Below are 52,292 nucleotides of genomic sequence, written 5' to 3' on the forward strand. Positions count from 1 at the left end.
TGGGAGGACCGAGAGGCCTGGGAGACCCCAGCGACCCGGGCAACCCGAGAGGGCCAAGAGGCCCGGGCGGGCCAAGAGGCCCCGGAGACCCGGGAAGCCTGCAAAGCCCGGGAGACCCGAAAGGCCCGCGCGACCCGAGAGACCCGCGGGACCCGAGAGGGCCAGGAGGCCCCAGAGACCCTGGAAGCCCGAGAGACCCGAGAGGTCCGCGCGACCCGAGAGACCTGGGAGGCCTGGGAGGGCCAGGCGACCCGCGGGACCCGAGAGGGCCAGGAGGCCCCGGAGGGCCCGGAGGCCCCAGAGGGCCAAGGGGCCCAGGAAGCCCAGAAATGCCGGGTGGGCCAAGAGGCCCAGGAAAGCCGGGTGGGCCCGGTGGGTCGGGAAGGCCAGGCGCCCCCGGTAGGCCCGGTGGGTCGGGAAGCCAGGGTGCGCCCGGTGGGTCGGGAAGGCCAGGTGGGCCGGGTGGGCCAGGAAGGCCAAGAGGGCGGCTCAGGTTCGGCCCTGGAGGTGGGCTGCGGCTTCGCGGATCGCCGGGAGGCGTACGGTCAGCGAGGCGCCCGGGCAGTTGGTCCTGAACCCGTCCCTGTGGCCGGCCAGGGCGGGGAGCAGGACGGTGGCACCGGACGCGTAGCGGCTCTGGCCGTTGCTGGAGACCAGGCTGACGCTGCCGCGCGGGTCGACTCCGGCCAGGCCCAGTTTCCAGGCGGTCAGCGCGGCGATCGCGTCGGTCATGGCGCGCGGCACGGGTGTCCCGGCCGTGAAGGTGCCGATGGCGGCGATGCCCGCCGTGCGGTGGTTGAAGCCCTGGGTGTGGGCGCCGGTGACGGCGCGGTCGACTCCGCCGGCGCGGCCCTCGTAGATCGTGCCGCAGCGGTCGACGAGGAAGTTGTAGCCGATGTCGTCCCACGCGCGGGCGCCGGTCTGCCCGGCGTACAGGCGGCGGATGACGCTCGGGGTGTCGGCGCAGGCGTAGCCGTTCGGCGAGTCGGTGTGGTGCACGAAGACGGCGACGACCTTGTCGTCGTAGCGCGGGGGCGGCTGGGCGTGCCTCACGGTGGCGTCCAGCCAGGCCGAGCGGGGCACGATCCGCGGCCGGGGCGCGTCGTGCGCCGGGGCCGCCGGACGGGGCACGGCGGCGGGCACGGACACGGACGTCGTCCGTCCGGAGCCGGACACGTACAGCAGCAGCGCGCCGGCGGCGGCGACGCCCGGCAGGCAGCACAGGAGCGCCACGAGAGCGCGGCGCGGTCGCTCCGGACGCGGGCCGCGCGCCCGCCCGGCGTTTCGCACAACACGCATGAGCCCACCCTCGAGCGGTTCCGGTCCGTCCGCGATGTGCGCTCTGCCACCTGGTGGAACCATCGTCCCGGTCCAGGACGTTTCTGGTGGTACACGTACGCGTGGCCGGTCCCCGGATCCACGTGCGCGTGGCTGATCACTGGACCCGTCCCGCGCGTATGTGTGGATCCGAGGAGAAAGGCGGCGTGAGTGGACCTGCTCGACCTGCTGTTGGTGCTGGTGATCCTCGTCTACGCCGCGTCCGGCTACCGGCGGGGACTGGTGGCCGGCTGCGTCTCGCTGGCCGGTTTCGTCGGCGGTGCCGTCGTCGGCGTGTGGATCCTGCCGTGGGTGATGGACTTCGTCACGCGCGGGACGACCACGGCGACGGTCACCGCCGTGTTCACGGTCCTGGTGCCGGCCGTGGTGGGGCACGAACTGGCGGGCCGTCTGGCGCTGCGGCTGCGGCGCGAGCTGGACCGCGGGCCGCTGCGGGTGGCCGACGGCATCGGCGGGGCCGCCGCCAACACGGTGGCGGTGCTGATCGTGGCCTGGGTGGCGGCGAGCGTCCTGGCCGCCTCCTCCTCCCCGGTGGTGACGTCGGCGATACGCGACTCCAGGCTTCTGGGCGCCGTGCAGAACGCGATGCCGGACACCACCCCGGCCTGGTTCTCGCGTGCCACCTCCGCGCTGACCGAGGCGGGCTTCCCGCAGGTCTTCAACCCCTTCGAGAACGAGCCGGCGGCAGGCGTCGCCCGGCCCTCCGGGGACAGCGTGACGGAGAGCGCGACGAACGCCGCCCGGTTCAGCACGGTCAAGATCGAGGGAGCCGCGGGCAACCAGGGCCGCGAGGGCAGCGGGTTCGTGTACGCGCCGGAGCATGTGATGACCAACGCGCACGTGGTGGCGGGCATCGACGATCCGGCCGTACGGATCGGCGGCGTCGGGCGGTCGTACGAGGCCCGGGTGGTGCTGTTCGACCCGCACCGGGACGTGGCCGTGCTCTACGTCCCCGGGCTGGACGCCCCCGTGCTGCGGTTCGACGACACCGCCGGGCGCGGCGACTCGGCGGTGGTCGCGGGTTATCCGCAGGACGGCGACCTGAACCTCCAGGCGGCGACGGTCGCGAACCGGATCGAGGCGACGGGCCAGAACATCTACAACAACGGCACGGTCACCCGGGAGATCTACTCGATCCGCTCCACGGTCCGCCCCGGCAATTCCGGTGGTCCGCTGCTCACCACGGACGGCCGGGTCTTCGGCGTGGTCTTCGCCCGCTCCACCTCCGACAACGAGACGGGATACGTCCTGACGGCGGCCGAGGTCGCCCCGGACGCGCAGCGGGCGGCGCACGCGACCGCGCCGGTGGACACGGGCCGGCTGGTGACCTCGTGATCCAGGGCCTTCCGTTGACTCAGGGCCTTCCGTCGGGCCCCGCGGCTCAGAGGAAGCGGCCCATGAGGACGTCGTCGACGTAGGCGCCGTCCAGGTGGAACTCCTCCGGCTGGACGCCTTCCACCACGAAGCCCTCGGACTCGTACAGCTTGCGAGCGGGGGTGTTGTGGCCCAGTACCCGCAGGGTGATCCGGCGGGCGCCCTGGCGGCGGGCCTCCTCGACGGCGGCGTGCAGCAGGGCGCGGCCCACCCCGCTGCCGCGGGCCTCCTCGGCCACGGCGAGTCCGCGGATCTGCCGGACGTGCGCGTTCGACGCCAGTTCGGTGGGGAAGCCGAGGCGGATGTAGCCGACCAGCCGGCCGCCGAGTTCGGCGACCAGGTGGTCGCGCGGTCCCGACCGGTGTGTGAAGAAGGGCTCGTAGGGCTGCCGCGGGGGCGGGGTGACCGCGTGCGCCGTGGACCAGGTCTCACGGTCGAGCCGGCCGAGACCGTCCTCGTCGTCGAATGTGGCGTGGCGTATGCAGGGAACCGGCATGACGGTCACTCTACGGCGCGGACCGGACCGGACCGCCGGGATTTCTGCGGCCCGGCGGGCAGGATGGACGCATGGAACGTTCGCGAATCGCGGTGGCCGGCGCGTCCGGTCTGATCGGCAGTGCCCTGGTGCGGTCCCTGGTCGCGGACGGGCACGAGGTGGTGCGCCTGGTGCGCCGTTCGGCCCGCGGCGAGGACGAGGTCTGCTGGGATCCCGTCGGCCGGTACGTGGACGCGGCGGGGCTCGCCGGGTGCGACGCGGTGGTCAACCTGGCGGGCGCGGGCGTGGGCGACCACCGGTGGACGCAGGAGTACAAGAAGGCGATCCGGGACAGCCGGGTGCTCGGCACGACGGCGCTCGCCGAGGCCGTCGCCTCCCTGGACACACCCCCGCGGGTGTTCGTCAGCGGCAGCGCGATCGGCTACTACGGCGACACCGGCGAGCGCGCCGTCGACGAGGACGCGCCGCCCGGGGACGGTTTTCTGCCGGCGATGTGCGTCGAGTGGGAGCAGGCCGCGGCTCCCGCGCGGGAGGCGGGCGTCCGAACGGTGTTCGCCCGCACCGGACTGGTGGTGGCCCGTGAGGGCGGGGCATGGGCGCGGCTGTTCCCGCTGTTCAAGGCCGGGTTGGGCGGTCGGATGGGAGACGGGCGGCAGTTCTGGTCGTTCATCGCGCTGCACGACGAGGTGGCCGCGCTGCGCCATCTGCTGGACACCGAGAGCCTGTCCGGGCCGGTCAACCTCACCGCGCCGCAGCCGCTGACGAACGGTGAGATCACCGCGGCCATGGGCCGGGTGCTGCAACGGCCGACGCTGTTCTCCGTGCCGGCGCCGGTCCTGCGCGCGGTGCTCGGGGAGATGGCGGGCGATGTGCTGGGCAGCGCGCGGGTGGTGCCGAAGCGGCTGCTGGAGTCGGGGTTCTCGTTCGCCTTTCCGGGGATCGAGGACGCCGTCCGTGCGGCGCTGTGACGCCTGTGACGGCTCGCCGTGCCACCTTGCGATCGCGCGCGGAACACCTTGCGACCGTGTGCGACCGCCGTGCGACCGTGCCCTGCCCATGCGCGACTGTCCCTGACTCGGTGCGGTCCTAATCTCGACGCGAACTCGGGTATTCCTGACGCCGGTCGTGGGCATTACCGCTCCACCGGCCGCGCAACCTCGAGGAGGGGCACGTGCTTGAGCCCGCGTATCAGGCTGACGTCGTCGTCGTGGGAGCCGGGGTCGCCGGGCTCGCGGCAGCGCATCGACTGACCAGCGCAGGAGTGACGACTGCGGTCCTGGAGGCCGCCCCTTACGTGGGCGGCCGCATGTCGACGGAGAAGGTCGACGGGTTCCGGCTCGACCGGATCGGACAGCTGCTGAACACGTCGTATCCCCAACTGGCCCTGAGCCCGGGGCTCGACGCGCTCGTGCTGCGTCCCTTCGCGCCGGGCGTCCTGCTGCACAGCGACGGACGGCACCTCCGTACGGGCGCTCCGGCGCACGGAGGGAGCGCGAGGAGCGCACTTCACGTAGTGCGCGCCCTGGCGAGCGCCCCCCGTCCGCCGCTCCCCCGGCCGTCGCCCCTCGCCCGTGCGTCCCTCTCCCGGCCGTCCGTTCCCCCGTCGTCCGCCACGTCGTTCCTCGACGGTCCGCCGCCCGGCCGCCGCGGGATCGGCACGCCGCTGCGGCTGCGCGCCGCGCTCGGCCGGATCGCCGCCACGCCGGTCGAACGCCTGCTGTCACGCCCCGAGTTGACGGCCCAGCAGGCGCTGGCCGCCCGCGGCCTGCCCGCCCGCACCGTCGACGGCTTCCTGCGTCCGCTGCTCGCCGCCCTGTTGTGCGACCCGGATCTCACCACGTCCAGCCGCTGCGCGGACCTGGCCCTGCACTCCTTCGCCTCCGGCCGGCTGTGCCTGCCGGAGGGCGGCGCCGAGGTCCTGCCGGAGCTGCTCGCGCGCACGCTGCCGCCCGGCACCGTGCACACCGGCGTACGGGCCACCTCGGTCTCCACCACCTCGGTGACCACCGCCGAGCACGGTGAGATCCGCTGCCGGGCCGTGCTGGTCGCCACCGACGCGCGTGCCGCCGCCGAGCTGCTGCCCGGGCTGCGCGTACCGGACTTCCACCCGGTGACGGTGGTCCACCACACGACCGACGAGCCCCCGGAGACGGGCGGGTACCTGCTGCTCGACGCGGAGCGCGGCGGCCCGGTGGCGCACACGGCGGTGGTCAGCCGCGTCGACCCCTCCCGCGCGCCCGCCGGCCGCGCCCTGGTGTCGTCGACGGTCCTGGGCGTGCCCCCGGCCGACATCGACACGGCCGTACGCCGCCATCTGTCCCGCCTCTACGGCACCTCCACCACCCGGTGGGAGACGCTGGCCGTGCACCACACCCGCGAGGCCGTCCCCGCGATGCGGCCCCCGCACGATCCGCGGCGCCCGGTGCGGCTGCTGGCGGGCCTGTACGTGTGCGGCGACCACCGGGACACCAGCACCGTCCAGGGCGCGCTGCACTCGGCCCACCGGGCCGCCGCGGCGATCCTGGGCGACCTGGGAGCCGGCCGCCCGATGGACCGGGCGGACCCGACAGCAACAGAGCCGACAGCCGCCGCCTGATCGAAAGCCCCAGCCCGACACCGCCACCCCGTCCCGGGACTCGACCGAACGCCACTGCCGTTGTCCCGGGACTCGCCCCAACACCGCCGCCACGCCCCGGGGGGCTCAACCCAGCTCCGCCACCTTTGCCCCCCGGGGCTCAACCCAACGCCGCCGCCTCGTCCCCGAGACTCAGCCCAGTGCCGCCACCCTGTCCCGGTAGCCGCGTACGGGTGTCGCGTCCTTGTACGGTTCCAGGCGGCGTTCGAAGTCCTTGACGTACTCCACCGCCCGGACCGAGCGCATGTCCGCGGCCTGGGTCGCCGCCTCGGCGGCCAGGCGGCAGGCCTGGTCCAGGTCGCCGAGGCCGAGGCGGGCGGTGGCCAGGACCACCCGGCAGAACAGCCGGCTGCGGGCGTGCGCCGGGGCGCGCAGCCGCAGGGCGCGTTCGGCGTGCTGCGCGGCGGCCCGGTACTGCTGGAGGTCCCGGTGGCAGTGCCCGGACTCGTCGGCCAGCTGGGCCTCGTCGAAGCGCGCCCAGGAGGGCACCTCGTCCCCGGGCCGGGCCGCCTCCAGGGAGCGCTCGGCGCGCACCAGGGACGCGGTGCAGGCGCGCACCTCGCCCAGCACGCCGTGCCCGCGCGCCTCGGCGGCGTGCAGCAGCGCCTGCACGGCGGGCGGGGCGGAGCCGCCGAGCCCCTGCTGGGCCACCCGTGCGAGCTGCACGGCCTCCCGCCCGTGTCCGAGGTAGACGGCCTGCCGGCTCATGGTGACCAGCACATAGGCGCCGTAGGGCCGGTCCCCGGCGGCCTGGGCGAGCCGCAGCGCCTGCACGAAGTAGCGCTGGGCGAGCCCGTGCGCGGCGATGTCGTACGACGTCCAGCCGGCCAGCCGGGTCAGGTCGGCGGCGGCCCCGAAGAGCCGGCGGCCGGTCTGCTCGCCGTAGGTGCCGCGCAGCATCGGCTCGCACTCGTGCTCCAGGTAGCGCACCAGGGCCTGGCGGGCGTGGCCGCCGCCGTACAGGTCGTCGAGGGTGCGGAACAGCTCGCCGACCGAGCGCAGGGCGGCGATGTCGCCGGCGGTGACCTTCAGGCCCGCCTCTCGCCCGGCCGGACCCCGTTCGGCCCGGCCGCGCTGCCGTGGCACGCCGGGCGCCGAGAAGTCGGGCACGACGAGGGCGGACCGGTCCGGGTGCCCCTGGGCGAGGAGCCGGGTGGCCGGTGCCTCCGCGCGGGCGACCCGGTCGTCGGCCCGGCCGATCAGCCAGTCCCGGCTGGGCACGACGAGACCTGCCGGGGTGAAGGCGATCCTGCGCAGTTCGGCATGGCTGCCGCAGTCCTTGCGCCACAGCCCGCCGACGATGTCGACGGCCTCCTCCGGGGTGGCGGCGAACTCCAGCCCCGCGTACACCGGGGCGCAGGCGTCCAAGCCGAGGTCCTGCGCGGTCAGGCGGCGGCCCAGACGCCGGGTGAAGACCTCCGCGATGAGGGCGGGCGTGGTGCCCCGAGGCTGCTGGCCGCGCAGCCAGCGGGTGACCGACGTCTTGTCGTATCTCAGGTCCAGCCCGTGTTCGAGGCCGAGCTGGTCGACGCGACGGGCCAGACCCGCGTTGGAGAACCCCGCCTCTGCGATGAGCGCGGCGAGCTGGCGGTTGGGAGTGCGTTGCGCGGGTCGTTCCGTCATCTGCGGTGCGGTCTCCTGCCTCTCGGGCAGCCACGCGGCCGCGTGGTGCCCGGATTGCCTGTGAGCAGCCCTTATGGCCTCATGAACGGCGCGAATGTAGCGGAGAGTGAGCAACTGACCGCAGAGTTCGACCACCATTCATCCGATCGTGTGAGGATTGCCCGCGGGGCTGACGCGTGCCGGCCGGACGTACAGTGACGTGGGCACGTTTCGTGCCTTACCACTTTCCGGGGAGGCGTTTGCCGTGAGTGAGCTGCGGTTCGTCCGCATGGGATTCGGTGCCGAGGCCGTTGACTACGTCCAGGCCTGGGACGAGCAGCGCCGGGTGCACGCCGCCCGGTTCGCGGACGAGGTCCCCGACACCGTGCTGCTCCTGGAGCACCCCCCGGTCTACACGGCCGGCCGGCGGACCGAGGACAGCGAGCGCCCGCTCGACGGCACACCCGTCATCGACGTGGACCGCGGCGGCAAGATCACCTGGCACGGTCCCGGCCAGCTGGTCGGCTACCCGATCCAGAAGCTGCCCCGCCCGGTGGACGTGGTGGCCCACGTGCGCCGCCTGGAAGAGGCTCTGATCCGCGCCTGCACGGACTTCGGCCTGGAGACCACCCGCGTCGAGGGCCGCAGCGGCGTGTGGGTGCTGGGCGACCCGGTCGAGCAGCGGCCCGCCCTGGGCGGGCTGTCCCTGGACTTCGACCCGCGCCTGGCCGACGAGGAGTTCGACCCTCGTCTGAACGGCCCGGAGTACGCCCCCTCCAACGCCGGCCAGCGCCGCGAGGACCGCAAGATCGCGGCGATCGGCATCCGGGTCGCCAAGGGCGTCACGATGCACGGCTTCGCTCTGAACGTGAACCCGGACAACAAGTGGTTCGACAAGATCATCCCGTGCGGGATCCGGGACGCCGGCGTCGCCTCGCTGGCGGCCGAGCTCGGCCGGGACGTCACGATCGAAGAGGTGCTGCCGGTCGTCGAACGGCACCTGCGGGACGTCCTGCAGAACGCGGACCCGAAGCCGCGGGAGATCGAGCGGGCCACCGCCTGACCGGGGCCCGCGCGGGGGAATGATCCCCCAGGCCCGCAGGTTGGCCTCACCGACAGGGCGCAACAAGCACGGGCGTACCCTGGTGTACGCCGAAGAATCGAAGCTACAGGGAGCCGGTCGTGTCCGCAGTCGCACCCGACGGACGCAAGATGCTGCGCCTGGAGGTCCGCAACAGCCAGACCCCCATCGAGCGCAAGCCCGAGTGGATCAAGACCCGGGCGAAAATGGGTCCCGAGTACACGAAGATGCAGAACCTCGTGAAGAGCGAGGGCCTGCACACGGTCTGCCAGGAAGCCGGCTGCCCGAACATCTACGAGTGCTGGGAGGACCGCGAGGCGACCTTCCTCATCGGCGGCGACCAGTGCACCCGGCGCTGCGACTTCTGCCAGATCGACACCGGCAAGCCCGAGGCCCTGGACCGCGACGAGCCGCGCCGCGTGGGCGAGTCCGTGGTCACCATGGACCTGAACTACGCCACGATCACCGGCGTCGCCCGCGACGACCTGGAGGACGGCGGCGCCTGGCTGTACGCCGAGACCGTGCGCCAGATCCACCAGCAGACGGCGGACCGTGAGAGCGGTCGTACGAAGGTCGAGCTGCTGGCCCCCGACTTCAACGCGGTCCCCGAGCAGCTGGCCGAGGTCTTCGACTCGCGCCCCGAGGTCTTCGCGCACAACGTCGAGACGGTGCCGCGGATCTTCAAGCGGATCCGCCCCGGCTTCCGCTACGAGCGCTCCCTGAAGGTCATCACCGAGGCCCGCGACTTCGGCCTGGTGACCAAGTCCAACCTCATCCTCGGCATGGGCGAGACCCGCGAGGAGGTCGTCGAGGCGCTCAAGCAGCTGCACGACGCGGGCTGCGAGCTGGTCACCATCACCCAGTACCTGCGCCCGTCGGTGCGCCATCACCCGGTGGAGCGGTGGGTCAAGCCGCAGGAGTTCGTCGAGCTGAAGGAGGAAGCCGAGCAGATCGGTTTCTCGGGCGTGATGTCGGGTCCGCTGGTACGGTCCTCCTACCGCGCCGGGCGGCTGTACCAGATGGCCGTCGAGAAGCGGGGCACCTACATCGCCGCCCAGGCGGTCTGACAACGGCTGACCCTCCGTCACCACCCCCGTCCCGCAAGCGGGCGGAAGAATGTGTGAAATCGGGCACAAGAGCCTACTGCCCGGTAGTGGCCGATACGACGCGGTCCTGACCGTCGCCGCAGATGAGCGGCCCGGTCAGGGCCGCGTCAGCCTTTCGGCCCGCGCCCGCGAGGCTTCATCGGTGTTTGACCGGCCGGTCACGCCCTGGTAACACCAAGCAGTGACCCTGGACTCACACCCCGTACACCAAGAGCCGTCATGAGGGGGACTTCCCATGCAGGCCGCGCACGTTCGCGCCACCGCGATTCCGTCCGTCACCGACGCACTGCGCGCGGTCGAGTCCCTGCTCATGAGCAGCGGCCAGCGCACCGCCCGCCGCAACGCCTGGAACTCCGTCCTCGAGGACCGGCGCCGGGCCAAGGACCGCGTCGAGGCGCAGCGCGTCCTCGACCAGTTCCCCGCCGTCGGCCCCTGACCGCTGCTCCCCACCCCTTTCCGCCCGCCGCCCCGGGGCCCGTACGGGTACTGCCGTCGTGGGCCGCTCCGGGAGCCACGTAGACTTCGTGGCATGGCGAGGAAGGACAACGCAGCCGAGGCTGCCAACCCCGGGCGACTGAAGCAGATCGCTCTGACCTACAAGATGACCCGCAAGGCCGACAACAAGATCGGTCTGGTACTCGCGGGTGTCTTCATCATCACCTTCGGTGTCCTTCTCGGGATCGGCTTCGCGATCGGCCACCCGGTCTACCTCGGCATCCTGGGCCTGCTGCTCGCCTTCCTCGCGACGGCGATCATCTTCGGACGCCGGGCCGAGCGCGCCGCCTTCGGGCAGATGGAGGGCCAGCCGGGAGCCGCCGCGGCGGTCCTGGACAACGTGGGCCGCGGCTGGACCACCACCCCGGCGGTGGCCATGAACCGCAGCCAGGACGTGGTGCACCGCGCGGTCGGCAAGGCCGGCATCGTGCTGGTCGCCGAGGGCAACCCGAACCGGGTGAAGTCCCTGCTCGCCGCCGAGAAGAAGAAGATGAACCGGATCGTCGTGGACGTCCCGGTGCACGACGTGATCGTGGGCGACGGCGATGGCCAGGTCCCGCTGAAGAAGCTGCGCACGACCATGCTGAAGTTCCCGCGCGTGCTGACCGGCCCGCAGGTCACCACCACCAACGACCGGCTGCGCGCCCTCGGCGACCTGATGAGCAACATGCCGCTGCCGAAGGGTCCGATGCCGAAGGGCATGCGGATGCCGAAGGGCGGCCCGAAGGCCCGCTGATCCCGCCCAGACACCTTCTACGACGACGGGGGCGCCCGGAGACCACTCCGGGCGCCCCCGTCGTCGTGGGGACGTCTCACGCGCCGTACGAGCGCGCGGTCAGATCCGCACCTCCACCGTGCCCGCCAGCCGGTCGTGCAGACCGCGGCCGTCGCGGTCCCAGATCAGGGCGGGAACGGCCAGGCAGAGCAGGACCGTGCGCAGCAGGGCGCGCAGCGGCTGCACGCGGCCGGTGCCGAGGGCGACGACGCGCAGGCCGAACAGGCGCTTGCCGGGCGTGAAGCCGATGGTGCCGACGGTGAGGATGCCGAGGGCCAGGAAGAGGAGCAGCGCCCAGTTGCTCGTGGCCTGGTGGTAGCCGTGCGTGATCAGGCCGTAGGCGATCCACAGGCACAGCGCCCAGTCGAAGGCCAGGGCGCCGAGCCGCCGTCCCGGACCGGCGATCGAGCCGGGCCCCTGCTCCGGCAGCCCCAGTTGCCGGCCCCGGTAGCCGAAGTCCGCGCCGGCGTCCTCCATGGCCGCGCGCGGCCCGGACAGCCATGATCCCATTGCTTGCCTGTTGTCCACCCGACCACCGTACTGCGACGCTGGAATCAGGGGGGTCGGCGGGGTGTCCGCGACCGCGACCGCCACCCGAGCCGGTTAACTTCAGCGAAACAAACGGGTCACGCCCGGGAAATCACCCGTCCCTAGGGTCGAGCCCAGCGTGTGCCACCGCACCGGCCGCACAACGATCTACCACCCCGGCGGGACGGTCGGGAGTAGGAGGAGCTGGATGTTCCAGAACGCCGACGAGGCCAAGCAGTACATCGCGGACGAGGACGTCAAGTTCATCGACGTCCGCTTCTGCGACCTGCCGGGCGTCATGCAGCACTTCACGTTGCCCGCCGAGGCGTTCGACCCCGACGAGGAGCAGGCTTTCGACGGGTCCTCGATCCGTGGCTTCCAGGCCATCCACGAGTCCGACATGTCCCTGCGGGCCGACCTGTCCACCGCGCGTGTGGACCCGTTCCGCCGGGACAAGACCCTCAACATCAACTTCTTCATCCACGACCCGATCACGGGCGAGCAGTACTCCCGTGACCCGCGCAACGTGGCGAGGAAGGCCGAGGCGTACCTGGCGTCCACCGGGATCGCCGACACCGCGTTCTTCGGTCCCGAGGCGGAGTTCTACGTCTTCGACAACGTCCGCTTCCGGACCGCCGAGAACGAGTCCTTCTACCACATCGACTCCGAGGCGGGCGCCTGGAACACCGGCGCGGTGGAGGACAACCGCGGCTACAAGGTCCGCTACAAGGGCGGCTACTTCCCGGTCCCGCCGGTCGACCACTTCGCCGACCTGCGCGCGGAGATCTCCCTGGAGCTGGCGAAGAACGGTCTGCAGGTGGAACGCCAGCACCATGAGGTGGGCACCGCCGGCCAGGCCGAGATCAACTACAAGTTCAACACGCTGCTCGCCGCCGCCGACGACCTCCAGCTCTTCAAGTACATCGTGAAGAACGTCGCCTGGCGCAACGGCAAGACGGCGACCTTCATGCCGAAGCCGATCTTCGGCGACAACGGCTCGGGCATGCACGTGCACCAGTCGCTGTGGAGCAACGGCGATCCGCTCTTCTACGACGAGGCCGGCTACGCGGGCCTGTCGGACACCGCCCGCTACTACATCGGCGGCATCCTCAAGCACGCCCCGGCGCTGCTCGCCTTCACCAACCCGACGGTGAACTCGTACCACCGCCTGGTGCCGGGCTTCGAGGCCCCGGTGAACCTGGTGTACTCGCAGCGCAACCGCTCCGCCGCGATGCGCATCCCGATCACCGGCTCCAACCCGAAGGCCAAGCGCGTGGAGTTCCGCGCGCCGGACTCCTCGGGCAACCCCTACCTGGCCTTCTCGGCACTGCTGCTCGCGGGCCTGGACGGCATCAAGAACAAGATCGAGCCGGCCGAGCCGATCGACAAGGACCTGTACGAGCTGGCCCCCGAGGAGCACGCCAACGTCGCCCAGGTCCCGACCTCGCTGGAGGCCGTACTCCACGCCCTGGAGGACGACCACGAGTTCCTGCTCCAGGGCGACGTCTTCACGTCCGACCTGATCGAGACGTGGGTCGACTTCAAGCGCACGAACGAGATCGCTCCGCTCCAGCTGCGCCCGCACCCGCACGAGTTCGAGCTGTACTTCGACGTGTGATATCACCCCAGGTCAGTGCGGGTAACCGCTCCCCTGGGCCGCCTGTGGGCCGTCGGCCGTGCTCTTCTCCGTTCGGAGAGGCACGGCCGACGGCCTTGTTTCGGAGCGTGCACCGCGAACGGCTGTCGAGGGCTTACGCCGGGCCGCCGCTCAGGGCGGCGCATCGGATTCGCCAGGGCGGGGTCCGCACCCGGCACGCCGAGCAGCGGCGCCGAACACCGAAGCAATATCCGTTGCCGGTGCTACGGGCGCCATTCGAACAGCAGGATGGTCGCGTCGTCCCTCAGTTGGTTGGGCTGCTGATCGAGGATGGCGTGGATGAGCAGCCGTAGTACCTCGGCCGGGCGCTGGCCGGCGGCCGAGGAGCGGATGATGAAGTCAGTGAACCGGTCGAGGCCGAATTCCAGTCCATCCGTGTCGCGTGCCTCCACAACGCCGTCGGTGTAGAGCAGGACGTGGTCGCCCGGTTTCAGCGTCGTCCGGTGTACCTGCCGGGCTGTCGGGGCGAGTTCGCCGGCCAGGCCGAGCGGGGGCTGCGGGGGGCTGTCCAGCGCCCCGTCGAGCACCCGCTCTGCACGGATCAGCAGCGGCGGCGGGTGACCGCAGTTGACCCAGTGCAGCACCCCGGTTTCCGCGTCGAGGCGGCACAGCACGCCGGTGCAGAAATGGTCGGGCAGCCACCGGGCGAGCGCCTGGTCGACGGAGCCGACGACGTCGGCCAGTTCGCCACCGGCGCGGCGGGTGTTCCGCGCTGCTGCCATGGCGACCGACGTGGTCAGGCCGGAGGCCAGATCGTGGCCCATGGAGTCGAGGATCATGGTGTGCAGCACGTTCTTGACCACCGAGTGGTCGAAGGCGTCGCCGGCGATGTCGTACGCCGGTTCCAGGACCGCGGTCGAGACGCATTTGCTGCTGCCGACGGTGTGGGGTGGCAGGAAGGCCCGCAGCATCTCGGTGGGCAACCGCATGGTCGTAATGCGGGTGCGGGCGGCGAGCCAGTCGCTGTAGGCGCGCTTGGAGGTGATCAGCATGGCGAACAGATGGGCCAGCATCCGGCTGCGGCGGATACGCACCCCGTCGAGCGCGGCGATCCGTACCGCCAGCACGCCCAGCCGCTCTGCGCCGTCCACCAGAGGCATCCATACGATCACGCCGTGGCCGGCGTCGGCCACCTGCGGGGAGATGGTGCGGTACGCCCTGCCGGCCGGCGAGTCGGCCACCGGCAGCGGCTCCAAGGCCTCGTCGAGTGGGATGAGCAGCCGTTGCTGCAGGTCGATGAGGTAGATCAGCGCGGTGTCCAGGCCGAGGGCTGAGGCGCACCGGTTCGCCAGGGCGGGCAGTTCGACGGGCAGGGCCGTCTGCGCCTCGATGATCAGCTCTTCCAGCCGGCTCTCGTCGACGGCGGCGTCGGGAACCGCGGACGCATGCGGTGGGTCCGACACGGGGATCACCACCTTCCGCGCCCAGTTTCACACCAATCCCGACCTCTCTCGCGTCAGGCACGATCGCCCCCGAGGCGACCGCGGCGAGAGCTGCTCCGTGTCACCACGGGTACCACCCAGGACCCGCTCGGGACAGACGTCCACTGATCGTGCGGGCCTCCGCAGGTACGCGGGGACGCCGGCGCTTGTTTCGACGTGTGATCGGCGTCTGCGGCGTCTGGTCGATGTCCGATCGGCAGGCGTCATGGTGAGGGCCGCCCCCCGGGTACCGGGGGGCGGCCCTTGGCCGTGTTGTCCGTCAGCGGACCACGACCACCACCGTGCTGCCGCCGAAGCCGTAGCCGCCGTATCCACCGAAGCCGTAGCCGCCGTAGCCCCCGAAGCCGTAGCCGCCGTAGCCGCCGTAGCCGGGGCCGAAGAAGCCGCCGCGACTGTAACCGCCGCACCAGCGGGACCACCCGCAACCGCCACCGTGGGTGACGCTGGTGGAGACAGTGGAGAGATGGGCCGGAGTCGTAGCCGGGGTCGCTGCCGAGGCCGTGCCCGCCGCGCCGAGGGCGGTGCCGGCCGCCATCAGAACACCGACAGCGGACGTTGCGAGGAGACGCCTTGCGCGCTGTGCTTTCATGGAAATACCTTCCTTTCCACCCCCTCGTGCGTTTTCGGGCACGAGAAGCAGGGCCGCAGCCGCAGCCGGAAAGGGTTCGGCGGCGCGGTCGTAGGTGTTGGCCCGAGTACAGGCGGCGGGGCTCGCGCGGTCGCGCTGTCAGCCCCGTGAGCAGGGTCTTCGGTCGACGCCGGGCCTGTTCCCGGACCGCCGCCCTCACCCATAGAGGCTAGCTTCCCGGCGAGCACACAGCATCTCGAGCGATCGCCTCACAGTGACGATCGCTTCACAGCACTCCCGCAGTCAGGGGATGATTCCTCGTCGGTATCAAGGACGGATAAGGACCGGAGAGGTAACGGGGATGACCGAGAACGACGACCTTGAGCGGGAGTTCGATCATCGGTGGGCGCGCGCCGCCGAGCACAAGGAGCCGTCCGCCCGTGCCCGTATGCTCGCCGCGCGGTGGAAGCACAGTCCGCCGGGGCCGGTCCCGTTCCGCGCCGACCCGGACCCGGTCGCACCGCGCCGCTCGTCGTGGATATCCACGGTCGTGGTCCTCGGCTGCGTCGCCGCGGTGATCGTGCTGCTCGGGTACGCGCAGACGCACGGCCGCCTCTGAGTCCTCCCAGTCTTCTGAGGGGCCTCCGAGTCTTCCGAGGCCGGGGAGGCCGCTCGCGCACCCCGCGCGCACGCGGACTCACAGGCGGCTTTTGCCCCTCCTGGAGCCGATCAGGACCGCTTCATGGGCATCCGCAGGTGCACACTGGATGGCGGGACGAGTGCCTTGACTGCGGGGTGATGCAAGATGCAGAGCCGCTTCCGGAGCGACCGACGGCTGACCGTGCGCATGGGGGTCACGCTGTTCCTGCTCGGGCTGCTGTACGTGGCGTTCGTGGCCGTACTGATCGTATTGCTGAAGTCCTGGGTGCTGGTCGTGGTGATCGCGGCCGGCGTGCTCGCCGCCCAGTACTGGTTCTCCGACCGGATCGCCCTGTTCGCGATGCACGGCCGGGTGGTGGAGCGGGAGGAATATCCCGAGCTGCACGCGGTGGTCGACCGGCTGTGCGCCATGGCGGACATGCCCAAACCGACCGTCGCCGTGTCCAGCATGGACATGCCGAACGCGTTCGCGACCGGGCGGAACCCGGACAACGCCGTGGTGTGCGTGACCACGGGGCTGCTGCGGCGGCTGGAACCGGCCGAGCTGGAGGGCGTGCTCGCGCACGAGCTGTCGCACGTGGCGCACAAGGACGTCGCGGTGATCACGGTGGCCTCGTTCCTCGGCGTGGTCGCGGGCCTGGTCGTGCGGTTCGCCTTCTACTCGGAGCTCTTCGGCGGGCGCGGGCGCAAGGACCAGAACACCCTCGTCCTGTTCGCCATGGTGATGGGCGTCTCGGCGGCCGTGTACGCGATCAGCTTCCTGCTGATCCGGGCGCTGTCGCGATACCGGGAGCTGGCCGCGGACCGCGCGGCGGCGCTGCTGACCGGACGGCCCTCGGCGCTGGCCGCCGCGCTCACCAAAGTGACAGGTGACATCGGGCGGATCCCGTCCGAGGACCTGCGCACCGCACAGGCCTTCAACGCCTTCTACTTCACGCCGGCGCTGGGCTCCGAGCCCGGCATCTCCCGGCTGTTCTCCACCCACCCGACACTGGAGCGGCGGCTGGAGCAGCTGGCGCAGATCTCCACCGAGCTGGGCGAGGCCGCGACGCCGGGGAAGGCGGGCTGAGGATGGGGCTCCTGGACATTCTGCTCGGCCGTACCAAACCCGCCCTGCCCGACCTGGACCAGCTGTTCGCGCTGCCGTCGGCGGCCATCACCCTTCAGGCGGCGGCCGGCTTCACCCCGACCGGGCAGGGCGCGGTGTGCTTCGCCACGGTCGAGGGTGCCGCCTTCGAGCAGACGCACCGCGAGGTCCAGGCCCTGCTGGACGCCGACGCCGAGCGCGGGGGGCCGCCCGTGGAGCTGTCCCAGGACTCCTACGGCTACTCCTGGCTGGTCTCCCGCCGCACTCCCGACCAGCTGCCCGAGCTGGTCAACGACCTGCACGCGGTGAACAGCGCGATGGAGGTCAACGGCTTCGGCCCCCAGCTCCTGTGCTCCCTGGCCGGTTTCCAGGACGACGCCGACCGGCGGCTGGCGCTGGTGTACCTGTACAAGCGGGGCACCTTCTACCCGTTCGCGTCGCTGGCCGGCCAGGCGCAGCGGCGCGACAACCCGCTGGAACTCCGGGTGAAGGCGACCCTGGCCGACGATCTGCGCATCGAGCCGGACCTGAGCCGCTGGTTCCCGGTGTGGGGCGCCCCCGGCCTGTGAGCGAGGTCCTTGAGCGACCCCGCGGGACCCCTCGGGCCCTGCGGAACTCCTCAGCACGAGGGCCCGGTGTCAGTGGTGTCGGGCAGGATGCCGTCAGGCACTACTACGGGCGGAGGTCTCATGGGCGGGGAGCCCCGGTACATCGACGTGGCGGAGCGGCGGGCCAGGCTGGCCCTGCGGCACCGGCTGGCCGCCGGGACGCGGGCGGGGACGCCGGAGGAGGTCGCCCGGGCGCTGGTGGCACTGCACGGAACGGACCCGGCGACGGTGTACCTGGGCGTCGGCGCCCGCCTGGCGGAACCCGCCGGAACAGTGCCGCAGACCGAACGCGCGCTGTACGAGGACCGCACACTGGTGCGGATGCACGGCATGCGGCACACGGTCTTCGTCTTCCCGGCGGAGCTGACCGCCGTCGTCCACGCCTCGACCGGCATCGCCGTCGCCGCCCGCGCCCGCGCCGCCCTGATCAAGGACATGGCGAAGGCGGGCGCGCCGGACGCGGCCTGGCTGAAGGAGGTCGAGGAGTCGACGCTGGCCGCGCTGGCCCGCCGCGGGCAGGCCACGGCCACCGAGCTCGCCCAGGACGAGCCGCGGCTGCGGGAGCAGTTCGCGTACGCGGCCGGGAAGAGCTACGAGGGCGTGCACACGGTGTCCTCGCGGCTGCTGCGCGTCCTGGGCGTGGAGGGCAAGGTGGTCCGGGGCCGGCCGCTCGGCTCCTGGACGTCCACGCAGTTCCGCTGGGCCCTCGCGCCCGAGCATCCCGAGCTGGACGTCGCCGGCGCCCAGTGCGACCTGCTGCGCCGCTGGCTCGCGGCCTGCGGCCCGGCGACCGAGGCCGACCTGAAGTGGTGGACGGGATGGCGGGTGACGGACGTGCGGCGGGCTCTGGCCGCGGCAGGGGCGCGCGAGGTGAGAGTGGACGAGGGCACGGCGTACGTCACCGAGGACGACGTCGCCCCGGTGGCCGGCCCGGCCGAACCGTGGGCGGCCCTGCTGCCCGGTCTCGACCCCACGGCGATGGGCTGGCAGCAGCGGGACTGGTACCTCGCGCCCGGGCTGCGGCCGGCCCTGTTCGACGGCAGCGGCAACGTCGGCCCGACGGTGTGGTGGAACGGCCGGGTCGTCGGAGCCTGGGCCCAGCGCCCCGACGGCGAGATCGTCTGGCGGATCCTGGACCGGGAAGGGGTGGGCGCGGAGGCGGAGGCGGAGATCGCCCGGCAGGCGCGGGAGCTGGGAGACCGGCTCGGCCCGACGCGGGTCACACCGCGCTTCCGCACACCGCTGGAGAAGGAGCTGGCGGCGTAGGCGGTGACGTGGGTGGGGCCGGGCACCCCACGGGCGCGGGGTGCCCGGCGTCCGGGGTCAGCGCGAGTACCTCATCAGCGCCCGCACCATGTGGCACGTCGTGTTCGACGGCGGGTGCACGCCGATCAGTTCGGCGATGGAGCGGATCGTCTCGTCGCGGGCCTGGTGCGGCATGTAGACGCCCGAGTCGAGCAGGGCGATGGCGAGCCGCATCGCCTTCAGACGGCGGTTGTGGATGACGTACCACTCACGCGGACGCCCCGGCGGCAACGGCCGCTTCGCCACGGGTTCGTAGGGGAGGTCGAGCAGGACGGGACGCTTCGCGGTGGACTGGGTCGGCAACGGCTTCGGCTTCAGTGCGGCAGCGGCCACAGGCATCCTCCTGTCGCGGTGGGAGCGCCGCGAAAAGACCCCGGCGACGCTCTCGAACACTGCTTCAATTCTACTGCGCAGCACTGACAAAACCCCCTGGCCACAAGGGCTTTCGGGGCTGGAGTGACGCAGGCGGGAGACGGGTTTCCACGGGTTCTCCGCGGCGGATTCCCACAGTGGTTTCCCGCATCCGTTTCCCGCGGGTCCTCGGGTCCCGGAGTCCTCGGGTCCTTGGGCCCTTCGCGTACCGTGGCCGCATGGAGATCTGGCTCAATCCGGCCTGCTCAAAGTGCCGCAGTGCCGTCGGGCTGCTCGATGCCGAGGGTGCCGAGTACACCGTGCGCCGCTATCTGGAGGACGTACCGACCGCGCAGGAGATCCGGGACGTGCTCGGGCGGCTGGGGCTCGAGCCGTGGGACATCACGCGGACGCAGGAGGCCGCCGCCAAGGAACTCGGGCTGAAGGACTGGCCGCGGGACGCCGGGGCGCGCGAACGCTGGATCACGGCGCTGGCCGAGCACCCGAAGCTGATCCAGCGTCCGATCATCACGGCCGACGACGGCACGGCGGTCGTGGCCCGGACCGAGGAAGCGGTGCGGGACGCGCTCGGACGCGGGTGAGCGCGGCGTGCCTCAGCGCACCGTGCCGCCAACTCCCGTGTGACACAGGTCACTTCAACTGGTTCCGCAACCGCTGAGTAACCTCGTTCGGCATCTCGTACCTAGCGGCGTACGCTCCCCCACCCCTTCAGGAGGCGCGCATGTCGCGTAGGCGCACTGTCAGCACGAAGAAGAAAGTCGCGCTGCTGGTCACGGCCGCGGCGGTGGCGGGCGGCGGGGCCTTCGCCCTGGCCGCCACGTCCAACGCCGCGCAGCCGGAGGCTCCGCGCACCCTGTCCGCCGCGGACTCGACGGTCTGTCAGGGGCTCGCCACCGCCCTCGGCAACAACCAGAAGTTCATCGACGGCCAGCGGGCCGACCCGGACGCGCTGTCCGAGGCGCGGATCGCCAACCGGGAGGCGGTCATCGAGGAGATCAAGCGCAAGCAGGCCGCGTCCGGGTGCACGGTGGGGGAGTCGGCTCAGGACTCCCAGACCGGGCAGCAGGCACAGAACGGCCAGGAAGCGGGCCAGCAGAACGGACAGGAAGCGGGCCAGCAGGCCGGTCAGCAGGCCGGTCAGCAAGACGGTGCGGCCGGGAACGCCGGCGGCGGCGTCGCGGCGTCCGGTCAGCAGGTCTGCCAGGGCTCCACCGTGACGCTCTCCGGCGAGGGCGGCGCACCGGCCGCGTCCAGCAACCAGTTCCCGGCGGGCACCACGCTGAAGGTCACCAACCTGGACAACAACAAGTCCACCACGGTGAAGGTCACGTCCGTCTCCGGCAGTTGCGTCCTGCTCAACGACGCGGCCTTCGAGGAGGTCCGGGAGCCGGGCAAGTTCCTGATCCGGCGCGCAGTGATCGAGAAGGTGGGCTGACGCCGACCCCCATGGGTGAGGGCCTGCTTGCTCCCGGCCGGGAGCAAGCAGGCCCTCACCCGTACCGGGTGAACCGCGCCACAACGGCGCCGGGTAACACGGGGTTCACATTCGGGCAACGGCCGGGAAACCGCCCGTTGACAGGCTGCTGAACAGCCGCCGCGGCGCACCGTGCCGCGGCGCCGCGCCGCCCGTGAGCGCGCGCGAGTGAGACCCCGGAGGATGTGGCCCGTGACCTTCAAGGCTGAGTACATCTGGATCGACGGCACCGAGCCGACGGCCAAGCTGCGTTCCAAGACGAAGATCCTCGGCGACGACGCCAAGGGCGCCGAACTGCCGCTCTGGGGCTTCGACGGGTCCTCCACCAACCAGGCCGAGGGACGCACCTCCGACTGCGTCCTGCGGCCGGTCTTCTCCTGCCCGGACCCGATCCGCGGCGGCGACGACATCCTCGTGCTGTGCGAGGTCCTCGACATCACGCTCGCCCCGCACCCGTCCAACACGCGGACCGCGCTGGCCGAGGCCGCGGAGCGGTTCGCCGCGCAGGAGCCGGTCTTCGGCATCGAGCAGGAGTACACCTTCTTCGACGGCTCCCGCCCGCTCGGCTTCCCCGAGGGCGGCTACCCGGCCCCGCAGGGCGGCTACTACTGCGGTGTCGGCGCCGACGAGATCTTCGGCCGGGAGATCGTCGAGGAGCACCTGGACAACTGCCTGACGGCGGGGCTCGGCATCTCCGGCATCAACGCCGAGGTCATGCCCGGCCAGTGGGAGTTCCAGGTCGGCCCGCTGTCCCCGCTCCAGGCCGCCGACCAGTTGTGGGTGGCCCGCTGGCTGCTCTACCGCACCGCCGAGGGCCACGGCATCTCGGCCACCCTCGACCCCAAGCCGGTCAAGGGCGACTGGAACGGCGCAGGCGCCCACACCAACTTCTCCACCAGGGCGATGCGCGAGGGCCCCGAGGGCTACGCCGCGATCATCACCGCGTGCGAGGCACTCGGCGAGGGCTCCAGGCCTATGGACCACGTCAAGAACTACGGGGCCGGGATCGACGACCGCCTCACCGGCCTGCACGAGACCGCCCCGCGGGACGCGTACTCCTACGGCGTCGGCGACCGCGGTGCCTCGGTCCGCATCCCCTGGCAGGTCGAGCGGGACGGCAAGGGCTACATCGAGGACCGCCGGCCGAACGCCAACGTCGACCCGTACGTCGTGACGCGCCTGCTGATCGACACCTGCTGCACCGCCCTGGAGAAGGCCGGGCAGGTCTGATCCGAACGGGTGGCGCGGACACCTCCTCGCCGGCATCCCGGCGAGGAGGTGTCCGCGCAGTGAGAAGCGGCGGGAAGAGGGTCCTGTCCGGACACGGGGTCTGCTTCAATGGGGGCATGGTGGGCTTCCGGAAGTGCGTCGCGACGAGTCGCGACGACCTGGAGCCGTTCTGGCCCTCCCGTCAGCACCACGACTTCGACCGGCTCTGTTGCCGCGCGCCGAGCGCGCGGGCCCGGTAAAGCCGTACACCCCGGCCTCCGGCCAGCGCGGAACGACGTACGTCCCCGACGCGCCCGACCACGAACTCGCGGCCGTCGGTCCCCCGGCGAACCTCTCCCGCGAAAGAGCTGACCTGTCATGGCGACCACCCGTTCTCTGACCGACACCGCCCTTCCCAGCCCCGCCTCCTCCCGCTCCCTCGCTTCCGCACGGCACCGACTGCGGGCCGTGGACCGGGACGAGGTCGTGGAGATCGCCGATCTCCTGCCGCCCGGCGCCACCTGGCTGCCGGCTCCGCAGCACGCCCTGCCCAGGCTGCCGGGCCGGCCCCCGATGGTCGGCTACCTGGTGCTCGTGCCCGCCGACCAGCAGCCGCCGTACCTGCCGGTGGCGGTGCCGGACCACCCGGAGGCCGGGACGGCCGCCGACACCGCGCCCGGTGCCGGCGACGCGCTCGTCCGCATCGACTCCGTACGGCGGATCGCGGCGGTGGACGGACGCGAACTCGACCTCACCTACCTGGAGTTCGAGCTGCTCTCCCACCTCGTGGCCCACCCGCACCGGGTGCACACCCGCGACCAGTTGGTCACCACGGTCTGGGGCTACGGCCACGTGGGCGACGGCCGCACGGTCGACGTCCACATCGCCCGGCTGCGCCGCAAGCTCGGCGCCGAACACCGCCTGACGATCCAGACCGTACGCCGCGTAGGCTACAAGTACGCTCCGCCGGCCGGGCGTTGATCTCTGCCGACGGCAGAATCCGGTTCCCTGCCACGGCCCTGACGGGCACAGTCACCGGTATGAGACTTCTGGTGCTGGGTGGTACGGAGTTCGCGGGGCGGGCCGTCGCCGAGGCGGCGGCCGGGCGCGGCTGGGATGTGACGGTCCTGAACCGGGGGCGGCACGCGCCCGTTCCCGGGGTGCGGTCGCTGCACGGCGACCGCACCGCGCCCGACGGGCTGGCGGCCCTGACGGACGGCGCGTGGGACGCGGTCGTCGACACCTGGTCGGCCGCGCCCCGCGCGGTCCGGGACGCGGCGCGGCTGCTGCGGGACCGCGCCGGCCGGTACGTGTATGTGTCCACCTGCTCGGTGTACGCCTGGGCCCCGCCCGCCGGCTACACCGAGGCGGCGCCGCTGGTCGAGGGCGCCGACGCCGGTGCCGAGCAGACGGACTACCCGCAGGACAAGCTGGGCGCCGAACTGGCCGCGGTGGAGGCCTTCGGGGCGGACCGCTCGGTGCTCGTACGGGCCGGGCTGATCCTCGGGCCGCACGAGAACATCGGGCGGCTGCCGTGGTGGCTGAACCGGATCGCGCGCGGCGGCCCCGTGCTGGCGCCCGGTCCGCGGGACCTGCCCCTTCAGTACATCGACGTCCGCGACCTCGCCGCGTGGATCCTCGGCGCGGTGGAGGGGGAGCTGAGCGGGCCGTACAACATGATCAGCCCGCAGGGGCACGCGACGATGGGCGAGCTGCTGGAGGCCTGTGTGCGGGCCACCGGCGCGGACGCCGAACTGCGCTGGACCGATCCGGAGACGATTCTCGCCGCGGGCATCGAACCCTGGACGGAGCTGCCGGTGTGGATGCCACCGGGCAGCGAGGGCCACGACGCGCTGCACGGCGCCGATGTCGGCCGGGCCCTCGCGACCGGTCTGCGCTGCCGTCCCGTGGACGAGACGGTCGCGGACACCTGGACCTGGCTCCAGGGCCTGGGCGGTACGGCGCCCCAGCGGCCGGACCGGCCTCCGGTGGGCGTGGATCCCGCCCTGGAGGCGAAGGCGCTCGGGCTGTAGGCGGGCCTCGGGCCGAAGAGCCCGGATCTCAGCCGGTGTTGCTGCAACTGCCGGTGGAAAAGCGGCAGTTGCGGCCCGATTGACCCACGGATCGCGAATGAATTCGTGGGTCGGCTGAACACGTCCGGGACCGTGTCCGTATCCATGGGAGCCGCTTCACTCCTGTCGGGCGCCTCGATGCTGCCCCGCAAGGATCAGAGGAGTTCCATGGGACGCAACACACGCAAACGCCGAATGCCGCTGGCCACCAAGGCCATAGCCGGGGCGGCGGCCCTAGCGCTCGGTGGGGGCGGGCTTGTCTGGGCGAACTACTACGCATCCGCGCACGAGTCGAAGAACGACGCGTGGGGAGGCAACCGGACGAAGGCCGTCAACGCACAGGTCGCGACGATCTCGTGCCCGGACGTCGGCCAGAAGCTCACCGCCGTGCCGGAGCGGGCCCGTGGGGAGGTCGACGGCGAACTCGCCACGCTCGACCAGCAGATCACCGAGGCGTACCAGCGGCTGGCCACCACGCGCGACGCGCAGGCCAGGGACGCGAGTTTCGTCCAGAACTCCATCCTGGGCCCGCTGAAGGACCGGCGGAAGGTGATCCTCGACCGGATCAAGCTGGAGATCAACCGGGCCGGTGGCAACACCCCCGGCGACCTGGACAATCTCGCACCCTGCATCGGCACCCCCGTCGAGCAGAACCAGACGGACGCGGGCGGCGGTGAGCCCGGCCAGGACACCGGCCAGAACGACGGTCAGGACACCGGCCAGGACAACGGGCAGCCGAGCGACAACGGCGGTCAGAACGACGGTGGCCAGAACGACGGCGGCCAGCCGGGCGACGACGGGCAGCAGGGCGTCGGCGGTCAGGCCGGAAACGGCCCGGTCGCGACGGACTTCGTGGACATCACCACGGTCCAGCCCAACGTCCCGGCCAAGCCCCGCAAGAACCGCAACGCCGCGACCGGCTCCTTCACCACACGCTGCGGTGTGAACGCCAACGGCAACCACAACACCGACAACGTGATCGTGGCGCCCGGTGTGGCCAACGGCGCCCACCACCTGCACGACTACGTCGGCAACCAGAAGATCGACGCGTTCGCGAGCAACGACACGTTCCTCCAGGGCGGCACCAGCTGCCAGAACAAGAACGACCTGTCGTCGTACTACTGGCCGGTGGTCCGGGTCCAGGACGGCACGCAGGACTTCGACCAGGACGCGGACGGCGGTGGCAAGGAGGGCAACGTCGGCCGGATCCTGAAGCCCGTCCAGGCGCAGATCAAGTACGTCGGCAGCCCGACCGGCAAGGTCGTCGCCATGCCGCAGTTCCTGCGCATCATCACCGGTGACGCCAAGACCACGACCAACGGTCTGGCCAACGCCAACGCGCACTGGAGCTGCACCGGCTTCGAGAACAAGGTCCAGCTGACGGAGCAGTACCCGATCTGCCCGCAGGGCAGCCAGATGGTCCGCACGTTCGCCTTCCAGAGCTGCTGGGACGGACAGAACACCGACAGCGCCAACCACCGTACGCACGTGGCCTTCGCCGACGAGCGCGGCAACTGCCCCGGCGGGTTCAAGGCCATCCCGCAGCTGACGATGCGCCTGGTCTACGACGCGCCGCAGCCGGCCATCGAGAACGGCGTGGTGAAGAACGCCTACGCGGTCGACGGCTTCCCGGAGCAGCTGCACAAGGCGGCCACCGACCACGACGACTTCATCAACATCACGACCGGCGGTCTGGCGAACAAGATCGCCAACTGCGTCAACTCGGGCCGGAACTGCAAGTGACGCACTGAACCGGTGAACCGTTGGTGATCCGTTGAGGAAGGCCGGCGGCGGGAGATCCCGCCGCCGGCCTTCGCCGTGTGCCCGTGGGCCCGTGAGTTGGGGGTGGCGGCGGCTCAGCCGCCGTGGGCGCTGTGGTCGGTGCCGGTCTCCACGTCACCGCCGAGGGTGGAGCGCAGCGCGGTGACCACGCCGCTGTCGCCGACGGCGACCCACTTGCGGCCGACGAGGTAGGAGCCGCCGTAGTCCTTCGCGTCGTCGATCCACTCCCGCTGGCCACGGTCGGTGGCGAAGGTGGCGAGGACGAACTTGCCGGTGGAGTTGGTGCAGATCGCCTGCCGGATGGTGTCGGCGTCGGTCTGCATGTCCGGCTCGCACTTCACCTCGGCGGCCAGGCTCTCCAGGCTGCCGGTCGCCGTCGGCGGCACCTTCGCCGCCTCCCCGTCACCGGAGCCGCACCCCGTCAGTACCAGTGCCGCCGCGGCACCGGCCACCGCGAGCATCGGTCGGGTCACCCTCATCTGTTCCTCCGGTCGCTTCCGGCACTCCGTTCCCGGCGGCACGAGCCACAAGCATGCCGCACCGGGCCCCGGCGGGGGCCGCCCTTCGATACGGCTCCGGCGCGCACAGCGCTCAATCGGGTGGACGCCACCTGCACACGCGTGCGAGCGTGAGCCGGTGAACCAGGACTGGGAAGACCGCGTGGCCGACGCCTGGGCCCGCTTCGACGACTACTCCGAGGACGAGGCGCCCGCGTTCCGGGCGCGGATCGACGCGCTCGTCGCCGAACTGCCCGACGGCAGCCCGCTCGGCCCGTTCGAGCAGGCCTGCGCGTGGGACTCCACCGGCCACTCGGACCGCGCGGTGCCGCTCTACCGGGAGGCACTGGCGCGTGGGCTGAGCGGCTACCGGGGCCGCCGGACCAGGATCCAACTGGCCAGCTCGCTGCGGAACATCGGCCGGCCGGAGGAGGGCGTCAAGCTGCTCACGCCCGAACTGGACGGACCTTCCGACGAGTTGGACGACGCCGTCCGGGCGTGTCTGGCCCTGTGCCTGTCCAGTCTGGGCCGTGACCGCGAGGGCCTGTCCCTCGTCCTCGGCGCCCTCGCGCCCCATCTGCCCCGCTACCAGCGCTCGATGACGAACTACGCCCGGCTGCTGGTCGAACCGGAGGGCTGAGACCGCCGGGCGGCGATGTGACCAAGGACCGGCTCGCTCGTTTGCCTGGACGTGCAGTCACAGCATGTCGCCCCGCGCCACAAGTCCTCCCCCGGGCCGGTCGTCGATGCCGAGCGGGCCGAGGCCGCGCTCGTCGAGCACTATCCGCGTCTGGTCCGGCTCGCCTATCTGGTGCTGCCGCCCGGACTCGGGCGGGGCCGCCGCGTGCTGACCGCGCACGCGCTGGCACAGCGGGCGCTGCCGCGGGGCCGGTCCTCGGCGACCGTGATCCCGGCCCAGTCGGCCGGCCGCGAGTCCGACCCGGGCTACGCCTTCGTCCGCCTCCAGGTGATCCGCACGGCCCTGGGGGCGGGCCGCCCTCTCAGGCGCCGGATCCGGCCCGTACGCGCCCAACTGCCGCCGATGATGCCCCTGGTGTGGGGCCTGCGCCTGTTCCCGCACACCGGCGGCGCCGACGAACTCGCCCTGGACCAGAAGCTGGCGACCCTGTCCGGGCCGGCCCGTGCCGCCTACGTCCTGCGCGGCCTGGAAAGGCTCCCGGACCACGCCGTCCGGGACGTGCTGAAGGCCGCGGGCGTGGCCGACCCGGCCGCAGCGCTCCGCCAGGCCGACCGCCTGCCCGCCCAGTACGCGCTCCTCGACTCCCCCGAGTTCGACCCCTGCTCGTTGCAGGCCCGGCCCACCGACCTGAAGCGGCGCAGGCAGCACGCCAAGGCCGCGCTCGCCGCGGCGGCGGCCCTCGCCGTGTGCGGGGCATTGGTCGCCCTGCCGGGCGGCGGCTGGGGCCCCGACGGCGCCGCCGCGCCCGCCTACGCGCAGAACCCGTCCGCCGAGGCCGCCCTGGACCCGGGCAGGCTGACCAGGGTCGCCCCCACCGCCTGGCGGACCTCCGCGCGGCTGGACCTCTCCGTATGGGCGGCCCGCGGCGACCGGGCCGGCGACACGGCCCTGCTGCGCCGCGCCCTCGCCGTCTGGGCCCGCCCCGGCGGGTCCGTACGGATCTCGGCCACCCCCGGCACCGCCACGGGCGGCCCCGCCGGACCGCCGCAACTGCTCTACGCCGGCGATGTCGACAACGCGCGCGTGGTGCTCTTCCACGACGGTCTGCGCATCGCCCGCTACGCCGAGCCGAAGGACTCCGCGGCCGGGGCCGCCCTCGACTTCGCCCGGGTCGACGGCGCCGCCGGCGCGGAGGCGAGCGCGGTGGTGCTCAGCCGCTCCGACGGCAACGTCCGCTATCTGACAGCGCCCTGGGTGAAGGCGGCGGCCGAGCGGGACCTGCTCAAGCCGGACGCCGGGGCGATGGACCTCGGCATCACGGACGGGGTCACCGGGCCGCTGGCCAGCCCGGTCCAGAAGACCGGCGCCTGCACCTCGTGGAACGTGCTCCAGCTCACCGGCGAACCCGGCACGCATGTCCTGGCCGACCTCGGCGAGCTGGCCCCCGCCCGCCTCACCACGGGCCGCCCGGACGCCCCGCAGGAGGCGTCCGGCGCGGCGGGGCTGCGCGCCTGGGCGCCACTGGCCTGCTCACTGGCTTCCGTGCGCGCGCAGGGGGTTCGGTCGGTCAATGCCTGGCAGTACGCCGAGCAGCCGCTGCCCGACGCGACCGGAACGGCCGCGTGGGTGTGCACCCGGGCCGAGACCTGGCGGGGCGACGGGCCCCGCGTGCTGGCCCAGTTCCACACCCCCGGCGGGAAGTACGCGGCGGTCGCGGCCAAGGCCGAGAACGTGCCCGCGTGCGGCGCCCGCGATCCGCACGTGCTGGCCGGAGTGCTGTGGAAGTCGGAGGCAGGCACCTGGTACCTGCTCGCCGCCGGCGGCCGGGACACCGCCTCGATCAGCGCCACAGGCGGGGTCAACGCCTCCTCTCAGGGCCACTTGCTCGCCGTACGGACCCGGCAGGGCGCCCAGGCCGACCTGAAGGGGACGCTGGACGACGGCAGGTCCGTCGACGCGCTGCGCCAGAAGTGACCGGCCGGCGTGGGAGGATGTGACGCCCCGAGGTCGAACACCGCGGTCGGTCCTCTCCAGTCCGTTCAGGGCTGGAATCGATCGGTAAGGTGTTCGCATGACTACCGGGGTTCGCCGCAGGATGGGAGTCGAGGAACGACGGCAGCAGTTGATCGGCGTCGCCCTCGAACTGTTCAGCCGCCGCTCGCCCGACGAGGTCTCCATCGACGAGATAGCGTCGGCGGCGGGCATCTCACGCCCGCTGGTCTACCACTACTTCCCGGGCAAACTCAGCCTGTACGAGGCCGCGTTGAAGCGCGCCTCGGACGATCTGGCGGGCCGGTTCGCAGAGCCGCGCGAGGGCCCGCTGGGGGCGCGGCTGCTGCGGGTGATGCGCCGGTACTTCGACTTCGTGGACGAGCACGGACCCGGCTTCTCAGCGCTGATGCGCGGCGGACCGGCCGTGGGCTCGTCGACGACGAACGCGCTCATCGACTCCGTCCGGCAGGCCGCGTATGACCAGATCCTTTCGCACCTAGGGGTCGAGGAGCCGCCCGCGCGGCTGGAGCTGGTCGTCCGCTCGTGGATCTCGCTCGCGGAGTCGACGGCGCTGATCTGGCTGGACGGCCGGCGCATCCCGCGCGCCGAGCTGGAGCTCCAGCTGGTACACGACTTCGGCGCGCTCGTCGCGGTCAGCGCCGCCCACGACGAGGAGATGGGCGCGCTCATGCGCCGGGTCTTCAAGGACGAGCCGGCCGAGGGCCCCTTCGTGGACCTGATCGGCCGGCTCGTCGCTCTCGCCTCCTGACGCCGCTTCCCGGCAGCGCTCGCTAGGCGTCGAACTTCCGGTACGAGGCGTCGAGGTCGCGGACCTCGGCCGACGCGTGCAGCGCCAGGCCGTCGACCGGCTTCACATGCTGCCGCAGTGCCTCCAGGACCGCCTCCGTCAGGCGTGCCTTGGTCTCGTCGGTGCGGCCGGCCAGCAGGCCGATGGTGACGTGCACGATCGCGTGCCCCTCGGTGTCCGGACCGACGACGGTGTCCTCGGTCCGGCGGAACTGCGTCTTGCACGCCGGAGGCTTGGCGGCCGCGATCTCGACCGTGCGGGCGTGCAGCTCCCGCGCGAAGGCACGCCGGTCGAAGGCGTCGGCCAGCCGCTCGGAGTAGTCGACGGTGATCTGCGGCATGAGCACTCCTGTTCCGGGTCGACCGGGGACCCGCGCTAGTTCCTGAACACCGCGACCGTACGCGCCGGGACCGTGAACGTCCCGGTCGCCCTCTCGTACGACGAGGTCTTCACCACCGGATCGGCACCCGCCGTCTGCGCCGGGTGCAGCCGGTAGCCGGTCCCCGCGAGCTCCTCGACACGCTGCCGCTGCCGTTCGGGCGTGGCGTTGAACACCACGATGAGGTCACCGAGCCTCATGGTGATCACGCCGGGCGTCTCGTCGCCGCCCGACACCGGGAAGGACAGCTTCCGCTGCACCTCCGCGGCCGTGCCCAGGGAGAAGGCCCGCTCCGTGGTGCGGATGCGCAGCAGGTCCCGGTACGCGGCCGAGGCCCCCTGGATCTGCGGGCAGCCCACCGCGACGGAGGTGAGCAGCGGCTTGGCGTACGGCCACTTGTCCTGGTTGTCCGCCGCCATGGGCAGCCCGCGGCCGAAGCCGTTGCCGTCGGCGCAGTTCCAGTGGATGGCGTTGAACCAGTCGCCGCTGTCGTAGGAGTTGCGGTCGAGGGACTTCGAGCGTAGAAGGTCGGTTCCGGCCTGGGACAGCGCCGGCCCCTGGGACAGCGCGGCCGTCGCCATCGCCAGGACCTGCATCCGGGCCCGGTCGTCCGCGCTCGTGGCGGACGGCAGTTTGTAGGCGAGGGCGTCGAACAGCGACTCGTTGTCGTGCGCGTCGGCGTAGGCGAGGGCGTCGCCGGGGGCGTCCGCGTATCCGGCGGGCGCGCCGTTGTAGTCGACCTCGGCTCCGGTGACCTCCTTGCCACCGGTGTCGGTGAAGCGGTACGCGGCGAGGTTGCCGCTCAGGCCGACCTTGATCAGGTCCTGGTAGTGCAGCAGGCGGGCCTTCTGCTCGGCCCTGCTGCCGTTGCCCGGGGAGGAGTTGGGGTCGGTGTAGAGGCCGGAGGCGAAGCCCTGGATGCCCGGGTCGTCATCGAAGGGGCCGCCCCCGCGGACCGCGTCACGGGCCCGGTCGGAGAAGGTCGCGATGCCCGTGCCCGCCATGTTCCGCTGCGTGGCCTGGACGAACCGCGCGTCGTCGGCGACCTCGCCGAAGTTCCAGCCCTCGCCGTACAGGATGATGTTCCTGCCGTCCACGCCGTCCTTCTCGAGCGTGAGCGCGTCGAGCGCCTTGCGGACGGCGAGCATGTTGGCCTTGGGGTGGTGGCCCATGAGGTCGAAGCGAAAGCCGTCGACCTTGTACTGCCTGGCCCAGGTGACGACCGAGTCCACGACCAGCTTGCCCATCATGGCGTTCTCGGGCGCGGTGTTCGCGCAGCAGGTGCTGTTGGCCACCGTCCCGTCGGCGAGGAGCCGCTGGTAGTAGCCGGGCACGATCCTGTCGAGCACGGAGGTGTCCGCCTGGCCGGCGGCGGCCGTGTGGTTGTAGACGACGTCCATGACGACGCGCAGCCCGTCCTGGTTGAGCGCCTTGACCATCTGCCGGAACTCGACGGTACGGGCCGTGCCGTCCGGGTCGGTGGCGTAGGAGCCCTCGGGGACCGTGTAGTGGTAGGGGTCGTAGCCCCAGTTGTAGGCGTCTCGCCCGGCGGTCGCCGCCACGCACGCCTGCTGCCGCTCGGAGTCGGCCGGGTAGGAGGCCAGGTCGCAGTCGGGGGTCGCCTGGTCGGTCTTCTTCTCGGGAATGGTGGCGATGTCGAAGGCGGGCAGCAGGTGCACGTACGACGTGCCCGCCTTCGCCAGCTCCCTCAGGTGCCGGGAGCCGTCGCTGTTCTTGTCGGTGAAGGCCAGGTAGGTGCCCTGGTCCCGGGCAGGGACCGTCCGGTCCGCGACGGAGAAGTCGCGGATGTGCAGCTCCTGGATCTGGGCGTCGCGCAGCGGTACGGCCTTGGGCTTGGCCAGGCCCGACCAGCCGCTCGGGGCCAGCGCCCGGTCGTCGAGGTCGACGACGAGGCTGTGCTCGGAGTTCGCGGTGAGGGCGATGGAGTACGGGTCGGTGACCTTGTTGGTGACCACCTTGCGGACGGTGGGCGCCCATACCGTCACGACGTACCGGTAGGGCTTGTTCTTCCACGACGCCGGGCCCGTGACGGACCAGACGCCGGTCGTGTCGTCGCGGTGCATGGCGACCGACTTGCCGTCCAGTTCCAGGGCCACGCTCCGCGCGGTCGGCGCCCACACGCTCAGCGTGGGCCTGCCCTGGTGGAAGACGGGGCCGAGCTGCGCCTTGGCGGCCGGGGTGCCGTACACGTCGTCGAGCACGCCCGCGAGCTGGACTCCGGTCGCGGCGAGCACGGCGCCGTTCGCGGCCCGCTGGGAGGCGACGACCTGGCCGCCCAGGGCCTCGCGGACGCGGGCGCGGTCGCGCGGGTCGACGGCGTAGGCGGTGTAGTCCTTCAGGTGCGGGAACTTCGCCTTCTGGGTGTCGGTGAGCGTGGTCGTGGCAAGCCGCAGCCAGCGCTCGTCGTCGCTGGTCAGCGTCCCGTTCTGGACGGTGATCGAGCCGTCGTGGGAGTAGACGAGCTGGGTGGAGGCGGCCCCTTCCACGCCCTTGAGGGCCACCGTGTCCCGGTCGATCCAGACCGCCTTGGAGGTGGTGAGGTCGAGGGCGCCCGCGCCGCCGGTGGGCTGCGGCAGCAGGGGCTTGTCCTGGCCGCTCATCAGCCACACCTCGTGGCCGTTGGCCGCCTTGAGGTCCAGGGACTGGTCGGCGGGCAGGTCCTTCTCGTCGCCCTTGTGGATGATGTAGCTGAGACTGGTGGCACCGTCGGTGAGCGGTACCTCGAAGACCGCGCCATAGGAGTCAGTCTTGACCGGCTGGAGGGGTTTCGACCAGTCGGTGGGGTTGGCGGCGCCGGTCCAGACGTGCAGGCCCCAGCCGTCGTAGTTCCCGTCGGCCCGGTGGTAGTGGAGGACGGCCTTGGCCGGGTCCTGCGCCGGATAGTCGGGGCGCGCGGTCCGCACGTCCTCCTTGCCCTGCTCGATCCAGACCTCGCCGGTCCTGGTGACGTCGATGGACCGGTCGGCGGAGACGTCCTTGTTGCCGTCGTTGTCGATGACCAGGAAGCCGACGTCGGAGGCGCCCGGCTTCAGCTTGACGTAGGCGAAGGCGCCGTAGGGGTCACGGCCGATGAAGGGGTGGCTCTCGGGCCAGTTCGTCGCCTCGCCGTCGGCGAGGTCGCCCCAGGCGTACAGGCCCCAGTTGGCGTAGTCGCCGTCGGCGCGCTTGTAGTGGACGACCGCGTACTCGCGGGAGGAGGCGGTGGGAACCTCGGGGGCCGGCGGGGTGCCGGTGGTGGAGTCCGCGGTCGCGCTCGCCGTGCGGCCCGCCGAGTCGACGACGACCGCCTTGTAGCGCAGGGCGGTGCCGGCCGGGACGGTCCGGGCCAGGGTCTGGGTGACCCGGTAGGGGGCGTGGTCGGCGGAGCCGAGCACCTTCCAGGGGCCGTTCCCGGTCTGTGCGGCGAAGACGACCCGGTTGAGCTGCCCGCCGGTGACGTCGGCGCTCAGCTCGACGGTGCCGATGGCGCCCGCGGCGGGGGGCGTGAGGGTGACGGCGGGCTTGGTGGCGGGCCGGTCGAGGGTGCCTGCGGCCTTGAGGACGACGGCTGATCCGGCCGGGACGGAGACGGTGACCCTGCGGTCGGCGTCCGAGGTCACGGCCGCCTCGGTGCCGTGGATCCCGCGGTACGTCATCCGCGCGGAGCCGGTGGCGAACGTGGCCGTTCTCGCCTCGCCCGCGTTGTTGAAGGCGACGACGTACTCGGACCCGGTCCGGGCGTCGGTGCGGGTGAAGGCGTAGACACCGGGCCCATCCGCCGCGTAGCGCTCGGTCTGGACTCCGTCCGTGAGGGCAGGGTTGTCCTTGCGGAGCTTCGCGAGGCCGGCGATCTGCCGGTAGAGCGGCGCGGTGGTGTCGTAGGCGTCGCTCGCGTGGCCGCGGTCGGTGCCGATCCGGTCGTCGTCGAGGTAGTCGGCGACCCGGGAGGCGAACATGGTCTGGCGGGCGTCCTTGTCGCCGCCGGAGCCGGTGAAGCCCTGTTCGTCGCCGTAGTAGACGACGGGGTTGCCTCGGCTGAGGAACATCAGCTCGTTGGCGAGCTTGTCCTTGCGCAGGATCTCGGCGTCGGTCGCCTTCGGGTCGTCCTGCTCCAGGAAGTACCCGATGCGGCCCATGTCGTGGTTGCCGAGGAAGGTGACCTGCTCGTAGGCGTTGGCCTTGTCGGTCGTGTACTTGTAGTCGTCGCCGAAGACGCCCGCGAGCCTCTTCGCGCTGCCGCCCTGGGAGACGTAGGAGCGGGCCGCGTCCTGGAACGGGAAGTCGAGCGTGGCGTCGAGGCGGCCCTCGGTGACGTACGGGGCGTTCACGGAGGTGTCGGCGGAGTAGACCTCGCCGAACATGAAGAAGTCCTTGCGGCCGTGGGCGGCGGCGTACGTGTCGAGCGCCGTGGCCCACTGGGTCCAGAACGCCATGTCGACGTGCTTGACGGTGTCGATGCGGAAGCCGTCGACACCGAAGTCCTTCACCCAGCGCTGGTAGATCTTCTCCATGCCGCTGACGACCTCGGGGCGCTCGGTCCACAGGTCGTCGAGGCCGGAGAAGTCGCCGTAGGTGGAGTTCTCGCCGGCGTAGGTGGAGTCGCCGCGGTTGTGGTACATCGCCGGGTCGTTGAGCCAGGACGGGACCTTGGCGTTCTTCTTGGCGGCGGGGACGACCGGTGTGCGCGGGAAGGACGAGGCGTCCACGGCGGGGAACTTCTTGGTGCCGTCCGCGTAGTCGGCGTCGTCGAAGGGCCGGCCGTCCTTGGTCAGGTACGGGAAGGCGCCCTTGGACAGGTACTCGTGGGAGCCGCCCTCGTAGTCGATGACGTCGGCGGTGTGGTTCGTGATGACGTCGAAGAAGACCTTCATGCCCTTGGCGTGCGCCTTGGAGATGAGGGTTTCGAGGTCCTTGTTGGTGCCGAAGTGCGGGTCGACCTGGGTGAAGTCGGTGATCCAGTAGCCGTGGTAGCCGGCGGAGGCGTCCTTGCCGGTCCCCTGCACGGGCTGGTTCTTGAAGATCGGCGCCAGCCAGATGGCCGTGGTGCCCAGGCCCTTGACGTAGTCGAGCCGGTTCGTCAGGCCCTTGAGGTCGCCGCCCTGGTAGAAGCCCTTGTCGGTGGGGTCGTAGCCGGTGACGAGCCGTGAACCGGTCAGCCCGCCCCGGTCGTTGGACGTGTCCCCGTTGGCGAAACGGTCCGGCAGGACGAAGTAGAACTGCTCCCGGGTCGCGTCGTGCCGCGCCGGCTCCGCGGCGAGCTTCGCGTCCGAGGGCGGCGCGGGCGGTTTCGCGGCCGCCTGCGCCGAGAGCGGTGGGACGAGCGCTGCGGCGAGCGCGGCCGCGGTGACGGCGGCGACGCGTCCACCTGACGGGGTGCGGCGCCGCGAGGGCGCCGGCCATCTCGGTATCACGGGGTGAACTCCTTGGCGGTACGGCTCACTTGATTGCGGCCCCTCGCCCCGGCATCAACGACGCCGTCGGGCGTGGGCGCGACCGTATCGCCTGCGCAAGGATTACAGCAAGACCTCTGCAAGTCACAGCAACTTTTTTCACCGACAACACGTGTTGGCCGCCTGGGTCACCGCGACCACCGCCTCACCCGCCGCAGCCCCCGCTCGCGGGCGGCGACCGTCTCCGGGGGGACCGGCCCGCCGAGGTGGCGGCGCACCAGCGGGTCGGTCCACAGGTGCCGGTGAGCCGGTACGTCGTCCGGCTCGACCGGCCGCAGGAGCAGGTGTCGGGTCGTCAGCAGCTCGGCTTGCCCGAGTGGAGGGCCAGTGCCGTGTTGGAGCCGAGTGTCGCGGTGAACTGGCCGGAGCCGTTCACCGTCACCGTCGTGTTGTTCTGCACGTTGCAGTACGTGCCCGCCGGGAGGGACGTCTGGTAGGTGCGGGTCAGGGTGCCCGTCTCGTGGTTGACGGCCACGAAGCCCTTGGTGCCCCGGCCGAAGGCGATGGCGTTGTTGCCGTTGTCCCACCAGTTCGTCACCGCCTGGCCGCGGGTGGCGTTGCGGAAGGCGACCATGGACTTGATCTCCGGCCAGGCGTGCTGGCACTTCCAGCCGTCCTGCCAGCAGGCGTTGACCTTGCCGCCGTTGGGGGGACCGGCGTCCGCGTCGGACCACTCGTAGGCGGAGTTGATGTCGGGGGCGCCGTAGGGCCAGGCCAGCATGAAGACGTTGGCCAGCGTGTAGTTGGCGCCGTTCTTGTAGTTGAGGGTCGAGCCGTTGCGCTCGGTGTCGTGGTTGTCGACGAACACCCCGGCCACCGAGTTGCTCAGATACCCCCAGCCCTCGCCGTAGTTCTTGAGGTACGCGAGCTTCTCGTTGGTGAAGACCCGCTTGAGGTCGTAGGCGTAGCGGAACTCCTGGACGTCGCCGTTGCCCGTGTACTCGCCCGGCTGGACCGCCTCGCCGGCGCCGTAAATGACCTCCTGCTTCCAGTAGGCGGAGCGGTTCGTCAGGCGGGACTTGATGGTGGCGAGGTCGGCCGTGTCCATGTGCTTGGCCGCGTCGACGCGGAAGCCGTCGACCCCGAGGGAGAGCAGGTCGTTCATGTAGCCGGCGATGGTCCTGCGGACGTACTCCTCGCCGGTGTCGAGGTCGGCGAGGCCCACCAGTTCGCAGTGCTGGACGTTCCAGCGGTCCTGGTAGTTGGTGATCGGGGCCATGCAGTCGTCGAAGTCGTAGACCGAGTACAGGCCCGGGTAGTCGTACTTCGTGTACGAGGAACCGCCGGTGCCGGTGCCGCTGCCCGCTGACATGTGGTTGATTACGGTGTCGACGACGACCTTCACGCCCGCCGCGTGGCAGGTGTTGACCATGTTCTGGAACGCGGCACGATCGCCGAGCCGACCGGCGATCCTGTAGCTCACCGGCTGGTACGACGTCCACCACTGCGGGCCCTGGATGTGCTCGGCGGGCGGGGAGACCTGGACGTAGCCGTAGCCGGCCGGGCCGAGGGTGTTCGCGCACTCCTTGGCGACCGAGGCGTAGTTCCACTCGAAGAGGACCGCGGTGACGTCCTTGGTGCCGGGCGGGGAGGCGGCGGCGGGGGCCGCGAGGGCCACCGAGGCGGCCACGGCGAGGGCGGCCGCGAATGAAAGGGGTCTGCGGATGGTCATGTGGGGGTTCCTTCTTCGTTGAAGGCCCTTGCTGAAAGGTTCAGCAAGTCGATGACCCCGGATGGTAGAAGGCCCGCTGCCTCAACAGGCAGCGGACCGCGAGGAGTTGATGTGAAACTGTGACCTGTCGGGTCAGGCCGTGGTCCACCACACCGTCGTGTCGGACGGGACCTTCGCCTCGCCGTCCGCCTCCGTCACCTCGCCGCTCGTGAGCAGCACCCGGCCGTACGCCGGGGTGGTCACCGACTCGCCGGTCGTGTTCGCCACGCAGACGAACTCGCCGCGTCGGAAGGCGAGGACGCCCTCCGGCGCGCGCAGCCACTCCACCGCGTCGCCGGCACCCAGGTCGAGGTGGGCGCGGCGGGCGGCGAGGGCCGAGCGGTACAGCTCCAGGGTGGAGCCCGGCACGCCCTGCTGGGCCGCCACGCTCAGCCGGCCCCAGTGCGCGGGCTGCGGGAGCCAGCTGCCACCGTCGCCGAATCCGTAGGAGGAGCCTTCGCGGGTCCACGGGATCGGCACCCGGCATCCGTCGCGGAACCCGTCCTGGCCCTCGCCCCGGAAGTACGCCGGATCCTGGCGCACCTCGTCCGGCAGGTCCACGACGTCCGGCAGGCCCAGCTCCTCGCCCTGGTAGACGTAGGCCGAACCGGGCAGCGCCAGCATCAGCAGCGTCGCCGCGCGCGCCCGGCGCAGGCCGAGATCGCGGTCGCCGGCGCTGCGGATCTGGGTGCCGAGGCCGGGCGGGTTGGCGAAGCGGGTGGCGTGCCGGGTGACGTCGTGGTTCGACAGCACCCAGGTGGCCGGGGCACCCACCGGGCGCATCGACTCAAGGGTGCGGTCGATGACCTCGCGGAGCTCGTCGGCGTCCCACGCGGTGCTCAGGTACTGGAAGTTGAACGCCTGGTGCAGTTCGTCGGGGCGCACGTAGTTCGCGGTGCGTTCGACGGTCGGGGTCCACGCCTCCGCGACGAAGATCCGGTCGCCCGGGTATTCGTCGAGGATGTGCCGCCACTGCCGGTAGATCGCGTGCACGCCGTCCTGGTCGAAGAACGGCATGACATCGTTGCCCAGCAGCTTGAGCTGGTCGTGGGTGCCGAGGTCGGGCAGGCCCTCGGCCTTGACCAGGCCGTGCGCCACGTCGATGCGGAAGCCGTCGACGCCCATGTCGAGCCAGAACCGAAGGATCGAGCGGAACTCGTCGCCGACGGCCGGGTGGTCCCAGTCGAAGTCGGGCTGCTCGGGCGCGAACAGGTGCAGGTACCACTCGCCGGGGGTGCCGTCCGGCTCGGTGACCCTGGTCCAGGCGGGGCCGCCGAAGATGGACTCCCAGTCGTTGGGCGGGAGTTCACCGTTCGCGCCCTTGCCGGGGCGGAAGTGGTAGCGGTCGCGCAGGGCGGAGCCGGGGCCCTCCACGAGCGCGCGCTTGAACCATTCGTGCTGGTCGGAGGAGTGGTTGGGCACGATGTCGACGATGACCTTCAGGCCCAGCGCGTGGGCGTCGCGGATCATCGCGTCGGCGTCCAGCAGGTTGCCGAACATGGGGTCGACGGCACGGTAGTCGGCGACGTCGTAGCCGGCGTCGGCCTGCGGGGAGGCGTAGAACGGGCTGAGCCAGACGGCGTCCACACCGAGGTCGCGCAGGTACGGCAGGCGGGAGCGTACGCCCTCCAGGTCGCCCATGCCGTCGCCGTCGCCGTCGGCGAAGCTGCGCGGATAGACCTGGTAGATCACCGCGTCCCGCCACCAGTCGCGACGCGGGGCGACGGTGGCGGCAGCCGCTTCGGAGAGGGGGGATTCGGCCGGGAAGTGCTGCTTGCTCATGGCGTCCTTGGTGCGTCGGGTTCCCCTGCTCGGGCGAAGGCGGGAGCTCGGGGGTGATTACTTGTCAGGCGATTGCTTGTCGTGGGTGCGGGAGACGGCGTCCGGGTGACGAGGCCGGCGCGGTGACAGCGGGGTCCGAGGTCCCCCCTGCTCGAAGAGCCTGGGGGAGGGCACCGCGGCCGCCACCCGCGCGGGCAGGTGCGCGGGAGCCGTTGACCGTGGGGTGGGGGTCAGCCCTTGGTGCCGCCCGCGGTGAGGCCGGTGACGAGGTTTTTCTGGACAAGGTAGAAGAAGACCGACACCGGAACGGCGATCAACACCGCGGTGGCGGCCATGTAGTTCCACTGGGCGTCGTGCTCGCTGACGAAGCTCTGCAGACCGACCGCGAAGGTGTACTTGGAGTCGTCCAGCATGAAGGTGGTCGCGAACGCGACCTCGCCGACGGCGGTGATGAAGTTGTAGAAGGCCGCGACGGCCAGTCCCGGGCGGGCCAGCGGCAGGATCAGCCGTACGAAGGTGCCGAAGGGGCTGAGCCCGTCCACGCGTCCGGCCTCGTCGATCTCGAAGGGGATGGTGTCGAAGTAGCCCTTGAGGAGCCAGGCGCTGTAGGGCACGGCCGTGGTGCAGTTGATGACGATCAGGGCCCAGTAGGTGTCGATGAGACCGAACCGGCTGAAGATCTCGTACATCGGCACGATCAGGATGGCGATCGGGAAGGCCTGGGTGAGCAGCAGCACCCACATCAGCTGCTTGTAGCCGGGGAACCGCATGCGGGAGACCGCGTAGCCGGTGGTGGCGGCGACGAAGACGCCGATCAGGGTGGTGCCGAGGGCCACGATCATCGTGGACTTGAGCCAGTCGAAGAAGGCGGTGTGCTGCAGCACGAAGCTGTAGTTGGAGAAGGTGAGCTTGCCGAAGATCTCGCCGGGGTGCAGGTAGTCGTCCTTGTCCGGGCCGAGCGACAGGAAGAACAGCCAGGCCACCGGGGCCAGCGCGACGAGGCTCGCCACGGCGAGGCCGCCGTGCAGGAGGGCGCCGCCGAGCCGGCCGCGCTCGCCCCGCCGGCGGGTCCGGCGCGGGGGCGCCGGGGTGGGGGCCGGCCCGGCCGGTGTCTTCTCGAGAGTCGTGGTGCTCATGGAGGCGGCTCCTGCGGCGTCAGACGGCGAGCTGGTCATTGCGCTTCAGCCAGCGGAAGTAGAAGGAGGTGAAGACGGTGAGGATCGACAGCAGCAGTACGCCGTACGCGGCGGACTGGGCGAAGTCGCGCGGCTGCTGTCCGAAGCCCAGGTAGTAGGCCCAGGTGACGAGGATCTGGGCGTCGGGCGCGCTGTAGGGGCCGAACAGCAGGAAGATGATGGCGAACTGGTTGAAGGTCCAGATGACACCGAGCAGCACCACGGTGGAGCTGACCGAGCGCAGGCCCGGCAGGGTGACGTGCCGGAACCGCTGCCAGGCGCTCGCGCCGTCCATCTCCGCGGCCTCGTAGAGCGTGGAGTCGATGGACTGGAGGCCGCCGAGCAGCGAGAGCATCATGAACGGCACCCCGCACCAGGTGTTGACCATGATCGCGGCGAACCGCTGCCAGAAGGTGTCCTCCAGCCATTGCGGCTGGGGCAGGTGCAGGCTGCCGAGCACCTGGTTGAGCACACCGGAGTCGGCGAGCATGATCCGCCAGGAGAAGACCGTGACGAAGGTCGGCACGGCCCAGGGCAGGACCAGCATCAGCCGGTAGAAGGTGCGGCCGCGCAGCTTCTGGTTGAGCATCAGCGCGAGGCCGAGGCCGATGCTGTAGTGCAGGAACACGCAGGCGGCCGTCCAGAAGACGGTCCACAGGAAGTGCGACCAGAACCGGTCGTACGCGGTCGGGCCGAAGAGGATGTCCTGGTAGTTGTCCAGCCCGATGAACCTGTAGGTGGCCTCGATGTGGTTGACGCCGATGGTGCGCGCCGAGTTGAGGCTGTTGGCATCGGTGAGGGTCAGGTAGAAGCCCCGCACCAGGGGGTATCCCACGATGCCGCCGAGCACGACGACCACCGGCGCGATCATCGCGTAGGCGTACCAGTACTTCTGGTAGCCGTTCTTCAAACGCTGCCCCAGCCCGGGCCGAGGCGCGCGGTCACCGCGGCGCCTGCCGGTCGCGCGGTCGATGGCGACTGTCATGGTTCGACACCTTTTGCAAGATCAGGGAGTTGGGCTGGGCACAGGCCGGTGGCCGCCGGAGTCCTCCCCTTCACGGGAGCACTCCGACGGCCACGACGGCTCACTTGCTGAAGTCGGGGACCAGCTTGGCGATCGCGAGTTCCGCGTTGCTCAGGCCCTTGTCCAGGGACTCCTTGCCGGCGGCGATCTTGGGCAGCTCGCTGTCGAGCGGGCCCCACAGGGAGCCGTACTCGGGCAGCGCCGGGCGCGGCTGGGCGGCGGGCAGGACGCCCTGGTAGCCGGCGATGCCGGGGTCGGCCTTGACCTCGGCGGTGTAGGCGTCGTCGCGGGTGGGCAGCGTGGAGTTCTTCAGGGCGATGGCCTCCTGGGTCTTCGCCGAGGTCATCCACGTCACGAACTTCAGGGCCGCTTCCTGGTGGGCCTTGTCGGAGCCCGCGTAGACCGAGAGGTTGTGGCCGCCGGTCGGGGCGCCCGCCTTGCCGGCGGAGCCGGCCGGGACGGTGGCGATGCCCAGGTTGGACTTGTCCGCGAAGGCGGAGCCCTTGTAGAAGTTGGTGATCTCCCAGGGACCCTGGATGATCGCGGCGACCTTGCCGCCGACGAACGCGTCCTGGATGTGGGCGTAGGCGTCGGCGGTGGTGTCGGCCTTGTGCAGACCCTTGCCGTCGAACAGGCTGAGCCAGGTGCCGTAGGCCTTCTTGGCGGGCGCCGAGTTCATGGTGATCTTCTTGGCGTCGGCGTCGACGGTGTTGGTGCCCTCGCCGTAGAGGAAGCTCTGGGCGTAGTAGGCCTGGGTGGAGCCCCAGTAGCCGTCGACGCCGGTCTTGTCCTTGATCTTGGCGGCGGCGGACTTCAGCTCGTCCCAGGTCTTGGGGGCCTCGGAGATGCCGGCCTGCTTGAACAGGTCCTTGTTGTAGACAAGGGCCAGGGTGTCGGTGACGAACGGGACGCCGTAGGTCTTGCCCTCGTACTGGGCCTGCGTGATCAGGCTGGGCTGGAACTTGTCCTGCTCGGCGAGGGCCTCGGTGCCGTCCAGCGGCACGAAGTAGCCCTTCTTGGCGAAGGCCGGGGTCCAGCCGACCTCGGAGCGCAGCACGTCCGGGGCGCCCTTGGAGCCGGCGGCCGTGTCGAACTTGTTCTGCGCCTGGTCGAACTGGACGTTGACGTACTTGACCTTGATGTCCTTGTTGGCCGCTTCGAACTGCTTGACCAGGGCCTGGTACGTCGGTGCCTCGTTGGTGGCGTTGGAGGTGTCCCACCAGGTGATGGTCACCGGACCGTCCGACTTGTCGCTGCCGCTGTCGCTCCCGCCGCACGCCGTCGCCGCGAGAGCGAGGGACGCCACCAGCGCGGTGGCCGCTATGCCACGCCGCATGAGTTCTCCTTGAGGGTTAAGCCCGTGAACAGGGAACGGTCCCGTCCGCCGCCCTGCCGACTTGCCGACCGCGCCGTTGCCGCCGCCGGGCGACCGAGAACGTAACAGCGTTGCAAGCTCCGCGAAAGACCTTGCAGAAAAAAAGTGCAAGACGGCAGGCGAGTTACCACTTCGTGATCTGTCGGGGCAGGCCCTACGGCCCTGATTTCACGCGGGCAGGCGGCCCCTCGGACACTTGTGCAAGACTCTGCAAGCCCTTGCCAGACGATGGTGGGGGAGGAATCATCCCGTTGCGGACCGGACGCCGAGACCCGGACGTCGACCGGCCGCCGACCGAACACGAGGGATCGCGATGACGCAGCAGCCCGCAGCGGGCCGTTCAACGGCTCGCACCAGGCGCCCCGTCGGTGTGCAGGGCGGGGGCCGACCGGTACAGTCCGGTCATGTGACCACACGGCTTGCCGACATCGCCGCCCAGGCGGGGGTGAGCGAAGCGACCGTCAGCCGCGTCCTCAACGGGAAGCCGGGCGTCGCCGCCACCACCCGCCAGTCCGTGCTGGCCGCCCTCGACGTCCTCGGCTACGAGCGCCCGGTACGGCTGCGGCAGCGCAGCGAGGGCCTGGTGGGCCTGATCACCCCGGAGCTGGAGAACCCGATCTTCCCCGCGTTGGCGCAGGTCATCGGCCAGGCGTTGACCCGGCAGGGCTACACCCCGGTGCTCGCCACCCAGACCCCCGGCGGGTCCACCGAGGACGAGCTGACCGAGATGCTGGTGGACCGCGGGGTCGCCGGGATCATCTACGTCTCCGGTCTGCACGCGGACACCACGGCCGACATGGAGCGCTACGAGCGCCTGCGCGCCCAGGGTGTGCCCTACGTCCTCGTGGACGGCTTCTCCCCCAAGGTGCAGGCGCCGTTCATCTCCCCCGACGACCGGGCCGCGATGACCCTGGCGGTGACCCACCTCGCCTCCCTGGGGCACGCCCGTATCGGCCTGGCCCTCGGCCCGAAGCGTTTCGTGCCGGTCCAGCGCAAGATCGAGGGCTTCGTGCGCGCCATGCGGGACCAGCTGGGCCTGGCCGCGGACGTCGTCGAGTCGGAGCTGATCCAGCACTCCCTCTACACCCTGGAGGGCGGCCAGGCCGCGGCCACCGCGCTCATCGAACGGGACTGCACGGCGATCGTCTGCGCGAGCGACATGATGGCGCTCGGCGCGATCCGGGCGGCCCGGCAGCGCGGCCTGGAGGTCCCCCGGGACGTCTCCGTCGTGGGCTTCGACGACTCTCCCCTGATCGCCTTCACCGACCCGCCCCTGACGACCATCCGCAAGCCGGTGCCGGCGATGGGCCAGGCGGCGGTGCGCACGCTGCTCGAGGAGATCGGCGGGACGCCCGCGCCGCACAGCGAGTTCGTGTTCATGCCGGAGCTGGTGGTGCGCGGTTCGACCGCTTCGGCCCCTGGGGACCGCCCTCGTCCCTGAGGCGGAGAACATGCGAACGGAACCCGACCGGCGGATGATCGGTGGACGAACGCTTTTCTGGCAGACTCTGTGCCTATGGGTGACTCGACCGTGACACGACTGGAAGGCCGGGAAGAGGCCGTTCCGCCCCTTGTCACGGACGAGCAGTCCCCCACCGTCCTGGAGCGGCTGCGCACCCCCCGCCGGCCGCGGCTGTGGTTCGAGATCCTGCTGATCGCGGTGAGTTACTGGACGTACTCGCTGATCCGCAACGCGGTCCCGGAGCAGAAGGCCAAGGCGCTGCGCAACGCGGACTGGGTCTGGAACGCCGAACACCAGCTCGGCATCGCCGTCGAACACTCGGTCAACCATGCCGTGAACTCGGTGACTTGGCTGATCATCGGCATGAACTACTACTACGCGACGTTGCACTTCGTGGTCACCATCGGCGTCCTGGTGTGGCTCTACCGCACGCACCCCGGCCGCTACGCGGCGGCCCGGCTCACCCTCTTCGTGACGACGGGCGTGGCGCTGCTCGGCTACTACCTGTACCCGCTGGCGCCCCCGCGCCTGATGACCGGCGACCACTTCGTCGACACGGTCCAGGTCCATCACACCTGGGGTTCCATGGCCTCCGGCGATCTCAAGAACATGTCCAACCAGTACGCCGCGATGCCGTCCATGCACATCGGCTGGTCCCTGTGGTGCGGCCTGACCGTCTTCACCCTGTGCACGATCCCGTGGCTGCGCGTCCTCGGCCTGCTCTACCCGGTGGCCACCCTGGTCGTCATCGTCGCCACCGCCAACCACTTCTGGCTCGACGCGGTCGGCGGGGTGCTGTGCCTCTCCTTCGGATTCACGATGGCCCGCGCCTGGTACGGGGCGCTGCCGCACGCGCTGCCGCGGCTGACGCCGGCGCTGCGGCCGACGGAGGCGTAGGGCCGTAGCGGTGTCGGTGTCGCCGAGCCGCCGTCTCACGCACCGTAGAACAGCTCCTCCATGACCGCCCGGGCCCGGCGTGCCGTCCGCCGGTACGCGTCGAGCATGTCGCCCGCGTGCCCCGGCCCGTATCCCAGGTACCGCCCCACCGCGGCCAGTTCCCGCGGCTCGGTGGGGAACGTGTCCCCCGCCCGGCCCCGCACCAGCATCACCGCGTTGCGCACCCGGGTGGCCAGCACCCACGCCTCGTCGAGCGTCGAGGCGTCCTCCGGGGACACCAGTCCCGCCTCCCGCGCCGCCGTCAGCGCCTCCCGCGTCCGTGTGGTCCGCAGCGACGCCTCCCCCGCCGCGTGCCGCATCTGGAGCAGCTGCACGGTCCACTCCACGTCGGACAGCCCGCCCGGCCCCAGTTTGGTGTGCAGCTTGGGGTCGGTGCCGCGCGGCAGCCGCTCGGACTCCATCCGGGCCTTGAGCCGCCGGATCTCCCGCACCGCCTCCTCGCTCAGTCCGCCGCGCGGATAACGCAACGGATCGATCAGCTCGATGAACCGCCGCCCCAGGTCCTCGTCCCCGGCCACCGGCTCGGCCCGCAGCAGCGCCTGGGACTCCCACACCAGCGACCACCGACGGTAGTACGCCTCGTACGACTTGAGCGTGCGCACCAGCGGCCCGGACTTCCCCTCGGGCCGCAGATCCGCGTCGACCAGCAGCGGCGGATCCGCGCTCGGGATCTGGAGCAGCCGCCGCGTCTCGGCGACCACCCGGGCCGCGGCCTCGGCGGCCTCCCGCTCGTCGGCGCCCTCCCACGGCTCGTGCACGAACAGCACGTCCGCGTCCGAGCCGTAGCCCAGCTCGTGCCCGCCGAAGCGCCCCATGCCGATGATCGCGAACCGGGTCGGCAGGGTGTCCCCCCATCCCTTGCGCACGACCGCCCGCAGGGTGCCGGCGAGCGTGGCCGCCGTCAGGTCGGACACCGCGCCGCCCACCTGGTCCACGAGCGCGCCCTGGTCGGCCTCGACGGGCCGGGTCTCGGTGCCGTAGGAGCCGACGATGTCGGCGGCGGCGGTGCGGAACAGCTCCCGCCGCCGTACGCCGCGCGCCGCCGTGACGCCCTGCTCGGGGGTCTCGGCGCGACGGACGGCGGCGAGGACCTCCTGCTCCAGCTGGGCGCGGCCGCGCGGTTCGAGGCCGCCCGCGTCGCCGTCGCCCAGCAGTGCCACGGCCTCGGGCGCGCGCATCAGCAGGTCGGGCGCGAGCCGCCCGGCCGACAGCACCCGGGCGAGGTTCTCGGCGGCGGCCCCCTCGTCCCGCAGCAGCCGCAGATACCAGGGGGTCTTGCCGAGCGCGTCCGACACCTTGCGGAAGTTCAGCAGCCCGGCGTCCGGATCGGCGGAGTCCGCGAACCACCCCAGCAGCACGGGCAGCAGGGTCCGCTGGATGGCCGCCTTCCTGGTGACGCCGGAGGCCAGCGCCTCCAGATGCCGCAGCGCGGCGGCCGGGTCGGCGTACCCGAGCGCGACCAGCCGCTCCCGCGCGGCCTCCGGCCTCAACCGGGCCTCGCCGGGAGCGAGTTGGGCAACCGCGTCGAGCAACGGCCGGTAGAACAGCTTCTCGTGCAGCCGGCGTACGACGCTGGTGTGCCGTTTCCACTCCCGGGTCAGCTCGGTGATCGGGTCGCTGCGCAGGCCGAGCGACCGTCCGAGCCGGCGCAGATCGGCCTCGTCCTCGGGGACGAGGTGGGTGCGCCGCAGCCGGAACAGCTGGATGCGGTGCTCCAGGGAACGCAGGAACCGGTAGGCGTCGTCGAGTTGCACGGCGTCCACACGGCCTACGTACCCTCCGGCGGCCAGTGCCTGCAACGCGTCCAGGGTGGAGCCGCTGCGCAGCGACGGGTCGGTCCGCCCGTGCACCAACTGAAGGAGCTGCACGGCGAATTCGACGTCGCGCAGGCCGCCCGGCCCGAGTTTCAGCTCGCGCTCGACCTCGGCCACGGGGATGGTCTCGACCACACGGCGGCGCATCTTCTGCACGTCTGCGACGAAGTTCTCGCGCTCGGCGGCCTGCCAGACCAGCGGGCCGAGCGCGGCGATGTACTGGCCGCCCAGTTCCAGGTCGCCGGCCACCGGGCGGGCCTTGAGCAGCGCCTGGAACTCCCAGGTCTTGGCCCATCGCTGGTAGTAGGCGACATGGCTGCTGAGGGTGCGCACCAGCGGCCCGTTGCGGCCCTCGGGCCGCAGGTTGGCGTCGACCGGCCAGATCGAGCCCTCCACGGTCGTCTCGGAGCAGATCCGCATCATGTGCGAGGCGAGCGCGGTCGCGGCGCGCAGGGCCTTGACCTCGTCGGCGCCGTCCGCGGCCTCGCCGACGAAGATCACGTCGACGTCGGAGACGTAGTTGAGTTCGTGACCGCCGCACTTGCCCATCGCGATCACCGCGAGCCGGCACAGCGCGTCGTCCGCGGGCGCGGCGGCCCGCGCGAGCCGGAGCGCGGCGCGCAGGGTCGCGGTGGCGAGGTCGGCGAGCTCGGCGGCGGTCTCGGCGACATCCGTGGTGCCGCACACGTCGCGGGCGGCGATGGACAGCAGGCAGCGCCGGTAGGCGACGCGGAGCGCGACCGGATCGCCGGCCTCGGCGAGCCCGTGCTCGAACTCCTCCACGCCCGGGTGCAGGTCGCGCGGCTCGTAGGTGACCAGCGCCCGCCAGTCGCCTGCGTGCCGGGCGAGGTGGTCGCCGAGCGCGGTGGAGGCGCCGAGCACGCCGAGCAGCCGGTCGCGCAGCGGTTTGGCCGCTATCAGCGTGTCGAGCAGCTCGCGGCGGGCCTTGGACTCCGGCTGCGCCTCCAGCAGCCGGACCAGCCCGCCCAGCGCGAGATCCGGGTCGGCGGTGGCGCCCAGCGCCTCCAGCAGCACCGGATCGTCCCTCAGCGGCGCGAGGTCCGGCCCGTCCAGCAGCCGCTCGGCGTCCGAGGCATGGATGAAGCCGTGCCGCAGCAGCCGCGTGAAGGTACTGCTCCTGCGCCCCGGCGCCGTCATCCCGGCCTCCCGTCGGATCAAGCCCGTCCTGGCCAGAGCCTATCCGGAGTCCCGGTCCTGAGCCCTGACGGCGGTCCCGCTTTCCGCGCCGGTCGGAGGTCGTCGGGGAGGCCCGGGAAACGGGGATACCCGCCGCCCACAGGACGTACGGTCCGGACGCCCCGAGGGCATCGGAGTGCAGCCATCCGTATGCGTACCGTGAAAGTCACGAATACGTAGCGGACATATCACGCACCAACCTTCACAGCAGTCACAAGCGTTGGCTAGCGTGCCCGGCGGGCACCCCGTACCCCCGCCGGCGAACAACGCCGGGACGGGTGGCCTGCGCCGAGTCCGGTGCGCCTCACGGCAGCCGGAGCCGGGGACCCACTCATCCCTGGGGTGAATCGGTCCCGTTCACGCGTCCCCCACCGCGCGTACGGGACGGTAGGGCAGCCCTTCCGACCACCCGCCCGAACCCGACAGCTAACCCGGTAGGCGGTCCATGGAAGGAGGCGCCACTCTTGGCGTCGCACCGCAAAGCCCGGACCACGGCCACCCGGATCGCCGGACTGCGCACGTCCCCGGCCCTCGGTCTGACGACCGCGGCCCTCACCTCCGTGGCACTGCTGTCCCAGACGGCGAACGCCGCGCCCGCGCAACCCCAGAAACCCAGCCTCGAAGAGGTGCAGAAGAAAGTCGACGACCTGTACCACCAGGCCGGAGTGGCCACCGAGAAGTACAACGCGGCCAAGGAGAAGACCGCCACGCAGCGCACACGCGTGAACGGCCTCCTCGACGACGTGGCGAAGCGCACCGAGAAGCTGAACGAGGCGCGGCGCGAGCTCGGCATGTTCGCCGCCGCCCAGTACCGCACGGGCGGGATGTCCGGCACCGCGACGCTGCTGCTCGCGAAGGATCCCCAGCAGTACTTCGACCAGGACCATCTGATGAGCCAGCTCACCGAGCGGCAGAAGAAGGCCGTCGACGACTACCAGACCGCGCAGCTCGCGACGACGAAGAAGCGCACCGAGGCGACGAAGATCCTGGAGTCGCTGACCACCTCGCAGGACGATCTGAGGACCAGCAAGCTCGACGTCCAGACGAAGCTCAGCGAGGCGCGCCATCTGCTGTCGACGCTGACCGCCGAGGAGAAGGCGCGGCTGGCGGCGATCGAGAAGAAGAAGCAGGAGATCGCCCGGCAGAAGGCCGCGGAGCTGGCCCGCCGGCAGGCGGCGGCGGAGGCGGCGGCGGCCGCGCAGAAGCTCAAGGAGGAGCAGGCGGCTCAGAGCGCCAAGGCGAAGGCGAGCAGCGGAACGGGCACGAGCACGGGAGCGGGCACAAGCTCCGGATCGAGCACGAGCTCCGGATCGAGCACGGGCTCGGGTACGGGTACGGGCGGGGGCACGAGCACGGATGCCGGATCGAGCACCGGCTATGCCGCCCAGGCCGCCAAGGTCATCGACTTCGCGCGGGCCCAGATCGGCAAGCCGTACGTGTGGGGCGCGTCCGGCCCCGGTTCGTACGACTGCTCCGGGCTCACGCAGGCCTCCTGGAAGTCCGCCGGGATCTCGCTGCCGCGCACCACCTGGGACCAGGTGAAGGCCGGCACGACCGTCTCCGTCTCCGCGGCCAAGCCCGGCGACCTGGTCTTCTTCTACGACGACATCAGCCACGTCGGGATCTACATCGGCAACGGCATGATGATCCACGCGCCGCACTCGGGCGCGAACGTCCGCGAGGAGTCGATCTACTACATGCCGATCCACAGCGTCGTCCGTCCCGCGTAACGCGCGCGCCGGACACCCGGTGCCGGCACCGGCACCGGCACCGGCACCGGCACCGGACATGAAAGGGCCCGCACCGGGGGGTGCGGGCCCTTTCAGGGGGCGGCGCCACTCAGGTCCAGGGCACCGCGATGAAGATGTCGGCCACGGTGAGCAGCTCAGGAAAGCCAGCCCCGACCTGCGCCTACAGCACCGGCAGACGCTTCTCGGTTCGAAGGATTGCCATCGCGCCGTGCCGTCACCCCGTGTGCGTGCCCGCGTGCCGGCCACGGCCCCGGTTCGGCGTGTCGAGGCGTCGGGTCGCCACGAGAAGCAGTCCGACCAGGGCCGACCACAAGACGATCACCCCGACGGGACCGGTCCATATGCCGGATATTCCGGCCAGAGCAGCGCAGGGCATGGCAAAGATCGTCTGCATCCCGCGCTTTCCGAGGCGTGTGGGCAGCCCCGTCGCGGCGTAGTGGGGAGCGCGCGCGACCGCGTGCCCTCCCGCATAGGCGGCGAAGAGGCCGATGGCGAACAGGGCCAAGGCGATGGCCGTGCTCCAAAGGGACAGTCCTTCGGGGTTGTCGTCGGAGTACTGCGTCACGCCGTCCTTGCTCACGGCGGTCGCGTAGTCCCGCCACATGGTGACGGTGACCACGTCTCCGGCACGGAGGTGCCCGAGCAGCGGCTCGGCTCCGCCCATGGCTACTTCCCGGGGCACTGATCCGGGTCCGGTGAGCCGGAGGTCGTACCGCTGGTTCTTGGGCTGTTCCCGTATCTCCGTGCCGCGCACGGTGGCCTGGACGGGGCGCAGGCAGTCCTCGGTGACCGCCGTACCGCAGGGGCGAGCGGCTCGATACGCGCGCTCCTCGGCCATGTCGTCGGGCACGCGGGTCAGTCCGACGCCGGCGAAGAAGATCAGAGCGACACCGAGCAGTACGGCGACGGCTCCCCAGCAGCGGTGCCAGAGGGTACGCAGGCGCAGACCACGCCGGGCACCGCTTCGGCCGTCGCCCTCGTACGGCATGTCAGGCCTCCCGCCGCACGCGGGAGCAGACCGTGAACACGGCCATAGCGACCACCAGCCCCGCCGCGGTCGCCGTGGTGTCGGCGAGCAGCCGGTCCAGATGAGGTCGCAGCTGGTCGACCAAGGTGCCCACCACGACCGAGCCGGAGACCGCGGCCACCAGACCGGCGCCCCAGTGACGGTGCCTGTTGTAGAACCACCGGCCCAGCACCATCACCACTGGTGCGGCGACAGGAAGCTGCCGCTCGTCGAGCAACTCCAAAGCTGCCCACGTAAGGGCGAGCACCACCAGGCACCCCGCCGCCACCCTGGCCGCCTCGGCCCACAACACCGGCCGGTCCCCGCTCACCACGACGCCTTCCACCCTCCCCCTCCGCGCCGTCGTGCCCACGGCGTCGCACCGACGGCAATTGAGCCACACCCGCCCCTCCACGCGCCATACCGGTCCCCGACACGATCAGCGGACGTCTCTTCTGACCACCCTCGGACGGCCCGAAGTACAGCCGGCCCACTTCCAGCGGGCCCCGTGCACCTGCTGCGGCCTGCGAGTTCCCTTGACCTTGGCGCTACGGGGGAACACCTGGGGGAAACGGCAACCAGGGCATCCCGCCGATGCGCGGATCCGGTCGCCCGCCGGTAACTCGGCGTGGATGCTCGGCCGGACCTCCACGATGGCGTCGGCGTCCTCCTGATCGCCCTCCTCGTCGCGCCAGAGGTAGACCCGCACGTGCTTCGCCCGGTGAAGGCCGCGCACCTTCCACTCGGTCATCAGGTCGGCGACGACGAGGGAAAGGGCGTACTGGGGGCCCTCGCTCAAATCGTCGGCGGTGATCGTGCCCCGCCACCGTTCGGGGTCCCTGCCGTAGGGGCGCCATCCCTCCGAGCCGTGCGGCTCGAACACCCGGTACACCCAGTCCGTCTCGGTGCCCATAGCACCGATCCTGTCACTGCAAGGAGCACCATGCGCCGCATCAGATCCACCCTCGCCGGCCTCGGGGGCAGGGGCGCAGGTTGGCCAGGGGTGCCCGCTCGGGTCGGGCCCGAGCCTCCATCAGACCCGGATTGCTACACGGAGCGGCATCGCCGCAGGTGAGACAGAATGGGACAGTATGTGCAGGAGTGGCGAAATTGAACGGAGTGGGCGATGGGGCGTCCCTGGCTGCACGTGCTGGCGCAGGTGGTGCCCGTTCCACTCGGATTGCTGCTCAGCGGTGGTCTGGTCTGGAGTGCCACCAACGCCGACTGGAGTGGCAACAGCAGCAACAGCGGCAACACGTGGGCCTCCAGTTCGCTGGGTCTGGCCAACGTCAGCAAGGTGCCCATGTTCCGCATCGACAACATGCGACCCGGCGACAGAGGCTCCAACTGCATCCGGATCGTGTCGAACGCCAGCTTCCCCACCGCGCTCAAGCTGTACAGCAACTCACCGAACTGGCCCACCAACTTCCAATCCTTCATCAACCTCAAAATCGAGGTAGGCAGCGGCGGCACCTTCGGCGACTGCAACGGCTTCACTGAACCGCCCCGGTTCGAATGGAGACTCGATTCCATGAAAGGATCGAGTCATGGCACGACCTTCCCGTTACCCGCTTGAGCTCCGCCGCCGCGCGGTGCGCATGGTCGC

Annotated in this window: 44 protein-coding genes and 1 riboswitch; of the genes, 25 read left to right on the forward strand and 19 right to left on the reverse strand. The window is 71.3% G+C overall.

Annotated elements, in window-relative coordinates; all coding sequences use genetic code 11:
• Positions 1 to 489: 489 nt before the first annotated feature.
• Complete coding sequence (locus tag ACIQFZ_RS11915) at positions 490 to 1,299, reverse strand: peptidoglycan recognition protein (RefSeq protein WP_365429689.1); 810 nt, start codon at positions 1,297 to 1,299, stop codon at positions 490 to 492.
• Positions 1,300 to 1,488: 189 nt separating this feature from the next.
• Between ACIQFZ_RS11915 and ACIQFZ_RS11920 the strand changes: the two genes are divergently transcribed.
• Entirely contained in the window at positions 1,489 to 2,673 is a 1,185-nt protein-coding gene (locus ACIQFZ_RS11920; protein ID WP_376650965.1) for a MarP family serine protease, read from the forward strand.
• Positions 2,674 to 2,719: 46 nt separating this feature from the next.
• Here the strand turns inward: ACIQFZ_RS11920 and ACIQFZ_RS11925 are convergent, their stop codons facing one another.
• Positions 2,720 to 3,208 (reverse strand): GNAT family N-acetyltransferase, encoded by a 489-nt coding sequence (locus ACIQFZ_RS11925; protein ID WP_365429685.1) that lies wholly within the window; start codon positions 3,206 to 3,208, stop codon positions 2,720 to 2,722.
• Positions 3,209 to 3,279: 71 nt separating this feature from the next.
• Here ACIQFZ_RS11925 and ACIQFZ_RS11930 point away from each other — a divergent pair, with 71 nt between their 5' ends.
• Positions 3,280 to 4,176 (forward strand): TIGR01777 family oxidoreductase, encoded by an 897-nt coding sequence (locus tag ACIQFZ_RS11930; protein WP_383061587.1) that lies wholly within the window; start codon positions 3,280 to 3,282, stop codon positions 4,174 to 4,176.
• Between the two features lie 203 nt (positions 4,177 to 4,379).
• Positions 4,380 to 5,804: an NAD(P)/FAD-dependent oxidoreductase gene (locus ACIQFZ_RS11935; RefSeq protein ID WP_383061588.1), complete on the forward strand. Its 1,425-nt coding sequence runs from the start codon at positions 4,380 to 4,382 to the stop codon at positions 5,802 to 5,804.
• A 171-nt stretch (positions 5,805 to 5,975) separates the two neighbouring features.
• Here the strand turns inward: ACIQFZ_RS11935 and ACIQFZ_RS11940 are convergent, their stop codons facing one another.
• The gene (locus ACIQFZ_RS11940) at positions 5,976 to 7,466 is read right to left on the reverse strand and encodes a regulator (protein WP_365429679.1); all 1,491 of its coding nucleotides are present in this window, start codon (positions 7,464 to 7,466) and stop codon (positions 5,976 to 5,978) included.
• Between the two features lie 244 nt (positions 7,467 to 7,710).
• Here ACIQFZ_RS11940 and lipB point away from each other — a divergent pair, with 244 nt between their 5' ends.
• The 4 genes from lipB to ACIQFZ_RS11960 all read left to right on the forward strand — a co-directional run bounded on the left by lipB (position 7,711) and on the right by ACIQFZ_RS11960 (position 10,863).
• Positions 7,711 to 8,508, forward strand: a complete 798-nt coding sequence (lipB, locus tag ACIQFZ_RS11945; RefSeq protein WP_365429677.1) for a lipoyl(octanoyl) transferase LipB — start codon at positions 7,711 to 7,713, stop codon at positions 8,506 to 8,508.
• A 119-nt stretch (positions 8,509 to 8,627) separates the two neighbouring features.
• Positions 8,628 to 9,593, forward strand: a complete 966-nt coding sequence (lipA, locus tag ACIQFZ_RS11950; protein ID WP_365429675.1) for a lipoyl synthase — start codon at positions 8,628 to 8,630, stop codon at positions 9,591 to 9,593.
• A 274-nt stretch (positions 9,594 to 9,867) separates the two neighbouring features.
• On the forward strand, positions 9,868 to 10,068 hold the full coding sequence (locus ACIQFZ_RS11955) for a hypothetical protein (protein ID WP_141361545.1): 201 nt from the start codon (positions 9,868 to 9,870) through the stop codon (positions 10,066 to 10,068).
• 93 nt (positions 10,069 to 10,161) lie between these two features.
• The gene (locus ACIQFZ_RS11960) at positions 10,162 to 10,863 is read left to right on the forward strand and encodes a DUF4191 domain-containing protein (RefSeq protein ID WP_365429673.1); all 702 of its coding nucleotides are present in this window, start codon (positions 10,162 to 10,164) and stop codon (positions 10,861 to 10,863) included.
• Between the two features lie 99 nt (positions 10,864 to 10,962).
• Here the strand turns inward: ACIQFZ_RS11960 and ACIQFZ_RS11965 are convergent, their stop codons facing one another.
• Positions 10,963 to 11,430 (reverse strand): RDD family protein, encoded by a 468-nt coding sequence (locus ACIQFZ_RS11965; RefSeq protein WP_361409324.1) that lies wholly within the window; start codon positions 11,428 to 11,430, stop codon positions 10,963 to 10,965.
• Between the two features lie 208 nt (positions 11,431 to 11,638).
• On the opposite strand from ACIQFZ_RS11965, the gene glnA reads away from it, so the two are divergent.
• The gene (glnA, locus tag ACIQFZ_RS11970; protein ID WP_365430472.1) at positions 11,639 to 13,048 is read left to right on the forward strand and encodes a type I glutamate--ammonia ligase; all 1,410 of its coding nucleotides are present in this window, start codon (positions 11,639 to 11,641) and stop codon (positions 13,046 to 13,048) included.
• A gap of 242 nt (positions 13,049 to 13,290) precedes the next feature.
• Here glnA and ACIQFZ_RS11975 read toward each other — a convergent pair whose 3' ends face one another.
• On the reverse strand, positions 13,291 to 14,499 hold the full coding sequence (locus ACIQFZ_RS11975; RefSeq protein WP_376650962.1) for a PP2C family protein-serine/threonine phosphatase: 1,209 nt from the start codon (positions 14,497 to 14,499) through the stop codon (positions 13,291 to 13,293).
• 289 nt (positions 14,500 to 14,788) lie between these two features.
• Positions 14,789 to 15,064 carry a hypothetical protein gene (locus tag ACIQFZ_RS11980; protein ID WP_402691145.1) on the reverse strand — a complete coding sequence of 92 codons (276 nt, stop codon included), beginning with the start codon at positions 15,062 to 15,064 and terminating at the stop codon, positions 14,789 to 14,791.
• A 394-nt stretch (positions 15,065 to 15,458) separates the two neighbouring features.
• On the opposite strand from ACIQFZ_RS11980, the gene ACIQFZ_RS11985 reads away from it, so the two are divergent.
• From ACIQFZ_RS11985 to ACIQFZ_RS12000, 4 genes are all read left to right on the forward strand, one after another.
• Complete coding sequence (locus tag ACIQFZ_RS11985; protein WP_365430478.1) at positions 15,459 to 15,716, forward strand: hypothetical protein; 258 nt, start codon at positions 15,459 to 15,461, stop codon at positions 15,714 to 15,716.
• Positions 15,717 to 15,902: 186 nt separating this feature from the next.
• Entirely contained in the window at positions 15,903 to 16,826 is a 924-nt protein-coding gene (gene htpX, locus ACIQFZ_RS11990) for a zinc metalloprotease HtpX (RefSeq protein ID WP_365430480.1), read from the forward strand.
• A 2-nt stretch (positions 16,827 to 16,828) separates the two neighbouring features.
• Positions 16,829 to 17,413: a hypothetical protein gene (locus ACIQFZ_RS11995; RefSeq protein WP_402691146.1), complete on the forward strand. Its 585-nt coding sequence runs from the start codon at positions 16,829 to 16,831 to the stop codon at positions 17,411 to 17,413.
• Positions 17,414 to 17,533: 120 nt separating this feature from the next.
• Complete coding sequence (locus ACIQFZ_RS12000; RefSeq protein ID WP_402691147.1) at positions 17,534 to 18,718, forward strand: winged helix DNA-binding domain-containing protein; 1,185 nt, start codon at positions 17,534 to 17,536, stop codon at positions 18,716 to 18,718.
• 57 nt (positions 18,719 to 18,775) lie between these two features.
• On the opposite strand, the gene ACIQFZ_RS12005 is transcribed toward ACIQFZ_RS12000, so the two are convergent.
• Positions 18,776 to 19,090: a hypothetical protein gene (locus tag ACIQFZ_RS12005; protein WP_141361526.1), complete on the reverse strand. Its 315-nt coding sequence runs from the start codon at positions 19,088 to 19,090 to the stop codon at positions 18,776 to 18,778.
• 257 nt (positions 19,091 to 19,347) lie between these two features.
• Between ACIQFZ_RS12005 and ACIQFZ_RS12010 the strand changes: the two genes are divergently transcribed.
• The 6 genes from ACIQFZ_RS12010 to ACIQFZ_RS12035 all read left to right on the forward strand — a co-directional run bounded on the left by ACIQFZ_RS12010 (position 19,348) and on the right by ACIQFZ_RS12035 (position 25,627).
• A complete protein-coding gene (locus tag ACIQFZ_RS12010; protein ID WP_402691148.1) occupies positions 19,348 to 19,710 on the forward strand; it encodes an arsenate reductase family protein in 363 nt (120 codons plus the stop codon).
• A 140-nt stretch (positions 19,711 to 19,850) separates the two neighbouring features.
• Complete coding sequence (locus tag ACIQFZ_RS12015; protein ID WP_402691149.1) at positions 19,851 to 20,564, forward strand: hypothetical protein; 714 nt, start codon at positions 19,851 to 19,853, stop codon at positions 20,562 to 20,564.
• Between the two features lie 231 nt (positions 20,565 to 20,795).
• Positions 20,796 to 21,833 carry a glutamine synthetase gene (gene glnII / locus ACIQFZ_RS12020; protein WP_402691150.1) on the forward strand — a complete coding sequence of 346 codons (1,038 nt, stop codon included), beginning with the start codon at positions 20,796 to 20,798 and terminating at the stop codon, positions 21,831 to 21,833.
• A gap of 357 nt (positions 21,834 to 22,190) precedes the next feature.
• Entirely contained in the window at positions 22,191 to 22,793 is a 603-nt protein-coding gene (locus ACIQFZ_RS12025; RefSeq protein ID WP_365774480.1) for a winged helix-turn-helix domain-containing protein, read from the forward strand.
• Positions 22,794 to 22,852: 59 nt separating this feature from the next.
• The gene (locus tag ACIQFZ_RS12030; RefSeq protein WP_365434632.1) at positions 22,853 to 23,845 is read left to right on the forward strand and encodes an NAD-dependent epimerase/dehydratase family protein; all 993 of its coding nucleotides are present in this window, start codon (positions 22,853 to 22,855) and stop codon (positions 23,843 to 23,845) included.
• Positions 23,846 to 24,052: 207 nt separating this feature from the next.
• Positions 24,053 to 25,627: a DUF1996 domain-containing protein gene (locus ACIQFZ_RS12035; RefSeq protein WP_402691151.1), complete on the forward strand. Its 1,575-nt coding sequence runs from the start codon at positions 24,053 to 24,055 to the stop codon at positions 25,625 to 25,627.
• A 113-nt stretch (positions 25,628 to 25,740) separates the two neighbouring features.
• On the opposite strand, the gene ACIQFZ_RS12040 is transcribed toward ACIQFZ_RS12035, so the two are convergent.
• Positions 25,741 to 26,145, reverse strand: a complete 405-nt coding sequence (locus tag ACIQFZ_RS12040; RefSeq protein WP_365420753.1) for a hypothetical protein — start codon at positions 26,143 to 26,145, stop codon at positions 25,741 to 25,743.
• A gap of 157 nt (positions 26,146 to 26,302) precedes the next feature.
• Between ACIQFZ_RS12040 and ACIQFZ_RS12045 the strand changes: the two genes are divergently transcribed.
• From ACIQFZ_RS12045 to ACIQFZ_RS12055, 3 genes are all read left to right on the forward strand, one after another.
• Positions 26,303 to 26,803, forward strand: a complete 501-nt coding sequence (locus ACIQFZ_RS12045) for a tetratricopeptide repeat protein (protein ID WP_402691152.1) — start codon at positions 26,303 to 26,305, stop codon at positions 26,801 to 26,803.
• 51 nt (positions 26,804 to 26,854) lie between these two features.
• Positions 26,855 to 28,777 carry a hypothetical protein gene (locus ACIQFZ_RS12050; RefSeq protein WP_383062888.1) on the forward strand — a complete coding sequence of 641 codons (1,923 nt, stop codon included), beginning with the start codon at positions 26,855 to 26,857 and terminating at the stop codon, positions 28,775 to 28,777.
• Between the two features lie 97 nt (positions 28,778 to 28,874).
• Positions 28,875 to 29,564 (forward strand): TetR/AcrR family transcriptional regulator, encoded by a 690-nt coding sequence (locus tag ACIQFZ_RS12055; RefSeq protein ID WP_361409272.1) that lies wholly within the window; start codon positions 28,875 to 28,877, stop codon positions 29,562 to 29,564.
• Between the two features lie 22 nt (positions 29,565 to 29,586).
• Here ACIQFZ_RS12055 and ACIQFZ_RS12060 read toward each other — a convergent pair whose 3' ends face one another.
• The 7 genes from ACIQFZ_RS12060 to ACIQFZ_RS12090 form a co-directional block, all read right to left on the reverse strand.
• On the reverse strand, positions 29,587 to 29,943 hold the full coding sequence (locus ACIQFZ_RS12060; protein WP_365420744.1) for a 5-carboxymethyl-2-hydroxymuconate Delta-isomerase: 357 nt from the start codon (positions 29,941 to 29,943) through the stop codon (positions 29,587 to 29,589).
• 35 nt (positions 29,944 to 29,978) lie between these two features.
• Positions 29,979 to 35,393 carry a pullulanase-type alpha-1,6-glucosidase gene (gene pulA / locus ACIQFZ_RS12065; protein WP_402691153.1) on the reverse strand — a complete coding sequence of 1,805 codons (5,415 nt, stop codon included), beginning with the start codon at positions 35,391 to 35,393 and terminating at the stop codon, positions 29,979 to 29,981.
• Between the two features lie 334 nt (positions 35,394 to 35,727).
• Complete coding sequence (locus tag ACIQFZ_RS12070) at positions 35,728 to 37,104, reverse strand: alpha-amylase family protein (protein ID WP_402691154.1); 1,377 nt, start codon at positions 37,102 to 37,104, stop codon at positions 35,728 to 35,730.
• Between the two features lie 132 nt (positions 37,105 to 37,236).
• Positions 37,237 to 38,925 carry a glycoside hydrolase family 13 protein gene (locus ACIQFZ_RS12075; protein ID WP_365774491.1) on the reverse strand — a complete coding sequence of 563 codons (1,689 nt, stop codon included), beginning with the start codon at positions 38,923 to 38,925 and terminating at the stop codon, positions 37,237 to 37,239.
• A gap of 230 nt (positions 38,926 to 39,155) precedes the next feature.
• Positions 39,156 to 40,061 carry an ABC transporter permease subunit gene (locus ACIQFZ_RS12080; RefSeq protein WP_365420732.1) on the reverse strand — a complete coding sequence of 302 codons (906 nt, stop codon included), beginning with the start codon at positions 40,059 to 40,061 and terminating at the stop codon, positions 39,156 to 39,158.
• Positions 40,062 to 40,080: 19 nt separating this feature from the next.
• On the reverse strand, positions 40,081 to 41,085 hold the full coding sequence (locus tag ACIQFZ_RS12085; protein ID WP_365420729.1) for a sugar ABC transporter permease: 1,005 nt from the start codon (positions 41,083 to 41,085) through the stop codon (positions 40,081 to 40,083).
• A gap of 100 nt (positions 41,086 to 41,185) precedes the next feature.
• Positions 41,186 to 42,460, reverse strand: a complete 1,275-nt coding sequence (locus ACIQFZ_RS12090) for an extracellular solute-binding protein (RefSeq protein WP_402691155.1) — start codon at positions 42,458 to 42,460, stop codon at positions 41,186 to 41,188.
• Between the two features lie 445 nt (positions 42,461 to 42,905).
• Between ACIQFZ_RS12090 and ACIQFZ_RS12095 the strand changes: the two genes are divergently transcribed.
• Together ACIQFZ_RS12095 and ACIQFZ_RS12100 are read left to right on the forward strand one after the other, a co-directional pair.
• Positions 42,906 to 43,940, forward strand: coding sequence for a LacI family DNA-binding transcriptional regulator (locus ACIQFZ_RS12095; protein WP_365420724.1), 1,035 nt, complete (start codon positions 42,906 to 42,908; stop codon positions 43,938 to 43,940).
• A gap of 75 nt (positions 43,941 to 44,015) precedes the next feature.
• Positions 44,016 to 44,858, forward strand: coding sequence for a phosphatase PAP2 family protein (locus tag ACIQFZ_RS12100; RefSeq protein ID WP_365420721.1), 843 nt, complete (start codon positions 44,016 to 44,018; stop codon positions 44,856 to 44,858).
• Positions 44,859 to 44,893: 35 nt separating this feature from the next.
• Here ACIQFZ_RS12100 and ACIQFZ_RS12105 read toward each other — a convergent pair whose 3' ends face one another.
• Positions 44,894 to 47,890 carry a bifunctional [glutamine synthetase] adenylyltransferase/[glutamine synthetase]-adenylyl-L-tyrosine phosphorylase gene (locus ACIQFZ_RS12105; protein WP_365420718.1) on the reverse strand — a complete coding sequence of 999 codons (2,997 nt, stop codon included), beginning with the start codon at positions 47,888 to 47,890 and terminating at the stop codon, positions 44,894 to 44,896.
• A 315-nt stretch (positions 47,891 to 48,205) separates the two neighbouring features.
• Positions 48,206 to 48,386: riboswitch (cyclic di-AMP (ydaO/yuaA leader) on the forward strand.
• Positions 48,387 to 48,393: 7 nt separating this feature from the next.
• On the opposite strand from ACIQFZ_RS12105, the gene ACIQFZ_RS12110 reads away from it, so the two are divergent.
• Positions 48,394 to 49,659 (forward strand): NlpC/P60 family protein, encoded by a 1,266-nt coding sequence (locus tag ACIQFZ_RS12110; RefSeq protein ID WP_365420715.1) that lies wholly within the window; start codon positions 48,394 to 48,396, stop codon positions 49,657 to 49,659.
• Positions 49,660 to 49,894: 235 nt separating this feature from the next.
• Here ACIQFZ_RS12110 and ACIQFZ_RS12115 read toward each other — a convergent pair whose 3' ends face one another.
• The 3 genes from ACIQFZ_RS12115 to ACIQFZ_RS12125 form a co-directional block, all read right to left on the reverse strand.
• A complete protein-coding gene (locus ACIQFZ_RS12115; protein ID WP_402691156.1) occupies positions 49,895 to 50,668 on the reverse strand; it encodes a hypothetical protein in 774 nt (257 codons plus the stop codon).
• Between the two features lies 1 nt (position 50,669).
• On the reverse strand, positions 50,670 to 51,032 hold the full coding sequence (locus ACIQFZ_RS12120) for a hypothetical protein (protein ID WP_402691157.1): 363 nt from the start codon (positions 51,030 to 51,032) through the stop codon (positions 50,670 to 50,672).
• Between the two features lie 93 nt (positions 51,033 to 51,125).
• The gene (locus ACIQFZ_RS12125; RefSeq protein ID WP_365420707.1) at positions 51,126 to 51,599 is read right to left on the reverse strand and encodes a hypothetical protein; all 474 of its coding nucleotides are present in this window, start codon (positions 51,597 to 51,599) and stop codon (positions 51,126 to 51,128) included.
• 213 nt (positions 51,600 to 51,812) lie between these two features.
• Between ACIQFZ_RS12125 and ACIQFZ_RS12130 the strand changes: the two genes are divergently transcribed.
• Entirely contained in the window at positions 51,813 to 52,262 is a 450-nt protein-coding gene (locus ACIQFZ_RS12130) for a hypothetical protein (RefSeq protein WP_402691158.1), read from the forward strand.
• The last annotated feature ends 30 nt before the right edge of the window (positions 52,263 to 52,292 follow it).

The sequence above is a fragment of the Streptomyces sp. NPDC093064 genome (assembly GCF_044754605.1).
In the GTDB taxonomy this organism is placed as follows: Bacteria; Actinomycetota; Actinomycetes; order Streptomycetales; family Streptomycetaceae; genus Streptomyces.

Bases quoted from the DNA above. Each gene is read 5' to 3' on its own strand.
- ACIQFZ_RS11915 (WP_365429689.1), bottom strand. From the start codon at position 1,299: ATGCGTGTTGTGCGAAACGCCGGGCGGGCGCGCGGCCCGCGTCCGGAG.
- ACIQFZ_RS11925 (WP_365429685.1), bottom strand. From the start codon at position 3,208: ATGCCGGTTCCCTGCATACGCCACGCCACATTCGACGACGAGGACGGT.
- ACIQFZ_RS11930 (WP_383061587.1), top strand. From the start codon at position 3,280: ATGGAACGTTCGCGAATCGCGGTGGCCGGCGCGTCCGGTCTGATCGGC.
- ACIQFZ_RS11940 (WP_365429679.1), bottom strand. From the start codon at position 7,466: ATGACGGAACGACCCGCGCAACGCACTCCCAACCGCCAGCTCGCCGCG.
- ACIQFZ_RS11955 (WP_141361545.1), top strand. From the start codon at position 9,868: ATGCAGGCCGCGCACGTTCGCGCCACCGCGATTCCGTCCGTCACCGAC.
- ACIQFZ_RS11960 (WP_365429673.1), top strand. From the start codon at position 10,162: ATGGCGAGGAAGGACAACGCAGCCGAGGCTGCCAACCCCGGGCGACTG.
- glnA (WP_365430472.1), top strand. From the start codon at position 11,639: ATGTTCCAGAACGCCGACGAGGCCAAGCAGTACATCGCGGACGAGGAC.
- ACIQFZ_RS11980 (WP_402691145.1), bottom strand. From the start codon at position 15,064: ATGGCGGCCGGCACCGCCCTCGGCGCGGCGGGCACGGCCTCGGCAGCG.
- ACIQFZ_RS11985 (WP_365430478.1), top strand. From the start codon at position 15,459: ATGACCGAGAACGACGACCTTGAGCGGGAGTTCGATCATCGGTGGGCG.
- htpX (WP_365430480.1), top strand. From the start codon at position 15,903: ATGCAGAGCCGCTTCCGGAGCGACCGACGGCTGACCGTGCGCATGGGG.
- ACIQFZ_RS11995 (WP_402691146.1), top strand. From the start codon at position 16,829: ATGGGGCTCCTGGACATTCTGCTCGGCCGTACCAAACCCGCCCTGCCC.
- ACIQFZ_RS12000 (WP_402691147.1), top strand. From the start codon at position 17,534: ATGGGCGGGGAGCCCCGGTACATCGACGTGGCGGAGCGGCGGGCCAGG.
- ACIQFZ_RS12010 (WP_402691148.1), top strand. From the start codon at position 19,348: ATGGAGATCTGGCTCAATCCGGCCTGCTCAAAGTGCCGCAGTGCCGTC.
- ACIQFZ_RS12015 (WP_402691149.1), top strand. From the start codon at position 19,851: ATGTCGCGTAGGCGCACTGTCAGCACGAAGAAGAAAGTCGCGCTGCTG.
- ACIQFZ_RS12025 (WP_365774480.1), top strand. From the start codon at position 22,191: ATGGCGACCACCCGTTCTCTGACCGACACCGCCCTTCCCAGCCCCGCC.
- ACIQFZ_RS12030 (WP_365434632.1), top strand. From the start codon at position 22,853: ATGAGACTTCTGGTGCTGGGTGGTACGGAGTTCGCGGGGCGGGCCGTC.
- ACIQFZ_RS12035 (WP_402691151.1), top strand. From the start codon at position 24,053: ATGGGACGCAACACACGCAAACGCCGAATGCCGCTGGCCACCAAGGCC.
- ACIQFZ_RS12040 (WP_365420753.1), bottom strand. From the start codon at position 26,145: ATGAGGGTGACCCGACCGATGCTCGCGGTGGCCGGTGCCGCGGCGGCA.
- ACIQFZ_RS12055 (WP_361409272.1), top strand. From the start codon at position 28,875: ATGACTACCGGGGTTCGCCGCAGGATGGGAGTCGAGGAACGACGGCAG.
- ACIQFZ_RS12060 (WP_365420744.1), bottom strand. From the start codon at position 29,943: ATGCCGCAGATCACCGTCGACTACTCCGAGCGGCTGGCCGACGCCTTC.
- ACIQFZ_RS12070 (WP_402691154.1), bottom strand. From the start codon at position 37,104: ATGACCATCCGCAGACCCCTTTCATTCGCGGCCGCCCTCGCCGTGGCC.
- ACIQFZ_RS12075 (WP_365774491.1), bottom strand. From the start codon at position 38,925: ATGAGCAAGCAGCACTTCCCGGCCGAATCCCCCCTCTCCGAAGCGGCT.
- ACIQFZ_RS12080 (WP_365420732.1), bottom strand. From the start codon at position 40,061: ATGAGCACCACGACTCTCGAGAAGACACCGGCCGGGCCGGCCCCCACC.
- ACIQFZ_RS12085 (WP_365420729.1), bottom strand. From the start codon at position 41,085: ATGACAGTCGCCATCGACCGCGCGACCGGCAGGCGCCGCGGTGACCGC.
- ACIQFZ_RS12090 (WP_402691155.1), bottom strand. From the start codon at position 42,460: ATGCGGCGTGGCATAGCGGCCACCGCGCTGGTGGCGTCCCTCGCTCTC.
- ACIQFZ_RS12100 (WP_365420721.1), top strand. From the start codon at position 44,016: ATGGGTGACTCGACCGTGACACGACTGGAAGGCCGGGAAGAGGCCGTT.
- ACIQFZ_RS12105 (WP_365420718.1), bottom strand. From the start codon at position 47,890: ATGACGGCGCCGGGGCGCAGGAGCAGTACCTTCACGCGGCTGCTGCGG.
- ACIQFZ_RS12115 (WP_402691156.1), bottom strand. From the start codon at position 50,668: ATGCCGTACGAGGGCGACGGCCGAAGCGGTGCCCGGCGTGGTCTGCGC.
- ACIQFZ_RS12125 (WP_365420707.1), bottom strand. From the start codon at position 51,599: ATGGGCACCGAGACGGACTGGGTGTACCGGGTGTTCGAGCCGCACGGC.
- ACIQFZ_RS12130 (WP_402691158.1), top strand. From the start codon at position 51,813: ATGGGGCGTCCCTGGCTGCACGTGCTGGCGCAGGTGGTGCCCGTTCCA.